The organism is Cupriavidus taiwanensis (genome assembly GCF_900249755.1).
Taxonomy (GTDB): domain Bacteria; phylum Pseudomonadota; class Gammaproteobacteria; order Burkholderiales; family Burkholderiaceae; genus Cupriavidus; species Cupriavidus taiwanensis_D.
The window spans coordinates 1,156,580-1,206,608 of record NZ_LT976853.1; the positions used below are offsets into that span (position 1 = coordinate 1,156,580).

General features: G+C 68.6%; 48 protein-coding genes. 22 read left to right on the top strand and 26 right to left on the bottom strand.

What is annotated here, in order from left to right; all coding sequences use genetic code 11:
• Window positions 1-15 precede the first annotated feature (15 nt).
• A complete protein-coding gene (locus tag CBM2594_RS05235; RefSeq protein ID WP_116355917.1) occupies window positions 16-1,320 on the bottom strand; it encodes a D-amino acid dehydrogenase in 1,305 nt (434 codons plus the stop codon).
• A 108-nt stretch (window positions 1,321-1,428) separates the two neighbouring features.
• Between CBM2594_RS05235 and CBM2594_RS05240 the strand changes: the two genes are divergently transcribed.
• Window positions 1,429-1,932, top strand: a complete 504-nt coding sequence (locus tag CBM2594_RS05240) for an Lrp/AsnC ligand binding domain-containing protein (RefSeq protein WP_116355918.1) — start codon at window positions 1,429-1,431, stop codon at window positions 1,930-1,932.
• Window positions 1,933-1,943: 11 nt separating this feature from the next.
• Window positions 1,944-3,164, top strand: coding sequence for a PA0069 family radical SAM protein (locus tag CBM2594_RS05245; RefSeq protein ID WP_373457581.1), 1,221 nt, complete (start codon window positions 1,944-1,946; stop codon window positions 3,162-3,164).
• A 316-nt stretch (window positions 3,165-3,480) separates the two neighbouring features.
• Here CBM2594_RS05245 and CBM2594_RS05250 read toward each other — a convergent pair whose 3' ends face one another.
• The 4 genes from CBM2594_RS05250 to CBM2594_RS05265 form a co-directional block, all read right to left on the bottom strand.
• Window positions 3,481-3,972, bottom strand: a complete 492-nt coding sequence (locus tag CBM2594_RS05250) for an NINE protein (RefSeq protein ID WP_116355920.1) — start codon at window positions 3,970-3,972, stop codon at window positions 3,481-3,483.
• A 147-nt stretch (window positions 3,973-4,119) separates the two neighbouring features.
• Window positions 4,120-4,278: a hypothetical protein gene (locus tag CBM2594_RS05255; RefSeq protein ID WP_165835196.1), complete on the bottom strand. Its 159-nt coding sequence runs from the start codon at window positions 4,276-4,278 to the stop codon at window positions 4,120-4,122.
• A gap of 273 nt (window positions 4,279-4,551) precedes the next feature.
• Entirely contained in the window at window positions 4,552-4,947 is a 396-nt protein-coding gene (locus CBM2594_RS05260) for a hypothetical protein (protein ID WP_116355921.1), read from the bottom strand.
• Window positions 4,948-5,100: 153 nt separating this feature from the next.
• Window positions 5,101-6,225 carry a PQQ-dependent sugar dehydrogenase gene (locus CBM2594_RS05265; RefSeq protein ID WP_116355922.1) on the bottom strand — a complete coding sequence of 375 codons (1,125 nt, stop codon included), beginning with the start codon at window positions 6,223-6,225 and terminating at the stop codon, window positions 5,101-5,103.
• A gap of 152 nt (window positions 6,226-6,377) precedes the next feature.
• On the opposite strand from CBM2594_RS05265, the gene rpsP reads away from it, so the two are divergent.
• From rpsP to CBM2594_RS05290, 5 genes are all read left to right on the top strand, one after another.
• Window positions 6,378-6,629, top strand: coding sequence for a 30S ribosomal protein S16 (gene rpsP, locus CBM2594_RS05270; protein WP_116355923.1), 252 nt, complete (start codon window positions 6,378-6,380; stop codon window positions 6,627-6,629).
• A 118-nt stretch (window positions 6,630-6,747) separates the two neighbouring features.
• The gene (gene rimM / locus CBM2594_RS05275; protein WP_116357697.1) at window positions 6,748-7,371 is read left to right on the top strand and encodes a ribosome maturation factor RimM; all 624 of its coding nucleotides are present in this window, start codon (window positions 6,748-6,750) and stop codon (window positions 7,369-7,371) included.
• 53 nt (window positions 7,372-7,424) lie between these two features.
• Window positions 7,425-8,207 (top strand): tRNA (guanosine(37)-N1)-methyltransferase TrmD, encoded by a 783-nt coding sequence (gene trmD / locus CBM2594_RS05280; RefSeq protein WP_116355924.1) that lies wholly within the window; start codon window positions 7,425-7,427, stop codon window positions 8,205-8,207.
• Window positions 8,208-8,283: 76 nt separating this feature from the next.
• A complete protein-coding gene (gene rplS / locus CBM2594_RS05285; protein WP_012352117.1) occupies window positions 8,284-8,676 on the top strand; it encodes a 50S ribosomal protein L19 in 393 nt (130 codons plus the stop codon).
• Between the two features lie 143 nt (window positions 8,677-8,819).
• A complete protein-coding gene (locus tag CBM2594_RS05290) occupies window positions 8,820-9,500 on the top strand; it encodes a CoA pyrophosphatase (protein ID WP_116355925.1) in 681 nt (226 codons plus the stop codon).
• Window positions 9,501-9,520: 20 nt separating this feature from the next.
• Here CBM2594_RS05290 and CBM2594_RS05295 read toward each other — a convergent pair whose 3' ends face one another.
• A complete protein-coding gene (locus CBM2594_RS05295; protein WP_116355926.1) occupies window positions 9,521-10,369 on the bottom strand; it encodes a sulfurtransferase in 849 nt (282 codons plus the stop codon).
• Window positions 10,370-10,577: 208 nt separating this feature from the next.
• Between CBM2594_RS05295 and dnaE the strand changes: the two genes are divergently transcribed.
• On the top strand, window positions 10,578-14,090 hold the full coding sequence (gene dnaE / locus CBM2594_RS05300; RefSeq protein WP_116355927.1) for a DNA polymerase III subunit alpha: 3,513 nt from the start codon (window positions 10,578-10,580) through the stop codon (window positions 14,088-14,090).
• Between the two features lie 30 nt (window positions 14,091-14,120).
• On the opposite strand, the gene CBM2594_RS05305 is transcribed toward dnaE, so the two are convergent.
• Both CBM2594_RS05305 and CBM2594_RS05310 read right to left on the bottom strand, forming a co-directional pair.
• Complete coding sequence (locus CBM2594_RS05305) at window positions 14,121-15,194, bottom strand: glycosyltransferase family 4 protein (RefSeq protein WP_116355928.1); 1,074 nt, start codon at window positions 15,192-15,194, stop codon at window positions 14,121-14,123.
• Between the two features lie 33 nt (window positions 15,195-15,227).
• A complete protein-coding gene (locus CBM2594_RS05310; protein ID WP_116355929.1) occupies window positions 15,228-16,025 on the bottom strand; it encodes a glycosyltransferase family 2 protein in 798 nt (265 codons plus the stop codon).
• 299 nt (window positions 16,026-16,324) lie between these two features.
• Between CBM2594_RS05310 and CBM2594_RS05315 the strand changes: the two genes are divergently transcribed.
• A complete protein-coding gene (locus CBM2594_RS05315; RefSeq protein ID WP_116355930.1) occupies window positions 16,325-17,098 on the top strand; it encodes a glycosyltransferase family 25 protein in 774 nt (257 codons plus the stop codon).
• A gap of 99 nt (window positions 17,099-17,197) precedes the next feature.
• Window positions 17,198-18,922: a lipid A export permease/ATP-binding protein MsbA gene (msbA, locus tag CBM2594_RS05320; RefSeq protein WP_174079947.1), complete on the top strand. Its 1,725-nt coding sequence runs from the start codon at window positions 17,198-17,200 to the stop codon at window positions 18,920-18,922.
• Between the two features lie 71 nt (window positions 18,923-18,993).
• Here msbA and waaC read toward each other — a convergent pair whose 3' ends face one another.
• Window positions 18,994-19,971, bottom strand: a complete 978-nt coding sequence (gene waaC / locus CBM2594_RS05325) for a lipopolysaccharide heptosyltransferase I (protein ID WP_116355932.1) — start codon at window positions 19,969-19,971, stop codon at window positions 18,994-18,996.
• A 180-nt stretch (window positions 19,972-20,151) separates the two neighbouring features.
• Here waaC and CBM2594_RS05330 point away from each other — a divergent pair, with 180 nt between their 5' ends.
• Complete coding sequence (locus CBM2594_RS05330; RefSeq protein ID WP_116355933.1) at window positions 20,152-20,742, top strand: peroxidase-related enzyme; 591 nt, start codon at window positions 20,152-20,154, stop codon at window positions 20,740-20,742.
• A 69-nt stretch (window positions 20,743-20,811) separates the two neighbouring features.
• On the opposite strand, the gene CBM2594_RS05335 is transcribed toward CBM2594_RS05330, so the two are convergent.
• Complete coding sequence (locus CBM2594_RS05335) at window positions 20,812-21,318, bottom strand: hypothetical protein (protein WP_116355934.1); 507 nt, start codon at window positions 21,316-21,318, stop codon at window positions 20,812-20,814.
• A gap of 292 nt (window positions 21,319-21,610) precedes the next feature.
• Here CBM2594_RS05335 and CBM2594_RS05340 point away from each other — a divergent pair, with 292 nt between their 5' ends.
• Window positions 21,611-21,937: a hypothetical protein gene (locus tag CBM2594_RS05340; protein WP_116355935.1), complete on the top strand. Its 327-nt coding sequence runs from the start codon at window positions 21,611-21,613 to the stop codon at window positions 21,935-21,937.
• A gap of 72 nt (window positions 21,938-22,009) precedes the next feature.
• Here the strand turns inward: CBM2594_RS05340 and rng are convergent, their stop codons facing one another.
• The 8 genes from rng to CBM2594_RS05380 all read right to left on the bottom strand — a co-directional run bounded on the left by rng (window position 22,010) and on the right by CBM2594_RS05380 (window position 29,508).
• Window positions 22,010-23,476 carry a ribonuclease G gene (rng, locus tag CBM2594_RS05345; RefSeq protein ID WP_092308241.1) on the bottom strand — a complete coding sequence of 489 codons (1,467 nt, stop codon included), beginning with the start codon at window positions 23,474-23,476 and terminating at the stop codon, window positions 22,010-22,012.
• A 119-nt stretch (window positions 23,477-23,595) separates the two neighbouring features.
• Window positions 23,596-24,222 (bottom strand): Maf family protein, encoded by a 627-nt coding sequence (locus CBM2594_RS05350; protein WP_116355936.1) that lies wholly within the window; start codon window positions 24,220-24,222, stop codon window positions 23,596-23,598.
• 41 nt (window positions 24,223-24,263) lie between these two features.
• Window positions 24,264-24,743 (bottom strand): 23S rRNA (pseudouridine(1915)-N(3))-methyltransferase RlmH, encoded by a 480-nt coding sequence (gene rlmH, locus CBM2594_RS05355; protein ID WP_116355937.1) that lies wholly within the window; start codon window positions 24,741-24,743, stop codon window positions 24,264-24,266.
• Window positions 24,744-24,805: 62 nt separating this feature from the next.
• The gene (rsfS, locus tag CBM2594_RS05360) at window positions 24,806-25,555 is read right to left on the bottom strand and encodes a ribosome silencing factor (protein WP_116355938.1); all 750 of its coding nucleotides are present in this window, start codon (window positions 25,553-25,555) and stop codon (window positions 24,806-24,808) included.
• Between the two features lie 63 nt (window positions 25,556-25,618).
• Window positions 25,619-26,353: a nicotinate-nucleotide adenylyltransferase gene (locus CBM2594_RS05365; protein WP_116355939.1), complete on the bottom strand. Its 735-nt coding sequence runs from the start codon at window positions 26,351-26,353 to the stop codon at window positions 25,619-25,621.
• A 10-nt stretch (window positions 26,354-26,363) separates the two neighbouring features.
• Window positions 26,364-27,275, bottom strand: a complete 912-nt coding sequence (hemF, locus tag CBM2594_RS05370; RefSeq protein WP_116355940.1) for an oxygen-dependent coproporphyrinogen oxidase — start codon at window positions 27,273-27,275, stop codon at window positions 26,364-26,366.
• A gap of 149 nt (window positions 27,276-27,424) precedes the next feature.
• The gene (gene purD / locus CBM2594_RS05375; protein WP_116355941.1) at window positions 27,425-28,693 is read right to left on the bottom strand and encodes a phosphoribosylamine--glycine ligase; all 1,269 of its coding nucleotides are present in this window, start codon (window positions 28,691-28,693) and stop codon (window positions 27,425-27,427) included.
• Window positions 28,694-28,782: 89 nt separating this feature from the next.
• Window positions 28,783-29,508 carry a YebC/PmpR family DNA-binding transcriptional regulator gene (locus CBM2594_RS05380; protein ID WP_116355942.1) on the bottom strand — a complete coding sequence of 242 codons (726 nt, stop codon included), beginning with the start codon at window positions 29,506-29,508 and terminating at the stop codon, window positions 28,783-28,785.
• 252 nt (window positions 29,509-29,760) lie between these two features.
• On the opposite strand from CBM2594_RS05380, the gene CBM2594_RS05385 reads away from it, so the two are divergent.
• Complete coding sequence (locus CBM2594_RS05385) at window positions 29,761-31,287, top strand: helicase HerA-like C-terminal domain-containing protein (RefSeq protein WP_116355943.1); 1,527 nt, start codon at window positions 29,761-29,763, stop codon at window positions 31,285-31,287.
• A gap of 77 nt (window positions 31,288-31,364) precedes the next feature.
• On the opposite strand, the gene CBM2594_RS05390 is transcribed toward CBM2594_RS05385, so the two are convergent.
• The 6 genes from CBM2594_RS05390 to CBM2594_RS05415 form a co-directional block, all read right to left on the bottom strand.
• Window positions 31,365-31,529, bottom strand: coding sequence for a DUF3149 domain-containing protein (locus tag CBM2594_RS05390; RefSeq protein WP_116355944.1), 165 nt, complete (start codon window positions 31,527-31,529; stop codon window positions 31,365-31,367).
• 127 nt (window positions 31,530-31,656) lie between these two features.
• Window positions 31,657-32,307 carry a uracil phosphoribosyltransferase gene (gene upp / locus CBM2594_RS05395; RefSeq protein ID WP_012352165.1) on the bottom strand — a complete coding sequence of 217 codons (651 nt, stop codon included), beginning with the start codon at window positions 32,305-32,307 and terminating at the stop codon, window positions 31,657-31,659.
• Window positions 32,308-32,448: 141 nt separating this feature from the next.
• Entirely contained in the window at window positions 32,449-33,849 is a 1,401-nt protein-coding gene (locus CBM2594_RS05400; RefSeq protein WP_217449901.1) for an MFS transporter, read from the bottom strand.
• 529 nt (window positions 33,850-34,378) lie between these two features.
• Window positions 34,379-37,303: a c-type cytochrome gene (locus CBM2594_RS05405; RefSeq protein WP_116355945.1), complete on the bottom strand. Its 2,925-nt coding sequence runs from the start codon at window positions 37,301-37,303 to the stop codon at window positions 34,379-34,381.
• Window positions 37,300-37,797 carry a (2Fe-2S)-binding protein gene (locus CBM2594_RS05410; protein WP_116355946.1) on the bottom strand — a complete coding sequence of 166 codons (498 nt, stop codon included), beginning with the start codon at window positions 37,795-37,797 and terminating at the stop codon, window positions 37,300-37,302. The genes CBM2594_RS05405 and CBM2594_RS05410 overlap by 4 nt, the downstream gene beginning before the upstream one ends.
• 89 nt (window positions 37,798-37,886) lie before the next feature.
• Window positions 37,887-39,047, bottom strand: coding sequence for an FAD-dependent monooxygenase (locus CBM2594_RS05415; protein ID WP_116355947.1), 1,161 nt, complete (start codon window positions 39,045-39,047; stop codon window positions 37,887-37,889).
• Window positions 39,048-39,422: 375 nt separating this feature from the next.
• On the opposite strand from CBM2594_RS05415, the gene CBM2594_RS05420 reads away from it, so the two are divergent.
• From CBM2594_RS05420 to CBM2594_RS05435, 4 genes are read left to right on the top strand one after another with little or no spacing between them, the layout of a single operon-like run.
• Window positions 39,423-40,175, top strand: coding sequence for an Asp/Glu racemase (locus tag CBM2594_RS05420; protein ID WP_116355948.1), 753 nt, complete (start codon window positions 39,423-39,425; stop codon window positions 40,173-40,175).
• Window positions 40,176-40,186: 11 nt separating this feature from the next.
• Complete coding sequence (locus tag CBM2594_RS05425) at window positions 40,187-41,017, top strand: alpha/beta fold hydrolase (RefSeq protein ID WP_116355949.1); 831 nt, start codon at window positions 40,187-40,189, stop codon at window positions 41,015-41,017.
• 13 nt (window positions 41,018-41,030) lie between these two features.
• Entirely contained in the window at window positions 41,031-42,119 is a 1,089-nt protein-coding gene (locus CBM2594_RS05430; protein WP_116355950.1) for a 2,5-dihydroxypyridine 5,6-dioxygenase, read from the top strand.
• Window positions 42,112-42,747, top strand: a complete 636-nt coding sequence (locus CBM2594_RS05435; RefSeq protein ID WP_116357699.1) for an N-carbamoylsarcosine amidohydrolase — start codon at window positions 42,112-42,114, stop codon at window positions 42,745-42,747. The genes CBM2594_RS05430 and CBM2594_RS05435 overlap by 8 nt, the downstream gene beginning before the upstream one ends.
• 28 nt (window positions 42,748-42,775) lie before the next feature.
• Here the strand turns inward: CBM2594_RS05435 and CBM2594_RS05440 are convergent, their stop codons facing one another.
• Window positions 42,776-43,531, bottom strand: a complete 756-nt coding sequence (locus CBM2594_RS05440; protein WP_116355951.1) for a TetR/AcrR family transcriptional regulator — start codon at window positions 43,529-43,531, stop codon at window positions 42,776-42,778.
• A gap of 83 nt (window positions 43,532-43,614) precedes the next feature.
• Between CBM2594_RS05440 and CBM2594_RS05445 the strand changes: the two genes are divergently transcribed.
• A complete protein-coding gene (locus CBM2594_RS05445) occupies window positions 43,615-45,903 on the top strand; it encodes a xanthine dehydrogenase family protein molybdopterin-binding subunit (protein ID WP_116355952.1) in 2,289 nt (762 codons plus the stop codon).
• Window positions 45,904-46,070: 167 nt separating this feature from the next.
• On the opposite strand, the gene CBM2594_RS05450 is transcribed toward CBM2594_RS05445, so the two are convergent.
• On the bottom strand, window positions 46,071-46,547 hold the full coding sequence (locus CBM2594_RS05450) for a MarR family winged helix-turn-helix transcriptional regulator (protein WP_115706338.1): 477 nt from the start codon (window positions 46,545-46,547) through the stop codon (window positions 46,071-46,073).
• Window positions 46,548-46,754: 207 nt separating this feature from the next.
• Here CBM2594_RS05450 and CBM2594_RS05455 point away from each other — a divergent pair, with 207 nt between their 5' ends.
• From CBM2594_RS05455 to CBM2594_RS05470, 4 genes are read left to right on the top strand one after another with little or no spacing between them, the layout of a single operon-like run.
• On the top strand, window positions 46,755-47,642 hold the full coding sequence (locus tag CBM2594_RS05455) for a DMT family transporter (RefSeq protein ID WP_116357700.1): 888 nt from the start codon (window positions 46,755-46,757) through the stop codon (window positions 47,640-47,642).
• Between the two features lie 54 nt (window positions 47,643-47,696).
• A complete protein-coding gene (locus tag CBM2594_RS05460; RefSeq protein ID WP_116355953.1) occupies window positions 47,697-48,485 on the top strand; it encodes an SDR family oxidoreductase in 789 nt (262 codons plus the stop codon).
• 47 nt (window positions 48,486-48,532) lie between these two features.
• A complete protein-coding gene (locus CBM2594_RS05465; RefSeq protein WP_116355954.1) occupies window positions 48,533-48,940 on the top strand; it encodes a methylglyoxal synthase in 408 nt (135 codons plus the stop codon).
• A gap of 50 nt (window positions 48,941-48,990) precedes the next feature.
• The gene (locus tag CBM2594_RS05470) at window positions 48,991-49,968 is read left to right on the top strand and encodes a quinone oxidoreductase family protein (protein ID WP_116355955.1); all 978 of its coding nucleotides are present in this window, start codon (window positions 48,991-48,993) and stop codon (window positions 49,966-49,968) included.
• Window positions 49,969-50,029 lie beyond the last annotated feature (61 nt).

The following is a 50,029-nucleotide window of genomic DNA, read 5'->3' on the forward strand; positions in this document are numbered from 1 at the left end:
CGGTGAGCGCCGGTATCAGGCAGCCGCCGGGCGCGGCGCCAGGTGATGGCGCGCCGGCTTGAAGTAGCGGCTGACCGAAAGATCGTCGGCGCGGATCGCCGGCGACTTGCCCGACACCAGGTCCGACAGCAGCTTGCCCGAGCCGCAGGCCATGGTCCAGCCGAGCGTGCCGTGGCCGGTGTTGAGCCACAGGCCGCGCACCTGGGTCGGGCCGACGATGGGCGTGCCGTCCGGGGTCATGGGGCGCAGGCCGGTCCAGAAGGTGGCCTGGCTGACATCGCCGGCGCCCGGGAACAGGTCGGTCACCACGTGTTCCAGCGTGCGGCGCTTGGCCGGATCCAGGCTGCGGTCATAGCCAACGATCTGCGCCATGCCGCCCACGCGGATGCGGTCGTCGAAGCGGGTCAGCGCCACCTTGTAGGTCTCGTCCAGCACGGTCGAGACCGGCCCGCGCGAGGCATCGGTCAGCGGCACGGTGATCGAGAAACCCTTGAGCGGATACACCGGCAGGTTGGACATGCCGCGCAGGAACGGCTTGACCAGCTGCGTCGACCAGCTGCCCAGCGCCACCACCACCAGGTCAGCCGCCATCGGCTCGCCGTCGACCACGGCGCCGGTGACGGCGTCGCCCTGGCTCATCAGTCGGTCGATCGAGCGGTTGTACAGGAAGCGCACGCCGAGCGTGGCAGCCATGCCGGCCAGGCGTTGCGTGAACAGCGCGCAGTCGCCGGTTTCGTCGTTGGGAAGGCGCAGGCCGCCGGCCAGCTTGTGGCGGACGGCGGCCAGCGCCGGTTCGCTCGCGGCGAGTTCTTCGCGCGAAAGCAACTGGTAGGGGACCCCGGCCTGTTCCAGCACCGCGATGTCCTTGGCCGCGCCGTGCAGCTGCTCGTCGGTGCGGAACACCTGCAGCGTGCCTTGCTGGCGGCCTTCATAGGCAATGCCGGTTTCCGCGCGCAGCGCGCGGATGCAGTCGCGGCTGTACTCGGCCAGCCGCACCATGCGCTCCTTGTTGACGGCGTAGCGCGCGGCGCTGCAGTTCTGCAGCATCTGCCACATCCATTGCAGCTGGAACAGCGTGCCATCCGGGCGGATGCTGAGCGGCGCGTGTTCCTGGAACATCCACTTGATCGCCTTCAGCGGCACGCCGGGCGCGGCCCACGGCGACGCGTAGCCGGGCGAGATCTGGCCCGCGTTGGCAAAGCTGGTGCCGAGCGCGGGGCCGGCCTCGCGGTCGACCACGGTCACTTCATGACCGGCCTTGGCCAGGTACCACGCACTGGTGACGCCAATCACGCCACTGCCAAGTACGAGAACGCGCATGTTCGGGGGCTCCAACTGCGATGACAAGGGTATAGAGGATTTGTCTCTATACTATTGAATGCAATCCAGTCATAGTTACCGAATTTCTCAGGAAAACAGGAAAAACTCATGAGAACGAGTCGCCAGCCGCAGCGCACCCTCGACCGGCTCGACCGCAAGATCCTGACCGCGCTGCAGAGCGACGGCAGGATGTCGATGAAAGACCTGGCCGAGGCGGTCGGGCTGACCATCACGCCGTGCATCGAGCGCGTCAAGCGCCTGGAGCGCGATGGTGTCATCATGGGCTACTACGCACGGCTCAACCCGGCACTGCTGGGCAGCGCGCTGCTGGTGTTCGTCGAGATCTCGCTGGGCAACAAGTCGGGCAATATGTTCGAGCAGTTCCGCCGCGAGGTGCTGCGTATTCCGGAAGTGCTGGAATGCCACCTGGTGTCGGGCGATTTCGACTACCTGATCAAGGCGCGCATCCGCGAGATCGGCGAGTACCGCCGGCTGCTGGGCGATATCCTGCTGCAGCTGCCGGGCGCGGCGCAGTCGAAGAGCTATGTGGTGATGGAAGAGATCAAGGAGACACTGGCCATCTCGGTCGAGGAGAAGAGCCAGCCAGCGTGACGAAGGCCAGCATGGAGCGCCCCCCGCCCAAACTCAAATCCCCCGGCGGCGCCACGCGGCGCGAGCCCGACCCGGACGCGCAGGCGCCGCAGGCCGGCGTGCGCCCGCCCGCGGCGCGCAAGGGCCGCGGCGCCGTCAGCAACCTGCAGGGGCGTTTCGAGCGCGACCAGCGCGAAGCGTTCGACGATGGCTGGGGCCCCGTGCCGGAAGACCCCGCCGCGGCACCCGAGGCCGTGCCGGGTGGTGGCGACGACGCGCCGTTGCCGCCGCTGCGCACCGAAGTCCATCTCGAGCGCGCGCGTTCCGTGCTGACGCGCAATGCCTCGCCCGACGTCCCGTTCGACGTTTCGCTCAATCCCTACCGCGGCTGCGAGCATGGCTGCATCTATTGCTTCGCGCGGCCGACGCATGCCTACCTGGACCTGTCGCCGGGGCTGGATTTCGAAACCCAGCTCTATGCCAAGACCAATGCCGCCGAGCGCCTGCGCGAAACGCTGGCGCGGCCGTCATACCGCTGCGAGACCATTGCGCTGGGCGTCAACACCGACGCATACCAGCCGATCGAGCGCGAACAGCGCATCACGCGCCAGTTGCTGGAAGTGCTGCACGAATGCGACCACCCGGTGGCGCTGATCACCAAGTCATCGCTGATCGAGCGCGATATCGACCTGCTCGCGCCGATGGCGGCCAGGCGGCTGGCGGTGGCGGCGCTGACCATCACCACGCTCGACGCCGGCATTGCGCGCACGCTCGAACCGCGCGCGGCGACGCCGGCGCGGCGGCTGCGCACCATCCGCACGCTGACCGACGCCGGCATCCCGGTCGGCGTCAGCATCGCCCCGGTGATTCCCTTCATCACCGAACCCGACCTGGAGCGCGTGCTGGAAGCGGCGCGCGAGGCGGGCGCCGTCTATGCGAACTATATTGTGCTGCGGCTGCCGTGGGAGGTCCGGCCGCTGTTCGAGGAATGGCTGCAGGCGCACTTCCCGGACCGCGCCGAACGCGTCATGAACCGCGTGCGGGACATGCGCGAAGGCAAAGCCTACGATGCCAGCTTTGCCACGCGCATGCGCGGGACCGGCGTGTGGGCGGACTTGCTGCGCCAGCGCTTCTACAAGGCCGCCGAACGGCTCGGCTTCCGCTACAACCGGTTTGAACTGGATACTTCCCGTTTCCGCCCGCCGGCGGCGGGCCCCAGCGGCAAGGACGATCCGCAGGGTTCACTGTTCTGAGCCTTCAGAGCGGCTGCGGTGGCCTGCTGGTCGCCGATCATGCTGCTGGCGAGATCCAGCGCGGCCTTGGCGCTCGATGGCGGCAGTCCCGAGGACAGCGCCAGCCTGACGGCGATTGCCGCCAGGCGTCCTTCCTCATAGCTTGGCATGTCGATTCTTGCTCCTTTGCGCTGCCGGGGCATGGCCTCGCCGCGCGTCGCGCCGCCAGGATCGGACGGCTCTACCAGTATGGGCGAATTGGCAGAAAGGGAAACCGGCGATTGCGGCCGCGTTGACCGCGCACAAGCGATGGACGAGGCGGGCAGTGCGCGGGCGCCTACTGCGACAGTTCGCGCGCGGCCTCGACCTGCGACTCGAAGAAGGTCTGGAAGCTGATCGCCAGCCCCGCCATCAGCAGGCCGGTGCCGATCAGCAGCGAAAGGATCACCAGGATCACCACGGGCCAGCCCGAGCGCGTGGGTTGGCCGTGCGGGTTGAAGCGCGCATCCCATTTGTCGTCCGGGCGCAGCCCGTAGACGATGGCTGCCAGGAAGGCGCTGACGACGGAAACGCCGCCGGCCACGGCAAAGGTCCAGTTGAGCGCCGGCGCGCCCGCGCCAGTCGCCATGGATGCCACGCCGATGGCGCCCGCCAGCAGCGCCAGCAGGTGCGCCCAGCCATACAGGTCGCGCAGCCCGCCCAGGTAGAAGCGGTGCGCGCCCAGGCTGCCGAACAGGAAGGCCAGCGCCACGGTCAGCAGCTTCGATTTGCCGCGCGCGGACGGCGCGGCGAGCGGAGAGGCGTGGCGGGCTGGCGTGGCTGCGGGCATGGTCGGAAAGAGAGTTTCAGGCCTGGGGTGCAGGCCGGCGTTGCGCCGGCACGGGAAGTGGCGGCACAAGGGTACCGGCCGGCCCACATTGTACGCCGGCAGTCAGCTCAGGGAAGGGAGGTGCGTCAAAAGGCGCAGGCAGCGGCGCTAATGCCAGCCGCCGGCGATCAGGCCGCGGATAAAGGCCGAGGCGTGCTCGCTGATATGGGTTTCGCTGTAGAGAACCAGGGTCAGGATGCCCATGAACAGGATCGACAGCGATAGCTGGCCCGCATGTTCGGCCAGGTCGCTAAGCAGGGGTGACATGACAAACCTCACAGAATTATTGTCATTCTGGAGGCTGCGCCCGGGCCGTCTTGGTCGGGTCCCGGCAGGAGGTGTCGGGCAGAGGCAGGTCAGTTCGATTGCCGTCCGCACATGACGGCACGCTGTGAGCCCCGGACAGCGCCGGGCGGCAGCCTGTGCGCGCGGCCCGGAAACGGGGCACACACTTAAGTAGAGACAGGCCGGGCGGGGGCGGAGTTCCGCAGCGAGGGGCGCGGCGCGGGTTCAGCTGCGAGGAAGGGGCGCCAGCTTCGGTCAGCGGCCATGGTCGCGCCCGCGCGCCTGCCAGCCGGGACCTACCTGGCCCTGGCGGGGCTCGTTGCGGGCGTCATTGGTCGGGATGCGTTCCTGGCCGCGGCCGCGGTTGTCGTCGCGGGCGCCGGCCAGCGCGGCGCGGCGGCCGCTGAGGCGGTCGTCGGCGCGGGCACGCGCCTCCATCCGGTCGATCTGGGCCTGTACGTGTTCACGGCTTTCGGCGCGCACGCTGGCCATCTGCCAGCCATCGCCGGACTGGATCCGGGCGGGCCGGCCATCGGAACGGACTTGTTGCCAGAACGCGCCCTGGGCATGGCTGGTGGCTACCGCGCCGACCAGGCCCGAGGCCACCAGGATGCCAGCCACCAGGTCGCGCAGGAGAGAGCGGGTGAGCATGCGGATTCCCAGGGTCCTGTCGCGCTGTGTTGCTGTTGGAAGATGGGTTCATGGTACGCATGGGGCATCGGGGCGCCTATGCCAATCCCGTTACCGGTGTAACGGATTGTTTCGCCTGCACAAAGCCCCGCCGGGCGGGGCTTGCAGCCGGATTCAGGGCTGGTAGCGGATGCGGTAAATCGCCCCCGCATGGTCGTCGCTGACCAGCAGCGAACCGTCCGGCGCGACCAGGACATCGGCGGGCCGGCCCCAGGGCCTGCCGCCGCGCAGCCAGCCTTGGGCGAACACCTCCTGGCGCACGGCCTTGCCGGCGCCGTCCAGCTCCACGCGGACCACGCGGTAGCCGGAAGGCTCGCTGCGGTCCCAGCTGCCATGTTCGGCAATGAAGACGTTGTTGCGGTATTCCGCCGGGAACTGCGTGCCGGTGTAGAAGCGCATGCCCAGCGCGGCGACATGCGCGCCCAGGCGGGCCACCGGCGGCACGAATTCCGAGCAGGGCCGCTTGCTGCCGTATTCCGGGTCGGCGACGTTGCCGGCGTGGCAGTACGGGTAGCCGAAGTGCTGGCCGGGCGCGGTGACGCGGTTGAGTTCGTCGTCGGGCACGTCGTCGCCCATGCGGTCGCGGCCATTGTCGGTGAACCACAGTTCGCGCGTGGCCGGGTGCCAGTCGAAGCCGACGGTGTTGCGCACGCCGCGCGCCACCACCTGCAGGCCGGTGCCGTCGGGCTTCATCCTGACGATGTTGGCATAGCGGGTTTCGTCGGGCTCGCACACGTTGCACGGGGCGCCGGTGGCGACGTACAGGTAGCCGTCAGGCCCGAAGCCGATGAATTTGCCGCCGTGGTGGCCGTCCGACGGGAAGCGGTCGCTCACCACCCTGGGTGTGGGAGGCTGGTCCAGGCGCGTCTCGATCTGGTCGAGCCGCACGATCTTCGAGACCGACGACGCATACAGGCTGCCGTCATGGAAGGCCACGCCGAGCGGATTGCGCAAGCCGGTGGCGACGGTGCGCACCCGCGGGCGCGCGCCGAGCGCATCGCTGACCGCATAGAGCTTGCCTTCGCTGCGCGATCCGACGAAGAGCGTGCCGGACGGCGACATCGCCATGGCGCGAGCGCCCGGCACGTCGTCGGTCAGCACCTCGATGCGGAAGCCTGGCGGCAGGCGCAGCTGGTCCAGCGGCAGGGCGGCCAGCGCGGGCCGCCCTGCTGCCAGTACCATGATGAGCAGCAGCGTACGCGGTACGATGCCAACCATGAAGTGCAGAGCCGGGCGCATGTCGGGCCTCCTGTCGCGGTTTTTGCCACGATGCCTGCGCCGTGTTCACGCGTCAACTGCCTAAGTGTTTGTTTGGCCTTGGGAATTGGGCTATACTCTTGCGTTTCGTGTTCGAACGCCCTTGAACACCCCGTTTTCTGAGGAATCATTCCATGGTCGTTATCCGTCTGGCTCGCGGCGGCAGCAAGAAGCGCCCGTTCTTCAACATCGTCGCCACCGACTCGCGCAACCGTCGCGATGGTCGTTTCATTGAGCGCGTTGGTTTCTACAACCCGCTGGCTTCGGAAGGTGAAGAAGGCCTGCGCCTGTCGCAAGACCGCCTGGCCTACTGGCAAGGCGTCGGCGCCCAGCTGTCGCCGACCGTTGCCCGCCTGGTCAAGCAAGGCGCCAAGGCTGCTGCCTGATTGCCGCTTGCAACGCGCCCTGCCTTGACCGGCGGGGCGCGTTTGCATTGAACCACGCGCACACGTGACTGAGCGAAAGCCGGGCGAACGGTCGCCGGATCTGGCGCCAAAGCTGCCGCTGAACCGCCCGCAGGGCGAGCCAGCCAAGTCGCTCAGGCTGCCTGCGGCGCTGCTGTATGCCGAGCCCCTGCCGGAGGATCTGGTTGAGGTGGGCTATGTCAGCGCTGCCTATGGCATCCGTGGCTGGGTCAAGGTCCAGCCCCATGCCGACGACGCGTCGGCGCTGCTGCATGCCCGCCGCTGGTGGCTGCTCAGTCCGCCCCAGGCGGGCCTGGTGGCGGCCGACGCGGCGCGGGCCCAGCCCGTCTGCGTGAAGATCGCGCAGTCGCGCGAGCACAGCGGCACCGTGGTGGCGCAGGCTGCCGGCGTGGCCGACCGCAATCTTGCGGAAGCGCTGCGTGGCCGCCGCGTGTGGATCCGGCGCGCGGATTTCCCGGCGCCGCAAGAAGATGAGTTCTACTGGGTCGACCTGATCGGCTGCAGCGTCAGCAACGAGCAAGGCGAGTTGCTGGGCGAAGTGTCCGGGCTGATCGACAACGGTGCCCACCAGATCCTGCAGGTTGCCTTCGTGCAGCCCGACGGCAAGGCCGGCGAACGGCTGATTCCATTTGTCGACGCGTTCCTGCGCACGGTGGATACCGCCGGCAAGCGCATCGTGGTGGACTGGGGACTCGATTACTGAGCTGTGCCTGCGCAGGTGCGGCGCTTGTGCGAATCAAGGAAGGGAGAGAGCGGATGCAGTTCGACGTGATCACGCTGTTTCCCGAGATGTTTCGCGCGCTGACCGACTGGGGCATCACCAGCCGGGCGGCCAAGCAGCAGCGGTATGCGTTGCGCAGCTGGAATCCGCGTGATTTCACCTCCGACAACTACCGTACCATCGATGATCGGCCCTACGGCGGCGGCCCCGGCATGGTGATGCTGGCCAAGCCGCTGGACGATGCGATCGATGCCGCGGTGGCGGCGCAGGCGCAAGCCGGCGTGGCCAGGCCGCATGTGGTGCTGATGTCGCCGCAGGGCAAGACCCTGACGCATGCCAGGGTCATGGAGCTGGCGCAGCGGCCGGGCCTGGTGCTGCTGTGCGGCAGGTACGAGGCGATCGACCAGCGGCTGATCGACCGCCGCGTGGACGAGGAAATCAGCCTCGGCGATTTCGTGCTGTCGGGCGGCGAACTGCCGGCGATGGCGCTGATCGACGCGGTGGTGCGCCACCTGCCTGGCGTGCTGGGCGATGCGCAGTCGGCGGTGCAGGACAGCTTTGTCAATGGCCTGCTCGATTGCCCGCACTACACCCGGCCGGAGGAATACGAAGGCGTGCGGGTCCCAGACATTTTGCTCGGGGGCCATCATGCCGAGATTGAAAAATGGCGGCGCCAGCAGGCGCTGGCCAATACCGCGAGCAAGCGTCCCGACCTGATCGAGGCGGCCCGCGAACAAGGTTTGCTGACCCGCGCCGACGAGAAATTCCTGTCGGAGTGGGCGGCGAAGGAAGGGCGGGGGGAAACTCCCGCCAGGTAAAACCCCATCCTCTGCCGGGGCCCCGGGTCATCCTGGGGCATACAACGCCGGGCACGATGGTTACGGAGAAGAAACGATGAACCTCATCGAACAGATCGAGAAGGAAGAGATCGCGCGCCTGACCGCGAACAAGACCATCCCCGCATTCGCGCCCGGCGACACCGTCGTCGTCAGCGTCAACGTGGTGGAAGGTAACCGCAAGCGCGTGCAGGCCTACGAAGGCGTCGTGATTGCCAAGCGCAACCGCGGCCTGAACTCGTCCTTCATCGTGCGCAAGATCTCGTCGGGTGAAGGCGTGGAGCGTACGTTCCAGCTGTACTCGCCGCTGATCGCCGGCATCGAAGTGAAGCGCCGCGGCGACGTGCGTCGTGCGAAGCTGTACTACCTGCGCCAGCGTTCGGGCAAGTCCGCACGTATCAAGGAAAAGCTGGTGTCGAAGGCTGCCGCCGCTGCCAAGGCCGCGGAGTAAGCCGGACATGCCGGCCGGGGCGACCCGGCCAGCGTTTCCTCAGGAAGGGCACCCCAGGGTGCCCTTTTTGCATGGCGGCGCGGGTCCATGGCCGCGCTTTGCTGCGGCGCCAGATGGCGCGCTTCTGTCATACTTGCGATGTTATGCGTCCCGCCTTCGATCCCGAATCCCTTCCCGTCATCGATACCGACCTGCGCAACGGTGCGCTGAGCGCGCCGCGGCTGCAGGTGGACTTTATCCGGCACCGCTTCCAGGCGCCGCCGGCCTGGGCGCCCGAGCTGACCGACGAGTCGCGCGTATACGATCGCAGCCGCGGGCTGCGCGACGCCGCGGTGCTGGTGCCGCTGGTCGAGCGCCGCGATGGCCTGACGGTGCTGCTGACGCAGCGCAATGCCAACCTCAGCGCGCATGCCGGGCAGATCAGCTTTCCCGGCGGGCGGCAGGAGTCCTGGGACCGCAACCGCATCGACACCGCGCTACGGGAAACCGAGGAAGAAGTCGGGCTGGCACGCGACTATGTCGAGGTGCTGGGCGCGCTGCCGGATTACATCACCGGCACCGGCTTCCACGTCAGCCCGGTGGTGGGCGTGGTGCGCGACGGCTTCACGCTGCGTCCGGACGCCTCGGAAGTGGCCGATGTCTTCGAAGTGCCGCTGGCCTTCCTGATGAACCCGTCGCACCATGAGCGGCGCCTGTTCCGCTGGGTCGACGGCGAACGCATGTTCTACGCCATGCCCTATCCGCGCGAGAACGGCGGCCAGCGCTTTATCTGGGGCGCCACCGCCGGCATGCTGCGCAACCTCTACCACCTGCTGGCGGCCTGAGCCGCGCGGGCAGGCGGCCGTCAGGCCGCCGCCTGGTCCTTGCCGCCGATGCAGTGCGGGCAGCTCTTGCCGACCACATAGTGCGGGCTTTGCTGCTGCTCGGGGGTGACCACGGCGCGGCAGGCAAAGCACTGCTTGGGGCCGGCCGGCGCCAGGCTGGGGTTCAGCGCGGTGCGGTAGTCGAAGACGAAGCAGTCGCCGCGATAGTGGCTGCCGCCGACCTCTTCGAAATACTTCAGGATGCCGCCTTCGAGCTGATACACGCGCTCGATGCCGACTTCCTGCATGTGGATCGCCGCCTTCTCGCAGCGGATGCCGCCGGTGCAGAACGAGACCACGGTCTTGCCTTCCAGCTCTGCCTTGTGCGCGGCGACCGCGTCGGGAAATTCGCTGAACTTGGCGATGTCGTACTCGACCGCGTTTTCGAAGGTGCCGACCGCCACCTCGAAATCATTGCGGGTATCGAGCATCACCACCGGACGGCCTTCGTCGTCGTGCCCCTGGTCCAGCCAGCGCTTCAGGTCCGCCGGCCGCACCGACGGCGCACGGCCCGCCTCGGGGCGGATCAGCGGCATCTTCATGGTGATGATCTCCTTCTTGGCGCGCACCAGCATGCGCTTGAAGGGCTGGTGTTCCGACAGGCTTTCCTTGGGCGCGATATCGGCAAAGCGCGCATCGGCGTGCAGCCAAGCCATGAAGCCGTCGATGGCTTCGCGCGGGCCGGCCAGGAACATATTGATGCCTTCCGGCGCGAGCAGGATCGTGCCCTTCAGGCCCGCCGCCTCGCAGCGCTCGCGCATGGCCGGGCGCAGGGTCTCGATGTCGTCTAGCGAGACAAACTTGTAAGCGGAAATATTGACGATCTGCATGGGAGACTGCGCCCGCGCGGCGGCGTCCAGAGGGGCGCCGATGGCTTGCGATAACTGCCTGATTGGAAAGGCGAAATTATAGCGTGCGCGCAGGCTTTTCGCGGCGCATTCCCCAGCACGCCGGTCAGCCTTGCGCCGCGGCGCGCCGGCCACCGCGGCACGTAACATTGGCGGCATGCGTGCGGGCCGAGCCGGTACAATGTCGCCCATGTCTGCACCCCGCTTCGTACACCTCCGCCTGCATTCCGAATACTCCATCGTCGACGGCATCGTCCGCCTCGATGATGCCGTCAAGGCCGCCGCCGCCGATGGCATGGGCGCGCTCGCCCTGACCGACCTTGCCAACGCCTTCGGGCTGATCCGCTACTACAAGGAAGCGCGCGGCAAGGGCGTGAAGCCGGTGGTCGGCGCCGATGTGTGGCTGACCAACGCGGAGGACCGCGACAAGCCCGCGCGCCTGCTGCTGCTGGTGCAGGACCGGCGCGGCTACCTGAACCTGTGCATGCTGCTGTCGCGCGCGTGGCTGGGCAACCAGCATCGCGGCCGCGCCGAGATCGACCCGGCCTGGTTCCAGGAACCCGGCGAAGACGACCTGCCGCTCGCCACCGGCCTGATCGCACTGTCGGGCGCGATGGGCGGCGATATCGGCATGGCGCTGGCCAACGGCAACGCCGAAGGCGCGCGCCGCGCCGCGCAGCACTGGGCCGCGGTGTTCCCGCAACGCTTCTACATCGAGCTGCAGCGCGCCGGCCATGCCGGCACCGACGCCTACGTGCAGCAGGCGGTGCAGCTGGCGGCGGCGCTGCAGTTGCCGGTGGTGGCGACGCATCCGGTGCAGTTCATGACGCCCGACGACTACACCGCGCACGAAGCCCGCGTCTGCATCGCCGAGGGCGAGCTGCTGGCCAACCCGCGCCGCACGCGGCGCTTCACCACCGACCAGTACTTCAAGACCCAGGACGAGATGTGCGCGCTGTTCGCCGACATCCCCTCGGCGCTGGAGAACGCGGTCGAGATCGCGCGCCGCTGCAACCTGACGCTGGAGCTGGGCAAGCCGCGCCTGCCGCTGTTCCCGACGCCCGACGGCATGTCGCTTGACGACTACCTCGTGTTCATGGCCAAGGAAGGCCTGGAGAAGCGCCTGGCGGTGCTGTTCCCCGACGAGGCGGTGCGCGAGGCGAAGCGCCCGGAATACTACGCGCGGCTGGAGTTCGAGACCGGCACCATCATCAAGATGGGCTTCCCCGGCTACTTCCTGATCGTGGCCGACTTTATCAACTGGGCCAAGAACAACGGCGTGCCGGTGGGCCCGGGCCGTGGCTCGGGCGCCGGTTCGCTGGTCGCGTATGCGCTCGGCATTACCGACCTGGACCCGCTCAAGTACGCACTGCTGTTCGAGCGTTTCCTGAACCCGGAACGGGTCTCGATGCCCGACTTCGATATCGACTTCTGCCAGCACGGCCGCGATCGCGTGATCACCTACGTGAAGGAGAAGTACGGCAAGGACGCGGTGTCGCAGATCGCCACCTTCGGCACCATGGCGGCCAAGGCCGCGGTGCGAGACGTGGGCCGCGTGCTCGACCTGGGCTACGGTTTTGTCGATGGCATCGCCAAGCTGATCCCGTTCAAGCCGGGCAAGCTGGTCACCATCGAAGAGGCCAAGAAGGAAGAGCCGCTGCTGACCGAGCGCGAGCGCAACGAGGAAGAAGTGCGCCAGCTGCTGGAGCTGGCGCAGCGCGTCGAAGGCATGACCCGTAACGTCGGCATGCATGCCGGCGGCGTGCTGATCGCGCCCGGCCGGCTGACCGACTTCTGCCCGCTGTACACGCAGGGCGCTCAGAACGACGGCATGAGCGGTGTGGTCAGCCAGTATGACAAGGACGATGTCGAGGCCGCCGGCCTGGTCAAGTTCGACTTTCTGGGCCTGACCACGCTGACCATCCTGGACTGGGCCGAGCGCTATATCCGCCGCCTCGACCCCAGCAAGGCCGACTGGAACTGCAGCCAGATCCCGCTCGACGACGCCCCCGCCTTCGACATCCTCAAGACCGCCAACACGGTCGCCGTGTTCCAGCTGGAAAGCCGCGGCATGCAGGGCATGCTGAAGGACGCCAAGCCTGACCGCTTCGAGGACATCATCGCGCTGGTGGCGCTGTACCGCCCGGGCCCGATGGACCTGATCCCCAGCTTCTGCGCGCGCAAGCACGGCCGCGAGAAGGTGGAGTATCCCGATCCACGCGTCGAACCCGTCCTGAAAGAGACCTACGGCATCATGGTCTACCAGGAGCAGGTGATGCAGATGGCGCAGATCATCGGCGGCTACTCGTTGGGCGGCGCCGACCTGCTGCGCCGCGCCATGGGCAAGAAGAAGCCCGAGGAGATGGCGCAGCATCGCGTGATGTTCCGCGAAGGTGCCGACAAGAACGGTCTCTCGGCGCAGCAGGCCGACGATATCTTCGACCTGATGGAGAAGTTCGCGGGCTACGGCTTCAACAAGTCGCACGCGGCCGCGTATGCGCTGCTGGCGTACTACACCGCCTGGCTCAAGGCCCACCATCCGGCCGAATTCATGGCAGCCAACATGTCGCTCGCCATGGACGACACCGACAAGGTCAAGATTCTCTACGAGGACTGCAAGCTCAACAAGATCGCGGTGCTGCCGCCGGACGTCAACGCCAGCGAATACCGCTTCGCGCCGACCGATCCCAGGACCATCCGCTATGGCCTGGGCGGCATCAAGGGCAGCGGCCAGGGCGCCATCGAAGACATCCTGCGCGCGCGCGAGGAGCGGCCCTTCACCGACCTGTTCGACTTCTGCGAACGCGTCGACCGCCGCCAGGTCAACCGCCGCACCATCGAGGCGCTGATCCGCGCCGGCGCCTTCGACAGCCTGAACGACAACCGCGCCCAGCTGCTGGCCTCCGTGCCGATCGCGATGGAAGCCGCCGAGCAGAAGGCCGAGTCCGCCAACCAGGTATCGCTGTTCGACCTGATGGGCGACGCCGGCGACGCGCACCGCCCGGAACTGCTCGACGAGCCGCGCTGGAGCCCCAAGCGCACGCTGCAGGAAGAAAAGCAGGCGCTCGGCTATTACTTCTCGGGCCACCTGTTCGACGCCTACCGCGACGAGGTGCGGCGCTTCAACAAGGGCACGCTGGCCGGGCTGGAAAAGGAAGTGCAGGGCAACGGCGGCGGCTTCGGCCGCGACGTGCGCGGCAAGACCATCGCCGGCGTGATCAGCGGCATGCGCACGCAGATGACCCAGCGCGGCAAGATGCTGATCGTCACGCTCGACGACGGCACCGGGCTGGTCGAGATGACGGTGTTCAACGAGGTCTTCGACGCCAACCGGCAGATGTTCCGCGAGGACGAGCTGCTGATCGCCACCGGCAATGCGCGCCACGATACCTTCACCGGCGGGGTCCGCTTTACCGCCGAATCGGTGATGGACCTGGTCGCCGCGCGGGTGCGCTTTGCCAGCGCGGTGCGGCTGTCGATGAACGGCAATTCCTCGACCGGCATGCTGCGCGAGCTGCTGATGCCCCACCTGGCGCGGGCCAGCGGGGTGCAGGGCTTGCCGGTGCGGATCCGCTACGAAGCGAAGTCGGCCAGCTGCGAAACGCTGCTCGGCCCCGACTGGCAGGTGGTGCCGTCGGATGAGGCGCTGGGCGCGCTGCGCCAGGTGCTGTCGGCGGACGCCGTCAGCACGGTCTACGACTAAGCATCGGCTGAGTGAGCGCCGCGCGCGCCGTCAGGCCGCGCGCCGGGCTTCGCGTGCGCTGACCGCGAGCCGCAGCAGGGTGTCGACATGGGTGTCGACGCCGGGATCGTAGTCCAGCAGCTGCAGCGGGTTCGCCAGCCGTGCCTGGCCGCTGCGCACGGACTCGACCGCGGCGCGGATGGCTTGGTCCAGGGTCTCGGCGCGCTCGCGCGAGAACGCATGCACCGCCTGCGGCCGGATCACTTCGAGGCAGGCGATATTGTCGGCAAACACCAGCGGCGTGCCGCACAGCACCGATTCCACCCCCACCAGCCCGAACGGCTCATAGCCCGACGCCAGGATGGTGAAGTCGGCGGCGCGGTAGAGCGCATCGATGCGGCTGCTGTAGCCCAGCTCGCGCACGCGCGCGATGGTGCGCCCGACCGGGCGGCCGGCCACGGCCAGCGTGATCGGCAGGTCAGAGCGCGAGAAGTAATCGGCGAGCAGGTCGAAGCCCTTGCGCGCATGGCCCGACGACGGAAACAGGAACACGATCTCGTCGTCGCCGAAGCCGAATTCGCGCCGCAGCGCGGTGCGCGCGGCGGCATCGACCGGCGTGAAGCGCTGCGTGTCGACCGGCGGGTAGACCAGCTCGACGCGCTCGGGCGCGATGCCGTAGAGCTCGGTCACCTCGCGCCGCATCAGCGCCGAATGCGCCACCACGCGATGCGCGCCGGCATATTGCGCGCTTTCGAGGTCGATCTGCCACTGGTCCGAGCGCCGCGCCGGCGTGCCGCGCGCGGCGAGGTAGCCGCGATGCGTGCCGCCGCAGATGGCAATATCCGAACCGCGCACGCGGTTGCAGCCGATCAGCACTTCGCCGGCATCGCGCAGCCCCTGCAGCCGCCACGAGAAATAGCGGTCGCGCAGCTTGCCCGGCAGCCACGACACCACGATCCGGTGCGCGGCAACGCCGGCGGACTCTGCCACGCCGGCATCGAAACGGCGCGCGTAGACCGAGACTTCGGTATCGGCGCGCTTCGCCATGGCGCGGCTGATGTCGAGCGCGTAGCGCTCCAGGCCGCCGCCGGCGCCGAAGCGATTGCAGGAGATGCCAACTTTCATCGATCGAGAAGGTAGGGGATGGAGCGGCGCGGCTCAGCGGGCGCGCTGGTTGTGCGCCGGCTGGTGCGCCGCATGGTTGGCAGCGGCGGCCGCGGCGTGCAGCTGCGCCAGCTTGGCGTACTTGTAGTAGCTGGCCTGCGCATTCATCAGCGCGACGCCGAAGCCGGCGCTGCCATCGAGGAAGCCGCGCTTGAGCAGATAGGTGCGCACGAACGCCCACAGGCCGTGGCCGGCGGCAGACGCCACCGAGCTGCGCTTGCCGCGGGCATAGGCCTGCTGCGCGCCGGCGCTGGAATAGCTGTCGATCTTGCGCAGCACGTCCGACAGCGTGCGGTAGCTGTAGTGGACCAGCGGCTCGCGCAGCCGCGTGACCGGGTCGTCCACCTTCAGGTGCTCGTGCACCAGATCGTCGGTGAAGCGGCCGCGGCCGTTGCGGAAGACCCGGGTGACGTAGTCCGGATACCAGCCGGCATGGCGCACGAAGGTGCCGCAGAAGGCCGACAGGCGCGGCAGTGCCAGCGCCTGGGCCGGGTTGCGCTGCAAGTGGTGCAGGATTTCGTCGCGCAGCGCGGGGGTGACGCGTTCATCGGCATCCAGGCTGAGGATCCAGTCGCCGCTGGCGGCCTGGACCGCGCGGTTTTTCTGCGGGCCGAAGCCGGGCCAGTCTTCGGCCTGGATCACGGTGGCGCCGGCGGCACGCGCGATCGCCACCGTGTCGTCCGTGCTGGCCCAATCCACTATAATCGCCTCTTCGCACCAGGACACGCTTTCAAGGCATGGCCCGATATTGTGAGCTTCATTCCTGGTAATGATGACGGCGGAGACTTTCATGGAACGTAGGGGCGCGCCCCGTCCGGGCCAGGCCGGCAGGCCGCCGGCGTCGCCGCCAGCCGGGCGCTGATGGAAGAGCGCGTATTCTACCGCACCGGCGCAGTGGCCCCGCGGCCGCCTGCCGCCTCGTTGCCGGTGCGCGCCGGCCCCGCCGAAGGCGAAATCTCAGTTGCCAAATTGATGACACGAGCACCTTGGTCCCGATTCACAGGGATGGAAACCGTTGTATCCCTGGTGGCGTGTGCCGCATCGATCTCGCTTTCAGGCCGGATCGGCGGCCGCGCGTCGGCGGTGCAAGCATGATCGGCGCCTATGTGATCAACCTCGAAGCCGCCGAGGCCCGCCGCCAGCGCATTGCCGGCCAGCTGACGCGCCTCGGGGTGCCGTTCCAGGTATTTCCCGCGGTGAACGGACGCGCCCTGTCCGAGGACGAGGTCGCGCGCCGTTACGATGCGCAGGCCGCCAGCACCAGCTATCGCCCGATGAGCCGCGGCGAGATCGGATGCGCGCTGAGCCACCTGGGGGTCTACCGCAAGATGCTCGACGACGGTGCCAGCCTGGCGCTGGTGCTGGAAGACGACGCGCTGCTGGGCGATGACGTGCCGGCGGTGCTCGAGGCCCTGGCGGCGGAGATGGACCCCGACAAGCCAGACGTGGTGCTGCTGTCGCATGTCGACAAATTCACCCGCTGGGGCATCAAGGCGCTCGGCCCGCGGCGCAAGCTGGTGCGGCGCTATGGCGAATGGTGGCGCGCGCATGGTTATGTCGTCACCCGCGCCGCCGCCGAGCGGCTGGTAGCGGGGCTGCAGCCGACCTGGTGCGCTGCCGACTACTGGTCGGCGTTCGAGCGGCGCGGGCTGGTGTCGGTCCGTGCCGTGGTCCCTTATTGCATCGGCCTGACCGAACTGGCCGAGGCGTCGTCGCTGGAAACGCATCGCGCCGACCTCGACGCCACCGACAAGGCGCGCCGCAGCGTCGGCTATTATCTGCGCCGCTATGTCTACCAGCGCTTCCTGTTCCAGGTGTTCGTCAGGCCCTTCCTGCGCGTCGCGCGCCAGAAGCGGCCGGGCTAGCGCCGCGCGCCGGTGCCGCAACGCCGCCATCACCCAGAAGAAAACTCAGTGACCACATCCAAACCGCCCATTTCGCCAGGTGCCGCCGTGCCGTCCAGCATGGCCAGCCGGCTCTGGTCTTACCTGCGCCCCGAGCTGCGCATCTTTATCGGGGCCATCCTCGCCATGGCGGTGGTGGCCGCCAGCGAGGGCGTGATCCCCAAGGTCGTCAACGACCTGCTCGACAAGGGCTTCGGCGGCGACTACGCCGGCACGCTGTGGCATGTGCCGGCGATCCTGACCGGCGTGGCGCTGATCCGCGGCGTGGCGCAGTTTGCGTCGGGCTACCTGCTCAACCTGATCTCGAACCGCGTGCTGCTGAAGATGCGGCTGCAGATGTTCGAGCGCCTGCTGCAGGCGCCGGCGTCGTTCTACCACCGCAATACCGCGGCGTCGCTGATCAACGCGGTGATCTTCGAGGTCAACCAGGTGCTGCAGATCCTGACCAGCGTGTTCATCACGCTGGTGCGCGATTCGCTGACCGTGGTTGCGCTGCTGATCTACCTGTTCTACACCAACTGGCGCCTGACGCTGATCGTCGCGGTGATCCTGCCGGTGATCGGCTACCTGATGTCGAAGATCAACCGCCGGCTGCGCAAGCTCAACCGCGATCACCAGACCTACACCAACAATGCCGCCTATGTCGTCGAAGAGGCCGTGGGCGGCTACAAGGTGGTCAAGCTGCATGGCGGCGAGGCCTACGAAATGCGGCGCTTCCGCACCGTGGCCGAGCGGCTCAAGAACTACTCGATGCGCATGGCGGTGGCGGGCGGGCTGAACCAGCCGGTGACGGCGTTCCTGGCCGCGCTGGCGCTGTCGGTGATCATCACCATTGCCATGGTGCAGGCGCAGGCCAACCAGACCACGGTGGGCGGCTTTACCGGCTTCGTGATGGCGATGCTGCTGCTGATCTCGCCCCTCAAGCACCTGACCGATATCAACCAGCCGCTGACGCGCGGCCTCACCGCCGCCGAGATGATCTTCCGGCTGATCGACGAACCGGTCGAGCCGCAGGATGGCGGCAAGCCGCTCGCGCGTGCGCGCGGCGAACTGGCCTTCGAGCAGGTCGGCTTCCGCTATGGCGAGGCGCCGCGCGCCGCGCTCGAAGGCATCGACCTGCGCGTCAGCCCGGGCGAGGTGGTGGCGCTGGTGGGCCCGTCGGGCAGCGGCAAGACCACGCTGGTCAACCTGGTGCCGCGCTTCTTCGATCCCACCGCGGGGCGCATCCTGCTGGACGGCGTGCCGCTGACCGAGCTGTCGCTCAAGGACCTGCGCAACCAGATCGCCTTCGTCAGCCAGGACGTGGTGCTGTTCAACGACACCGTCGCGGCCAATGTGGCCTATGGCGCGCAGCCTGGCAGCGAGATCGACATGGCCCGCGTCGAGCGCGCGCTGGCGGCCGCTTACCTGACCGAAACCGTCAAGGGGCTGCCCGAGGGCGTGCAGACCAATATCGGCGACAACGGCATGAAGCTGTCCGGCGGCCAGCGCCAGCGCCTGGCGATCGCGCGCGCGCTGTACAAGGATGCGCCGATCCTGATCCTGGACGAAGCCACCTCGGCGCTGGACTCGGAATCGGAGCGCCAGGTGCAGGCGGCGCTGGAGGAACTGATGAAGGGCCGCACCACGCTGGTGATCGCGCACCGGCTGTCGACCATCGAGAATGCCGACCGCATCGCCGTGCTCGACCATGGCCGCGTTGCCGAGACCGGCACCCATGCGCAGCTGCTTGCGGCCAACGGCCTGTACGCCGGGCTGCACCGGATCCAGTTCGCCAGCCAGTAGGCGGCGGGGAGCGTCAGGCAACAAAAGGCCGGCGCATGTGCGCCGGCCTTTTTGTTGCCGTGAAGGCGTGATCAGTTCGTCGAAGTGACCGCGGGCAGCACTTCGTCGATCGCGGCCAGCACCTCGGCCCGCTGCGGCACCACGCCGCCGCCGCCAAGCGACACCGCGCGTCCAGGCGCATCGACGCCGTAAAGGTGGCGCGAGGTGGTCGTGAACAGGATCACCGTGGGCCGGCGCAGCGCGTCGGCAATGTGCACGAAGCCGGTGTCCATGCCGACCACCAGCGCGGCCTTGCCCACCATCTGCGCCACGCCGGTGATGCTCAGGCGCGGCATGACTTCGGCGCCGGGCACGCTGGCGGCGATGGTCTCGGCTTCCTGGCGCTCGGCGTCATTGCCCCAGGGCACCAGCACGCGCAGCCCGCGCGCCGAGATAGCGCTGCCCACGCTGATCCAGTCGGCCACCGGCCACTTCTTTTCCTCGCTGGAGGTGGCGTGGAACAGCATCGCGTACGGACCCTTGCCGGCGGCGGCGGGCGTGTCCGCCGGCATTCTGAGGCCGTAGTCCATCTCCTTGGTCATTTCGTAGCCGAGCGCGCGGCTGACCGCGCGGCGCATGCGGTTGCGCGCGCAATCCTCTTCGACGAAAGGCTGGAACACATGGTTGTAGGCGAAGCGCGCGCCGCTCTCGCCCAGTTCCTGCACCGGGTAGCCATAGCGATGGCGCGTACGGGCGAGGAAGGTCACGATGGCGCTCTTGTAGACGCCGTGGACGTCCAGCACCGCATCGTACTTCTCGCGGCGCAGCGCGCGCAGGGCACCGAAGATCTCGCGCAGTCCGGCCCAGCTGCGCTTTTTCTTGAAGCCGCGCAGCGGTGCGTCGATCACGCGGTCGATATTCGGGTTCCAGCGCGGCACGTCGGCGCAGTAGGAGTCGGCGATCCAGTCGATCTTGACGCCGGGAAAGGCGCGCTGCAGGTCAGCCACCAGCGGCTGGGTGAACACCATGTCGCCGAGCGAGGTCAGCTTGACGATGAGAATACGTTTCATCGGGAACAATAGCGCGGTCAGGGGCCCGCCTGGTTCGGAAGGTGCGTAGTATGCCTGATCCGGCTGGGCTATGTCCGATGCGATGCATGCACGACATGCGCTGCGCCGGCATGCGCGCGATCCGTTAGTATTGGCCTCAGAAGCGTCACGATGATGACGCCAATCCAACCGGAGACCACCATGTCAGACACGGCATTCCCGATCAGCCGCTACCCCATCCCCGCGCTGGCCGACCTCCCCGACGATATCCGCGCGCGCATCCTGGAAGTCCAGGAGAAGGCCGGCTTCGTTCCCAACGTGTTCCTGGCGCTGGCGCACCGCCCGGACGAGTTCCGCGCCTTCTTCGCCTATCACGATGCGCTGATGCTCAAGGACGGCGGCCTGACCAAGGGCGAGCGCGAGATGATCGTGGTGGCCACGTCGGGCGCCAACCAGTGCCTGTATTGCGTGGTGGCGCATGGCGCGATCCTGCGCATCTATGAGAAGAAGCCGCTGGTCGCGGACCAGGTCGCGGTGAATTACCTGAAGGCGGACATCCCGCCGCGCCAGCGCGCCATGCTCGACTTCGCCATGAAGGTCTGCACGGCGTCGCATGAAGTGGCCGAGGCCGACTTCGAGGCGCTGCGCGCGCACGGCTTTACCGACGAGGATGCCTGGGACATTGCCGCGATCACCGCGTTCTTCGGCCTGTCCAACCGCATGGCCAATACCATCGGCATGCGCCCGAACGACGAGTTCTACCTGATGGGCCGGGTACCGAAGGAGAAGTAGCGGTGCCGCGGTGCCGCGGTGCCGCGGCGCCGGGGCGGGTCAATGCACCTCAACGCACCTCAACGCACCTCAGCGCACCTCGGCGCAGGCACCGCTCTTGGGATCGAACAGCACCGGCCACGCCTGCTCGTAGATGCCGGGCGTGCAGTACTTCTCGCAGCGGTTATGCGCCAGCGTGACGCGGCGCGGGTCCTGCCACACCAGCAGCTTGCACTGGCTGCCGTCGATTGCCTGCAGCTCGATGTGCGGGGTCGCGCGAACCTGGCGGAACTGCACCAGGTTGAATTCGCAACTGCCGCGCCGCGATACCCACAGCTTCCATTTCAGCGCGCGCACCTCGTTGGCGGTAACGTCCATCAGCGCGTCTTCACGGAAGCCGTCTTCCTCGGTGCGCTTGCAGGCTGCGGCAATGTTGATGGCCTTGGGCGCGATCGGCGTGGCGCGCTCCTTCGGCGCCTCGGGGACTTGCACCTTGGCTTCGGGCGGCGGCGGCGCGCGCCTGGCGACCGGCAATGGCGCGCACGCCACCGACAACAGGAGGGCCAGCACACAGGCCCCATGGTTCGTGGCGTTCATGCCGGACTCCTTGCTTGCCGACCGGCAGTGCCGCAGCGGAACAGCTCGCGCGGACAGCCGGTTGCGGCCTCCGTGCGAAGGCCGCTGACTACCTTCGTTTAGTTATAGCGGATGGCAAACAGAAGTGGGCTAGGGCCATTCCCGAGTCCAGAAGGGCGCGTGTGCCAGGCATCGGACAGGCCCGTCCATGCATCGCGGTTACGTTCGCAGTTACGTAATTAAACAGCTTGAAACACTGCCATGCGCGCGCGCGTGTTAGCCTCGCCCCAACCTGTTCCTGCCCCGCTCCGTCATGAAGCCCCGCCTCCTGGTATCCCTCGTGGTCCTGCCCGTGCTGCTCGGCACCTTCTGCGCCACCGCCCATGCCGATGACGACTGGGACGACGATGACTACCACCATGCGCGCCACTATGGCCGCTATCACAAGGGCGGCGACTACAAGGAAGAGTTCTGGGTCGGCAACTGCAAGATCAAGCGCAAGTGGAAGGACAACGGCGAGTACAAGGAAGAGCGCAAGTGCAAGGACCGCCCGGTCGTGTACCAGCCGCCGCCCCCGCCGGTGTATTACCAGCCCGAGCCCGCGCTGGTCATCAGCCCGCACGTGGTGATCCGGCCGTAAAGCGAAACAGCCCGCCTGTTGGCGGGCTGTGCGGGCTGTCTTGCGCTGGTGCCGGCGGGCGCGCCGGCCGCTTCACATCAGGATGATGTCGTACTGCTCCTGGTGGAAGGTCGATTCCACCTGCAGCGAAATCGGCTTGCCGATAAAGTCGCCCAGCATCGCCAGGTGCTGGCTTTCTTCTTCCAGGAACAGGTCGATCACTTCCTGCGACGCCAGGATGCGGAACTCGCGCGGGTTGAACTGGCGCGATTCGCGCATGATCTCGCGCAGGATGTCGTAGCAGACCGTGCGCGGGGTCTTGACCTGGCCCTTGCCCTGGCACACCGGGCATTGCTCGCACAGCACGTGCGCCAGCGACTCGCGCGTGCGCTTGCGCGTCATCTCCACCAGCCCAAGCTGCGAGAAACTGTTGACGGTGATGCGGGTGCGGTCGCGCGACAGCGCGCGCTTCAGTTCCGACAGCACCGCGTCGCGGTGCTCGGCGTTCTCCATGTCGATGAAGTCGATGATGATGATGCCGCCGAGGTTGCGCAGCCGCAGCTGGCGCGCGATGGTGTGGGCCGCCTCCAGGTTGGTCTTGAAGATGGTGTCGTCGAAGTTGCGCGCGCCGACATAGCCGCCGGTGTTGACGTCGATGGTCGTCATCGCCTCGGTCTGGTCGATCATCAGGTAGCCGCCCGACTTCAGGTCCACCCGCCGCGACAGCGCCTTCTCGATCTCGGCGTCGATATTGAACAGGTCGAAGATCGGGCGCTCGCCGGTGTAGTGCGACAGCCGCGGCAGCACCGCCGGCGTGTATTCCTTGGCGAACTCCAGCAGCATCTGGTAGTTCTCGCGCGAGTCGATCTGGATCACGCCGGTGGCGTCGTTGATAAAGTCGCGCAGCACGCGCTGGGCCAGGTTCAGGTCCTGGTAGAGCAGGCTGGGCGCGGGCAGCGTGGTGGCGTTCTGGCGGATCGCGCCCCAGATCTTGCGCAGGTAGGCGATATCGTTGCCGAGTTCTTCGTCGGTCGCTTCCTCGGCGATGGTGCGCACGATAAAGCCGCCGCGCTCGTCGGCGGGCACCAGGCCCTGCACGCGGCTGCGCAGCGCCTCGCGGTCGACTTCGCCCTCGATGCGCTGCGAGATGCCGATATGCGGATCCTGCGGCAGGTACACCAGCGTGCGCCCGGCGATGCTGACCTGCGTCGACAGCCGCGCGCCCTTGGTGCCGATCGGGTCCTTGATCACCTGCACCATCAGCGCCTGGCCTTCGAACAGGGTCTTCTCGATGGCGAGCTGCGGGGTGGAGTTGTTGCGGTCGGGGTCGCGCGGATGCCAGATGTCGGCCACGTGCAGGAAGGCGGCGCGCTCCAGGCCGATGTCGATAAAGGCCGACTGCATGCCGGGCAGCACGCGCACCACCTTGCCCAGGTAGATGTTGCCGACCAGCCCGCGCGTGAGCGTGCGTTCGACATGCAGTTCCTGGACGGCGGCCTGCTGCACGATGGCGACGCGGGTCTCTTGGGGCGTGATGTTGACGAGTATGTCTTCAGTCATAGCGGGTGAAACGCGTCGCCGGTGGCCCGGCTCGGTGTACGGCCGGGCAAGCGGCGGAATTGAATAGGCCGGCGGGATGGGCCGGCGGGATCGGCCGGCGGGGTTCGCGGCCGCGCCGTTCAGAACCGCAGGCGGGCCTGGCGAAGTAACGCGGCCGTCTCAAACAAGGGCAAGCCCATGATACCTGAATAGCTGCCTGCAATCCGCGCCACGAACTCGGCTGCGCGGCCCTGGATGCCGTAGGCGCCGGCCTTGCCGAGCGGCTCGCCGCTGGCGACATAGCGCTCGATCTCGGCGGGCTGCAGCGGGCGGAAGGTGACTTCCGAAACCGACAGCGCATGGCGCATGCCGGTGGCCGACACCACCGTCACCGCGGTCAGCACGCGGTGGGTGGTGCCCGCGAGTGCGCCCAGCATCGCCGCGGCATCGGCGCCGTCCACGGGTTTGCCGAGGATGCGGCCGCCGAGGCAGACCGTGGTGTCCGAGGTCAGCACCGGCGCATCCGGCAGCGCGCGGCGTTCGCGGCGGCGCAGCGCGGCTTCGGCCTTGAGCGCGCACACGCGCTGGACATAGTCGTCGGGGCTCTCGCCGGGCAGCACGGCTTCGAGCGCTTCGGCGTCTTCGTCGTCGTCGGCCAGCAGCAGTTCGTAGCGCACCCCGAGCTGGGTCAGCAGCTCGCGGCGGCGCGGGCTTTGCGAGGCGAGGTAGAGGTAGTCGTGCAGGGAGTCGTGCAGGGTGTCGGGCATCGCGGCGGGGGCCTTCCGGCGACGGCCGGAAATCAGTGGAATCAGGCCCGATGGTAGGGGTGGTTCTGCGTGACGGACCACGCGCGGTACAGCTGCTCGGCCAGCAGCACGCGCACCATGCCGTGCGGCAGGGTCAGGCTGGACAGCCGGATCAGGGTGCTGGCGCGGGCCTTGAGCGCGGGATCGAGCCCGTCGGCGCCGCCGATCAGGAAGGCGACGTCGCCGCCCTCGCGCTGCCAGTCGCTCAGCTGCGCGGCGAGCTGCACCGTGGTGAAGTCGCGGCCGCGCTCGTCCAGGGCAACGATACGGCACTGCTTCGACAGGCCGGCCAGCACCGTCTCGATGCGCGCGGCCTCGCGCTGCATCACGGTGGCGGCGTTATTGCTGGACGAGCGGGTTTCGGGCTTGACCTCGCGCAGCTCGATGCGCAGCTCGGGCGGCATGCGCTTGGCATACTCGCTGAAGCCGGTTTCGATCCAGCCGGGCATCTTGTGGCCGACGGCGACGATCACCAGTTGCATGGGTCAGGCGATGCGGGGTTGCGGCGCGGCCGCCGGACTCGCCGATCGGCCGCGCACCGGACTCAGGCCGAGCGGGTGGTGCGCTTGCGCGCGGCCGGCGCGGCCGCGGCTGTCTTGGCAGGCGCCTTCCTGGCGGGGGCCTTCTTTGCTGCGGTCTTGGTGGCAGTCTTGGTCGCGGTCTTGCGCGCGGTGGTGCCGGCGGCGGTCTTGCGCGGCGCGGCGGCGCGGGTGCCGGCGGTCTTGCTGGCCGCGGTCTTGGTGGCAGCCTTGCGCGCCGGCTTGCGGATGGTGGCGATGGCGTCCGCGTCGGTGTCCTCATGGCCCATCGGCGGCGACGGTTCCTTCATCCCTTCGGGCAGGCGGGCCAGCGCCGGACGCAGGTTGCTGGCGCGGCGCACGGTGCGCACCGGGGCCTCGTCCTCGTCTTCGTCCATCGGCTCGCTGGCCTTGGCCAGGCCTCGGCCGCCGGCGGCCAGCTTCATCCGCACCGGCTTGTCGCCCCAGATCTCTTCCAGGTTGTAGTACAGGCGCAGTTGCGGCTGCAGGATGTGGACCACGGCATCGCCGCAGTCGACCAGCACCCATTCGCCGGTTTCCAGGCCCTCGACCGCGACGATATGGCCGCCCGCTTCCTTCACCGTATCCCGCACCGATGCTGCCAGCGCCTTGGTCTGCCGGTTGGATGTGCCGCTGGCAATCACCACCCGGTCGAACAGTTCCGTCAGGTGGCTGGTGTCGTACACCTTGATGTCCTGCGCTTTGACATCCTCGAGGCCGTCGACGATGGCGCGTTGCAGTTTACGAATATCCATGGGTGTCTTCTTGTTCAGCTCAGATCGGTTTGGGGGTGGGCGCCGGGATCGATGCAACCCTGGTCATGCCCTGGCCGGGGCGTTGCGGTACAGCCCGTGGCTGGCAATGTAGTGTGCCACGCCGGGCGGCAGTTGGTCATCTGCCGGCTGGCCGGCTGCCAGCCGCTGGCGCAGATGGGTGGAAGAGAGGTCGACGGCAAGCGTCTGGTCGATCCACATCCGGCCGGAGGGCGTGCATTGTATCAGGTGCGTGTCGGCCTGGCGCTCGGCCAGCGCGGCCAGCACCGGACCCTCCAGCGCCTCCAGCGCAAAGCGCGGCCGTGTCGCGGTGCACAAGTGCACGTGCGCGAACAGTTCCTGCCAGCCATGCCAAGTGTGCAGGCGCAGCAGCTGGTCGGCGCCCATCAGCCAGCACAGCGAGGCCGCGGGGCCGTATTCGGCGCGCAGCTGGCGCACCGTGTCGATGGTGTAGCTGGGGCCGGCGCGATCGACTTCCATGCGGCTGACGCGGACCCTGGCGCCGCTGTCGGCGAGCGCGGCGGCGGCCAGTTCGGTCATCGCCAGGCGGTCGGCGGCCGGGGTCACGTCGTCGCCCTTCTGCCAGGACTGGCCGGTGGGAATCCACACCAGCTCGTCCAGGCCCAGATGGTCGATGCACAGCCGCGCCAGCGCCAGGTGGCCGACGTGGGGCGGATCGAAGGTGCCGCCCAGGATACCCAGGCGGTAGGGGCGGGCGGCAGCGGGTTGCGATGAGGCGCCCGCGGCGGCGGGGGTGCTGGGGTGCGGGGGATGGGCCATGGATCAGCCGTCAGGCCCAGTCGCGCGCCGGCAGGAAGTCGGTGTACAGCGCCGCTTCGGCGCTGCCCGGTTCCGGCTGCCAGTCATAGCGCCAGGCCGCCAGCGGCGGCATTGACATCAGGATGGATTCGGTGCGTCCGCCCGACTGCAGGCCGAACAGCGTGCCGCGGTCGAACACCAGGTTGAATTCGACATAGCGCCCGCGCCGGTAGGCCTGGAAAGCGCGCTCGCGCTCGCCGTAGGGCGTGTCCTTGCGCGCCTGCAGGATCGGCAGGTAGCCATCGAGGAAGGCGTTGCCGACCGCTTGCATCATGGCGAAGCTGCGCTCGAAGCCCAGCGCCGAGAAGTCGTCGAAGAAGATGCCGCCGACGCCGCGCGCCTCGTTGCGGTGCTTCAGGAAGAAATACTCGTCGCACCACTGCTTGAAGCGCGGATACAGGTCGTCGCCGAACGGCGCCAGCGCCTGCCGGCAGGTGCGGTGGAAGTGGGTGCAGTCGTCGGCGTTGCCATAGTAGGGCGTCAGGTCCATGCCGCCCCCGAACCACCAGACCGGTTCCGCGCCCGGCTTCAGCGCCAGGAAGCAGCGCACGTTCATATGCACCGTGGGCACGTAGGGGTTGCGCGGATGGAACACCAGCGACACGCCCATGGCCTCGAAGCTGCGCCCCGCCAGTTCCGGACGGCTGGCCGTGGCCGATGGCGGCAGGGTGTCGCCGCTGACGTGCGAGAAGCCCACGCCGGCGCGCTCCATCACCGCGCCGCCTTCCAGGATGCGGGTGCGGCCGCTGCCGCGCAGGCGTTCGGTGGGCGCTTTGTCCCAGGCGTCGGTCAGGAACGGCTGGCCGTCGATGGCACCGATGGCATCGGTGATGCGGTCTTGCAGACCGAGCAGATAGGCACGGACTGCCTGGGAATCGATCATGTTGGGCTGAATCGGATAAACCGACGAATGGGCCGGCCGGATGGCAGTCCGGCAGCCCGTCGGCTGCCGGTTGCGTCACAGCATTGTCACGATTGTACCGGCTGGGCGGCGGGTTGGCCTCCAGGGCCTGCCGCGCCGCCGGCGGCCAGTCAGCGCTTGATGGCGCGGAAACCGATATCGGTCCGGTACTGCATGCCGTCGAAGCGGATCTGCTCGACCGCGGCATAGGCGGCGCGCTGCGCGGCCTTGACCGTGTCGGCCAGGCCGACCACGCACAGCACGCGCCCGCCCGAGGTCAGCAGGGTGCCGTCCTTGAGCGTGGTGCCGGCGTGGAAGGTCACGCTGTCGTCGGTTTCGGCCGGGATGCCGGTGATGGCATCGCCCTTGCGGGGGCTGTCCGGGTAGCCGTGGGCGGCCATCACCACGCCCAGCGCGGTGCGGCGGTCCCAGTCCAGCTCGATGCTGTCGAGCTTGCCGGAGACCGCGGCTTCCATCACGTCGACCAGGTCGGTCTTCAGGCGCGCCAGGATCGGCTGGGTTTCCGGGTCGCCCATGCGGCAGTTGAATTCCAGCGTCCTGGGGTTGCCGTCCTTGTCGATCATCAGGCCGGCGTACAGGAAGCCGGTGTACGGGATGCCGTCCTTTTCCATGCCGCGCACGGTCGGCAGGATGATCTCGCGCAGCGCGCGCGCGTGCAGCGCGGGCGTGACCACCGGCGCCGGCGAATACGCGCCCATGCCGCCGGTGTTGGGGCCGGCGTCGGCGTCGAGCAGGCGCTTGTGGTCCTGGCTGGTGGCCAGCGCCAGCACGTTCTTGCCGTCGACCAGCACGATAAAGCTGGCTTCCTCGCCGTCCAGGAACTCTTCGATCACCACGCGCGCGCCGGCATCGCCCAGCTTGTTGTCGGCCAGCATCATGTCGACCGCCTGGTGCGCTTCTTCCAGCGTCATCGCCACCACCACGCCCTTGCCCGCGGCCAGGCCGTCGGCCTTGATCACGATCGGCGCGCCCTGCGCGTCGATGTAGGCGTGCGCGCCGGCGGCGTCGGCAAAGGTCTGGTAGGCGGCGGTGGGAATGCCGTGGCGCTGCATGAACGCCTTGGCGAAGTCCTTGGACGACTCCAGCTGCGCGGCGGCCTGGGTGGGCCCGAAGATGCGCAGGCCCTTGGCGCGGAAGATATCGACGATGCCGGCGGCCAGCGGGGCCTCGGGGCCGACCACGGTGAAGGCCACGCCCTCGCGCTCGGCAAAGGCGGCGATGACCTCCGGATCGGTCAGCGGAACATTCTGCAGGCGCTTGTCGAGCGCGGTTCCGCCGTTGCCCGGCGCGACGTACACCACCTGCACCTTGGGCGACTGGGCCAATTTCCAGGCCAGCGCGTGTTCACGTCCACCCGAGCCGACAACCAATACTTTCATGATCCACTGCCAGAAAAGAAACGCATGCAAAAAGGCGGCAGCTGGGTCTTGTTGGCCGGGCTGCCGCCGAGGAGGAGCTTGTTACCGTTTTAGTCTTCGATCACCGCGTTGGTGAAGACTTCCTGCACGTCGTCCAGGTTTTCCAGGGCGTCGAGCAGCTTCTGCATCTTGGCCGCGTCGTCGCCGCTGAAGCTGACTTCGTTCTGCGGCTTCATTACCACGTCGGCCACTTCGGCCTTGAAGCCGGCGGCTTCCAGCGCCGCCTTGACCGCGGAAAAATCGTTGGGCGGGCAGGTGACTTCGATCGAGCCGTCGTCGTTGGTGACGATATCGTCGGCGCCGGCTTCCAGCGCGGCTTCCATCAGCTTGTCTTCCGGCGTGCCGGGGGCAAACAGGAACTGGCCGCAGTGGGTGAACATGAACGCCACCGAACCCTCGGTGCCCATGTTGCCGCCGTGCTTGGAGAACGCGTGGCGCACTTCGGCGACGGTGCGGGTGCGATTGTCGGTCAGGCAGTCGACGATGATCGCGGCGCCGCTCAGGCCGTAGCCTTCGTAGCGGATTTCCTCGTAGTTCACGCCTTCCAGGCCACCCACGCCGCGCTGGATCGCGCGCTGGATGTTGTCCTTGGGCATGTTGGCGTCCATGGCCTTGTCCATCGACAGGCGCAGGCGCGGGTTGGAGTCGGGATCACCGCCGCCGAGCTTGGCGGCCACGGTGATTTCCTTGATCAGGCGGGTCCAGATCTTGCCGCGCTTGGCGTCTGCGGCGGCTTTCTTGTGTTTGATATTGGCCCATTTCGAGTGACCGGCCATGATTCTCTCCGAAGCGGAATGCGGTGATCTGCGGTGATGTTGTGCGGGGTCGCCAGGCGCGCCGCGGCCGTATCGGCAAGGCGGGCGGGCAGCGCGCGCCAGGTGACGGATGTGCCTTGCGGCTGGCTATAATCAGCCCAGGATTTTATCACGCGGGCCTGCCGGCGCCGCCCTGACCCGACCGATCCTCAATTGACCCCCGATCGACCCCCGCTCGATCCCCAAGCGACCCTCACGGAACCCACAAACATCATGGCCGACCCCATCCTCATCGCCAAGAATGCCGAACATGAACTGGTGCTGCTGCCGCAGATGGGCAACCGGCACGGCTTGATCACCGGCGCCACCGGCACCGGCAAGACCGTCACGCTGCAGACCCTGGCGCAGGGGTTCTCGCGACTGGGGGTGCCGGTGTTCATGGCGGATGTCAAAGGTGACCTGACCGGCATTTCGCAGGCCGGCCAGCCGTCCGACAAGCTCAAGCAGCGCCTGGCCGACCTGAACCTGCCCGAGCCGGTCTGGGGCGGCTGCCCGACCACGCTGTGGGATGTGTTCGGCGAGAAGGGGCACCCGGTGCGCGCCACGGTCTCGCACATGGGGCCGCTGCTGCTGTCGCGCATGCTCGAGCTGAACGACACGCAGCAGGGCGTGCTGAACCTGGTGTTCCGCATTGCCGACGCCAACGGCCTGCTGCTGCTCGACGCCAAGGACCTGCGCGCGATGCTGCAGTACGTCGGCGACAACGCCGGCCAGTTCACCACCGAATACGGCAATATCTCGGCCGCGTCGGTCGGCGCGATCCAGCGCGGGCTGATCGCGCTGGAATCGCAGGGCGGCGACGTCTTCTTCGGCGAGCCGATGCTGAATCTGCAAGATTTCATCCAGACCGACAAGGGCCAGGGCGTGGTCAATATCCTGGCCGCCGACAAGCTGATGAACGCGCCGCGCCTGTACGCGACCTTCCTGCTGTGGATGCTGTCCGAACTGTTCGAGAAGCTGCCCGAGGCCGGCGACCTGGACAAGCCCAAGCTGGTGTTCTTCTTCGACGAGGCTCACCTGCTGTTCAACGATGCGCCCAAGGCGCTGCTCGACAAGATCGAGCAGGTGGTGCGCCTGGTGCGCTCCAAGGGCGTCGGCGTGTACTTCGTCACGCAGAACCCGATCGACATCCCCGACACCGTGCTGGGCCAGCTGGGCAACCGCGTGCAGCATGCGCTGCGCGCCTTCACCCCGCGCGACCAGAAGGCGGTCAAGGTGGCGGCCACCACCATGCGCGCCAACCCCAAGCTGGACCTGGAAACCGCCATCGGCGAGCTGGGCGTGGGCGAGGCGCTGGTGTCGTTCCTCGACGCCAAGGGCACGCCCTGCGTGACCGAGCGCGCCTGGGTGCTGGCGCCCGGCAGCCGCATCGGCCCGGCCACGGAAGACGAGCGCAAGCAGCTGATCGCCAGCTCGCTGGTGGCGGGCACCTACGAGAAGACCGTCGACCGCGAGTCCGCCTATGAAAAGCTGCGCGGCAGCGTGCCGACGGTCGGCAATGGCAATGGCAAGGGCGCGGGCGGCGCGCCGGCGGGGCAGCCCGCAGGCGAGCAGGACAGCGGCTGGCTGGGCACGGCCGGCGAGATCTTCGGCACGCTGACCAAGGGCACCGGCAAGACCGGGCGCGGGGATTCGATCCTGGAATCGATGGCCAAGTCGGCGGCGCGCACGGTGGGGTCGCAGGTTGGGCGCGAGCTGATCCGGGGGGTGCTGGGGAGTTTGTTGGGGAAGAAGAAGTAAAGGCAGCTCAAGCTTGCCCACGGTGTACTCGCTCTCCCGCGCGCGGGAGAGCGAGTACACCGGCGGTTATTCATGGGTCAGTTCCGCTGCGCCGCGTCTCTGGTTTTCGCCGCTTCCCCATCCTCGCGCATCTTGCGCGCGAACATCCGGGCGAAGAACCAGCCCATGCCGATGATGAAGACGATCACGCCCAGGCTCATCAGCCCGGTGCTGGTACTGAACAGGATCTTGAAGGCTTCCATGCGTGGCTCCCTGTATGTGGATGGCGGCACCTGGCGCGATTGCGCCGGCGCGTGCCGCCAGTGTAGGGAGCCGCTTCAGGCCGGCTATTGAGGCCGGTCAAGCGCCGGCCAGCCCGCCCTGGCGCCGTCAGTTCTTGGTGCCGAACAGGCGGTCGCCGGCATCGCCCAGGCCGGGCACGATATAGGCATCGGCATCCAGGTGGCTGTCGAGCGAGGCGACGAACAGCTTTACGCCCGGATGCGCCTTCTGGAACACTTCCACGCCTTCGGGCGCTGCCACCAGTGCGACGAAGGTAATAGCCTCGTCCTTGACGCCGCGGCGCTTGAGCACTTCCACCGCATGCGCGGCCGAATAGCCGGTGGCCACCATCGGGTCGCACAGGATGAAGCTGCGGTCTTCCAGCGCGGGCAGCCGCACCAGGTATTCCACCGGGCGGTGCTGCTCGTCGCGGTACACGCCGATATGGCCGATGCGCGCCGACGGGATCAGCTCGACCAGCCCGTCGCTCATGCCCACGCCCGCGCGCAGCACCGGCACGATGGTCAGCTTCTTGCCGGCGATCACCGGCGCGTCCAGCTCGACCAGCGGGGTTTCGATGCGGCGCGTGGTCAGCGGCAGATTGCGGGTGATCTCGTAGCCCATCAGCAGCGTGATCTCGCGCAGCAGCTCGCGGAACGTGCGCGTCGACGTTTCCTTGTCGCGCATGTGCGAGAGCTTGTGCTGGATCAGCGGGTGGTCGAGGATGAAGAGGTTGGGAAAGCGCGGGTCTTGTTTCATGGCTGGCGGCGAGGGCTCGGCGGGATGGCGAGTGAAGCGGGCGCGCGAGATCGGATGGACTCCACGCGCCGCGCCGTTGCAGCCGGATTGTAATGGAAGCGGGCCGCCACGCCCGGCAGCGGCCCGCTGTGGCGCCCTCGGCTAGTCGAGGGCGCGGTCCTTCGACTCGATATCCACCAGGAAGATGGCCAGCGCCGCCACTGCCAGGAACGAGGACAGCAGCGCCAGCGCCAGCGTGAACTGGCTGGCCATGATCGGCGCGACGATGGAAGGGGCGAACAGGCCGCCGAAGCGCGCCATCGCACCCGCGGTGCCCATGCCGCTGGCGCGCAGGTCGGTCGGGTACACCTCCGGCGTAAAGGCGTACAGCGCGCCCCAGGTGCCGAGCAGCGAGAAGCTCATCAGCAGGGTCGAACCGATCACCAGCGCCGGCGACGTGCCCAGGCTGTACAGCATGCACCCGGCCGCGCTCAGCAGCAGGAAGCCGATCAGCGTCGGCTTGCGGCCCCAGCGCTCGACGCCGTGCGCGGCCAGCGCGAATCCGGGCAGCTGCACCAGCGCCAGCACGATCAGGAACACCTGGCCGCGCATAAAGCCGAAGCCCTGGCCCGCCAGCTTCACCGGCAGGTAGACGAAGACCCCGTAATAAGCGATCGAGATCAGCATCCACGCCACCAGCAGGCAGATGGTGCGGCGCCGGCATCCGGCCGCGAACAGCGCGAACACCGATTTGCGCTCCGCCTTCTGCGGCGCCAGCGTGCCGATTTCCACCGGGACGCGGTTGGCCGCGGCCACCCGCTGCAGCACCGCGCGCGCCTCTTCGGAGCGCCCGGACCGGTTCAGGTAGAGCGGCGACTCGGGAACGAAGAAGCGGAACACCACGCCGACCAGCGCCGGGATGCCGGTGACCAGGAAGATCAGCCGCCAGGCATCGTCGCCGCGCGACACCGCGATCAGCGCCAGGATCGCCAGCAGGATGGTGCCGACCGCCCAGAACGATTCCAGCAGCACCAGCCAGCGGCCGCGCCGGTCCGACGGCAGGAACTCGGCCATCATGGTGTAGTCGACCGGCAAGGTGCCGCCGACGCCGATGCCGGTCAGGAAGCGCAGCAGCAGCAGCCACTGGAAGTCCGGCGCGAACGCGGAAGCCACGCCGCAGATGGCGTCGATGACCACCGCCATCATCAGCACCGGGCGGCGGCCGATGCGGTCGGCCAGCCGGCCGAACACGAAGGCGCCGATCAGCATGCCGACGAAGAACATGGTGCCGGTCTGCAGCGCCGTCGGCACCGGAATGCCGAAGGTCGCGGCAATCGACGGTGCGGTGAAGCCGATCGACAGCACCTGCATCGCGTCGGCGAGCCAGACCAGCCCGAAAATGACGAACAGCCGGTACTGGAAGCGGCCGACGCCGGCCGCGCGGATGCCTTGCTCGATCGTGATGGTTTGCGACGACGCGGCGCGCGCGCCGGGCTGCGGGGGCGAGCCTAGCGTGGCGTCCGGGATGGTCGTGGTGGCCATGGATGAAATGGATGACGACATGTTTGTCTACCTGTCTTTATAGGCTGGTTCTGGAACTCGGAAGGCCGTGGGGTTCGAAACCGGCCGGCACGTCGTGCCGGCTGCCGCGGCATGCAAAGGCGCCGCGCTGCATTTCGACCTGGGCGATGGCTTTCCGCCTGGCGCGGCTCGAACTAACCCGGTAGCACGCCTGCAACAGCTTCCTGGTACTGATACGACATAGTCACTCCTGGTTGTCTACCCTTGGTTTGGTCAGGCCCGGTCTCCCGGTTGGTCTGGCGGGACTATGCAAGCCCCGGGGCCAGCGCGTCCGGTGAGGTAAAGGGCCGGTCTTATGGTTTTGTGTTCTTGTCCGCCGCGTGCGGCGCGCCGTCCTTGTGCGGGGAGGCACCGCTGCGTGCCTGCTGGCACTCATGTAGTGCGCACTACATGATCGTTCAGCGTAAGCTACATGAAACTGGCGGGCAAGGCCGAATTGCGTTTCTCTCCTCGGGGTTTTCCCGCGCGCCGCATGCCAGGCGCCGCCGGCGGCGCGCGCGGTCTGCGCGCGTCAGTGGGCAGGCGCCGCGCGCAGGCGCGCGACGGTGTTCTCCAGGTCCTGCCATGCGGGTTTGTCGGGCGCAAAACGCGCGCGCAGGTATTGCGCCAGTTGCGCGATCTGCTGGTCGTCGAGCGTGTCGGCATAGGCCGGCATCGCGCCCAGCTCGCTGTTGGGCGGCGCCGGCATGCCGCGCAGCAGTACCTGGATCACGTTGTCCGGCAGCTTGCTGTGCAGGTTGGTATTGAGCGCCAGCGACGGCTTCACGCCGAATTGCGCGATGCCCTGGTCGGACTGGTGGCAGACCGCGCACGCGCTCTGGTACAGGCGTTCGGCGGGCCCGCCCAGCGTGCGCGCGGCCTGCTCGCTGCGCTGCTCGACCTGCGCCGCCTGCGCGGCCAGCACCGACGGTGCCGGCGCAGGCGCGCCGAACGAGGCCACGTAGTGCGCGATCGCGCGCACGTCGTCCTCGGGCAGCTGTGCGAGTTCCTCCACCACGGGCGCCATCGGTCCCGCCGCGGCGCCATGGTGCGGCGCATAGCCGCCGCGCAGGTAGGTGAACAGCGCGGCCTCGGTCCACGGCACCGGGGCCTGCGACAGCGCGGTCAGCGCCGGCGCTTCCCAGCCTTCGGCGCTGCCGCCGGTCAGGTAGCGGCGCCCGCCTTGCTCCGCGCCGAGCGCGTTGCGCGGCGAATGGCAGGCGCTGCAGTGGCCCAGTCCTTCCGCAAGGTAAGCGCCGCGGTTCCATTGCGCCGAGCGCGCCGGGTCCGGCGTAAAGCGTTCATTGCGATGGAACAGCAGGTTCCAGCCGGCCAGCAGCGGGCGCAGGTTGAACGGGAACGCGAGCTGCGTCCGCGGCACGGCCGATTGCACCGGCTCGGCCGACATCAGGTACCCGTACAAGGCCTGCATGTCGCCGTCGCTGATCTTGGCGAAGGCGGTGTACGGGAACGCCGGATACAGGCGCCGCCCGTCGCGGTGGATGCCTTCGCGCATGGCGCGCTCGAACGCGGCGAACGACCAGTTGCCGATGCCGGTCTGCACGTCCGGCGTGATGTTGGTGCTGTAGACCGTGCCGAAGGGCGTTTCCAGCGGCAGGCCGCCGGCGTTCTTCGCGCCGCCCGGCGCGGTATGGCAGACCGCGCAGTCGCCGGCGGCGGCCACCAGCCGGCCGCGTTCGAGCGTGGCGGCGGAATAGAAGCCGGGCTCGGGCGGCGCCACCGGCGCGATCGGTGCGCGCCAGGGCAACACCGTGGCGCACAGGCCGGCGGCAGCGGCGGCGGCCGCTGCGATCCAGCCGCGCTTCCTGTTCTTGTTGCCGGGATTGGCCTCGGCCAGCGCCAGGCGGATGCGTTCGGCGCTGAACGGTGGCTTGCGCAGGCGCACGCCGGTCGCGTCGAAGATGGCATTGGCCACGGCGGCGGCGGCCGGCAGCGAATCGGTGGGGCCGGCAGCGAGCGCGTCGTGCGTGGCGAGCGTGCCGGCCAGCCGCACTTCCGGCAGCGCCTGCGCTGGCCGTGCGGGCAGGGTCTCGCCGGCATGGCGCGCGTCGGCGGGCCAGCTGTCGAAGGCCGGCGTGGCGGCGGTCAGCTGCAGCGCGGCGGCAGCGACGTCCTGCTCGATCGAGCGCGCGGCGGCGGCTGGCGGCCGCGGCAGCGCTTCGCTGTCATGGCCGACCGTGACGCGCGTGACGGCCAGCTCGCCTGTGCTGCCGTCGACCTCGACCTCGGCGACCCACGCCGACCAGCTCTGGCCGGCATCGTGGTCGATGGTGTGGGCGTAGGCAAAGCCGCGGCCGCGCCGCACGTTGCCCGCGGCAGGCGTAGCGCGGGGCGCGGCCGGGTCCCAGCCGGCGCGCTCGGCCACCTGCCGCACCAGCGCGGTACCACGCGGGTCGTCCAGGTGCGCGAGGCGCAGCGCCACCGGGTTGGCATCCGCAGCGGCGGCCAGCTCGTCAAGATGGGATTCGCGCGCGAAGACCTGTGCGCGCGCTGTCGTCAACGGTGCGGCTGTGAACGCGCTGGGGTCGCCGGACACGGCCACTTCGACGTCGGGGATGCGATAGGGCGGTAGCGCAGCATCGCCGGCATCGCGCATATCGATGCTGTCCGTCACCGGCGCGCGCGTATGCGTCAGCCACAGCGCCAGCGGCGCGGCCGGGGCCGTGGCGCCTGCCAGCGTTGCGGCATAGGCGTCGATGGCGGCGTCGGTGCGCGCGCTATCGATGCGCAGATCGAGCGCGGCATCGGCCAGCCCTGCATCGGATGCGCGCAGCCGCCGCACCACCGGTTGCCCGCTGGCATGGGCAAGCAGTGCCGCGTCGGCGGCGGCGTGCGGTGCCAGCAGCGCGGGGTCGGCGCGGTCGTCGGGCGCCTGCCAGCAGACCAGTTGCACCTGCGCTGGCGCGAGGCCCAGCAGCGCGGCGAGTTCGGCGCGCAGCGCGCCGGGGCGCGTGACGGGCAGCCATACGGTCAGCGTGCCGTCGCGCCAGTCGGCGACGGCGGTGCAGCAGGCTTCGTCATGGGTGCCTGCAAGCGGCCACTGGTAGTGCTGCGTGTAGCGTGCGCCGGAGTGCCTTAGCGCGTCGGCGGCATCGCCGCGCTGCGCCAGCGTGTGGCGTGCCGCCGGCGTGGTGTCGGCGCGGGGCGGGGCGGACCAGCGCGCGCGCAGGGCCCGTGCTGCGTCGGCGCCTTGCGCCGCCGAGACCGCGGCGACGCCGGCAAAGTTGTTGCGGACCACCACCGCGCGGATGCCGGCCAGCGCCAGCGCGGCGTCGCGCTCGGCGTGCAGCAGGCGCGCCGCGAGCGGTGCGCCGCCCACCCAGCGCAAGCCGGGCGGCGTCAGCACGTGTGCCACCAGGCAATCGGCGGCGCGTGGCGGCAGGCCGGCGGTCAATGCGGTGTCCGCCGCAGCGGCCGGCACGAGGCCCGCGCTCACGACGCAGCCCCTTGCGCGGCCTGCCGCTGCAGCAGCGCGGCGCGCCGGACCGCGCGCACGATTTCCACATGGGTGCCGCAGCGGCACAGGTTGAAGCGCAAGGCTTCGCGGATCTGGGCTTCGTCGGGATCGGGATTGCGTGCCAGCAGCGCCTTGGCGGTCATGATCATGCCGTTCAGGCAGTAGCCGCATTGCGCGGCCTGCTCGTCGATAAAGGCCTGCTGCACCGGGTCGGGCTGCTGTGCCGTGCCCAGCCCCTCGAGCGTGGTCACCGCGTGGCCGACCGCGGCCCTGACCGGCAGCACGCAGGAACGCGCGGGCAGGCCGTCCACCAGCACCGTGCAGGCGCCGCACTGGCCCAGGCCGCAACCATACTTGGGCCCGTTGCAGCACAGGTCGTTGCGCAGGATGTAGAGCAGCGGCGTGTCAGGCGCGACGTCGAGCGTGTGCTCGGCGTGGTTGACCTGCAGGGTCAGGGGGCGGGGCGTGTTCATCGGGGGCTGGGGGCGGTTTGAACATCACGCATCGCGGCGCCGCGCCCCTTCGTTGGCGAGGGGCGGCGGCGGGCAGGGCGGTCAGGCGATCAGGCGGCTACGGACAGCGGCTTGCTCCCGGCCGGCACCAGCGGCACGTTGAACACATCGTAGCCGAAACACCAGTCCGGGTTCTCGTTGCTGCGCAGCCAGGTGTTGTTGTGCGAAACCAGCTGGACCTTGCCGGCGCGCTCGGCGCGGTTGGCCTCGTACAGCGCGAAGGCGCTGGCGTAGTCGTCGGTGCCGGCCTCGGTGAAGCAGCGCGTCAGCATGGCGGCATCCTCGATCGCCATCGCGGCGCCCTGCGCCATGTGCGGCTTCATCGGGTGGCAGGCGTCGCCCAGCAGCACCAGGCGGCCGCGGCTCCACAGCGGCAGCGGGTCGCGCTCCAGTAGCGGCCACTTGGTCACTTCGACGGTGCCCTCGATCAGCGATTGCACGCCTTCGTGCCAGCCGTCGAAGGCCGCGCGCATCTCTTCGATGCTGCTCGGCACCCAGCTCTTGCTCATATCCCATTCGGGATCGGGCACGCCGGTGACGTAGTAGATCTCGTCGAGCTTGCTGGTATCGAAGTAGACCATCATGTGGCGGTCATCGGTCCACCACTTGGTGCAGCGCTCGTGCGTGAAGCCCTTGACGCGCGCGATCGGGAACACCGCGCGGTGCGCCACGTAGCCGGTGTACTTGGGCGGCTCGGCGCCCAGCAGGGTCTCGCGGATGCGCGAATTGACGCCGTCGGCGCCGATCACGATATCGGCCTCTTCGACGGTGCCGTCGGTGAAGCGCAGCTGCACCACATCGCCCTGGTCGGTGACGCTTTCCAGCTTCTTGTCGAAGAACAGCGTGCCCGGGGCGACCGCGTCGGTCAGCAGCTTGTGGAAGTCGCCGCGGTGCACGGTCAGGTAGCTGGCGCCGTAGTGGCGCACCGCATAGTCGCCCAGCGGGATCTGCGCGATCACCTCGCCGGTGAGGCCGTCGCGGCTGTACCAGTAGTCGGGGTGGCAACCCATGGCGTTGAGCGCGTCCTCGATGCCGATGCGCCGCATGATCTTCATCACATTGGGCCCGACATGGATGCCCGCGCCCAGGCGCGAGAACGCCGGTGCCTGCTCATACAACCTGACTTGGAAGCCGGCTCGCTGCAGCAGGGCGGCCGCGGCCGTCCCTCCGAGTCCGGCGCCGACGACTGCGATTCGCGGTTTGCCTTGCACGTTATTTCTCCTGGCAATGACACAAGGTCGATGGGGGCTGGGGCGGCCATGCGGCCGACCGTTGAAAACGAGTGTACACACTCAAAATATCAAGGTAAAGGCGAAATCTTCCCAACCTATGGAAAACCCTGATCGCGATGTGATCGCTCGGCCATGATGCGCTGCAATGGCGAATTCATGCGCAAAAACAGGGATTCATTCATTCAGAATGCACTGAACGAGTGAATCCGCGCAGGCGCAGAATCTGTTTGCACAGATAAAGTGTGTACACTACAATCAATCGCAGCATGCCGGCCCCGGGCCGATGCAGGCGGACAGACCGACAGCGCGACCACAGCGCAACCAAGGGCAGACAAACAGATGACGGAGTCGACAGTGCAGAAAGTTTTCCGAATCGGCCAGATCGTGCCGAGCTCCAACACCACCATGGAAACCGAGATCCCGGCGATGCTGGCCGCGCGCCAGCTGGTGCGCCCGGAGCGCTTCACCTTCCATTCGAGCCGGATGCGGATGAAGAAGGTGGTCAAGGAAGAGCTGGCCGCCATGGATGCCGAATCCGACCGCTGCGCGGTGGAGCTGAGCGACGCCCGCGTCGACGTGCTCGGCTACGCCTGCCTGGTGGCGATCATGGCGATGGGCCACGGCTACCACCGCGTCTCCGAGCAGCGCCTGCAGGCGCATACCGCCGAGAACGGCGGCGACGCACCGGTGATCACCAGCGCCGGCGCGCTGGTCGATGCGCTCAAGGTGATGGGCGCGAAGCGCATCGCGGTGGTGGCCCCCTACATGAAGCCGCTGACCGAACTGGTGGTCGACTACATCCGCAACGAAGGCTACGAGGTGGTCGACTACCGCGCGCTGGAGATCCCCGACAACCTGGAAGTCGGCCGCCACGATCCGGCGAAGCTGCCGGAGATCGTCGCGCAGATGAACACCGCCGATGCCGACGTGATCGTGCTGTCCGCCTGCGTGCAGATGCCATCGCTGCCCGCGGTGGCCAGGGTCGAGGCCATGACCGGCAAGCCGGTCGTGACCGCTGCCGTCGCCACCACCTATGCGCTGCTCAAGCGCCTGGGGCTGGAGCCGGTGGTGCCGGGCGCGGGTGCGCTGCTGTCGGGCGCGTACTGAAGGGGCGGGCCATGGCAGACAGTACTTTTCTCTACGGCGCCAACGTCCACGCCAACGGCATCCGCCAGCACTACCTGCGCTATGGCGGACAGCAGGGCGAGCGCGCGCGGCGCGATGCCGTCATCATCGTGCCGGGCATCACCAGCCCCGCGGTGACCTGGGGCTTTGTCGGCGAGCGCTTCGGGCAGCAGTTCGATACCTATGTGCTCGACGTGCGCGGCCGCGGGCTGTCGCAGGCCGGCCCTGAACTGGATTACAGCATCGATGCGCAGGCCGCCGACGTGATCGCGCTTGCACAAGCGCTCGGGCTGCAGCGCTATGCCATCGTCGGCCATTCGATGGGCGCGCGCATCGGCATCCGCGCCGCGCGCGGCAAGCCCGCGGGCCTGACCCGGCTGGTGCTGGTCGATCCGCCGGTGTCGGGCCCGGGACGCCGCGCCTACCCGTCGCAACTGCCGTGGTACATCGATTCGATCCGGCTGGCGCAGCAGGGCATCGACGCCGAAGGCATGCGCCGCTTCTGCCCGACCTGGACCGAAGACCAGCTGCGCCTGCGCGCGCAGTGGCTGCATACCTGCGACGAGCGCGCCATCCTGGCCAGCTTCAACGGCTTCCATGAAGACGATATCCACGCCGACCTGCCGCAAGTGGCCGTGCCGGCGCTGCTGATGACCGCGGGCCGCGGCGACGTGATCCGCGTCGAAGACGTGCAGGAGATGCGTACGCTGCTGCCGGCCTTGCTGGTGGCGCATGTTGCCGATGCCGGCCACATGATCCCGTGGGACGACGAGGCCGGCTTCTACCGCGCCTTCGGCGACTTCCTGGGTGCGGCGCTGAACTGAACAAGGAGCGAACATGCCCGTAAGCGATTACGACCTGACCGCGGCGTGGAAGCAGGTGCTGACGCTGTCGAAGCTTGAGCCGGGACAGACCGTCACCGTGCTGACCGGCGCCGCCACGCATCCGCAGACGCTGCGCACCGCGATGGTGGCGGCGGCATCGATGGGCGCCATCGTCAACCGGCTCGACCTGCCGCCGGTCAATGGCGAAAAGGCGCTGAGCCGCGATGCGCTGGCCTATCTGGGAACCACGCCGCTGACCGGCAATCCCGCGGCGATCGCCGCGCTCAAGGCCAGCGACCTGGTGCTGGACCTGATGACGCTGCTGTTCTCGCCAGAGCAGCACGAGATCCTGTCCGGCGGCACCAAAATCCTGCTGGCCGTGGAGCCGCCCGAAGTGCTGGCGCGGCTGGTGCCGACCGAGGCCGACCGCGCCCGCGTCAAGGCCGCCACGCAGCGCCTGGGCAAGGCGCGCGAGATGCATATCGTGTCAGACGCCGGCATGGACCTGCGCTGCCGCCTGGGCGAATTCCCCGCCATCAGCGAATATGGTTTTGTCGACGAGCCCGGGCGCTGGGACCACTGGCCGAGCGGCTTCGTGCTGACCTGGCCGGACGAGGGCGGCACCGACGGCACCATCGTGCTGGACCGCGGCGACATCCTGCTGCCGATGAAGTCCTATCTGCAGGCGCCGATCCGCATCACGGTCGAGGCCGGCTACGTGCGCCGCATCGAAGGCGGCGTCGATGCCGAGCTGCTGGCCGACTACATGGCGTCGTTCAACGACCCGGAAGCGTATGCGATGTCGCATATCGGCTGGGGCCTGCAGCCGCGCGCGAGCTGGTCGGCGCTGGCGATGTACGACCGCGAGGCCACCATCGGCATGGATGCGCGCGCCTACGAGGGCAACTTCCTGTGCTCGTTCGGCCCCAACAACGAAGCCGGCGGCAGCCGCACCACCGCCTGCCATATCGATATTCCCGTGCGCCACTGCACCGTCAGCCTCGACGGCGAGCCGGTGGTGGTGCGCGGCAAGGTGATGGACGGCCACCATGCGCCGTCCGCATCGCTCTACAAGGCCAACCAGGATGCGCGCCATGGATGACGCAGTGCAGACTTACCAGCGCCAGGGCTTTGGCGCCAGCATGGAACTGAAAGCGCCGTACGGGCTGCTGATCATCGACTTCGTCAACGGCTTTGCCGATCCGGCGGTGTTCGGCGGCGGCAATATCCCCGAAGCCATCCGCAATACCCAGCCGCTGCTGCGCGCCGCGCGCGAGCAGGGCTGGCCGGTGGCGCACAGCCGCATCGTGTTTGCCGACGACGACAGCGACCACAACATCTTCACGCTGAAGGTGCCGGGCATGCTGACGCTGAAGGAAGCCGGCCACAACAGCCAGATCGTCCCTGAACTGGCGCCCGCGGCGGGCGAACTGGTGGTGCGCAAGACGGTGCCGTCGGCGTTCTTCGGCACCTCGCTGGCGGCCTGGCTGACCCAGCGCGGCGTGCAGACGCTGCTGGTGGCCGGCTGCGTCACCAGCGGCTGCGTGCGCGCCAGCGTGGTCGATGCGATGTCGCTGGGCTTCCGCCCGCTGGTGGTGTCGGATTGCGTGGGCGACCGCGCGCTGGGGCCGCACGATGCCAACCTGTTCGACATGGCGCAGAAGTACGCCACGGTGCTGACGCGCGACGAAGCGCTGGCGCAGGTGGCAGGCGTGCGCGCCGCCGCCTGAGCCTGATCGAGGAAGACCCGGGTGAGAGTCAGCCCGCCGCCGCGCGCTTGCCGCGTGCCGCCTTGCGCGGCGCGGCGGGCGGCGCAGCCTGCCCATCCGGCACGGCGCCGGGCACGGCCACCGCGCGCAGCGCGGTCTGCTGGATCACATCGCGCCAGTGTGCCAGCGCGGGCGGGCTCATCATGGGCTCGCCCAGGAAGGCGCTGAGCGTATGATGGTTGGAGTTGTAGAAGTAGCCAAGCGAGGCGATTACCAGGTAGACGTCGCGCGCTTGCGCATCCGCGCGGAACAGGCCGGCGGCCTTGCCGCGCGCGAGGATGCCGTCGAGCACGGAGAGCGCATAGCTGGAGATCTCGCGCAGCCGCACCGACTTCTTCGCGTGCTTGCCCTGGCTCATGTTCTCGCTGGTCAGGATGGCGACGAACTCGGGGTGGTCCAGGTAGTACTGCCAGACGAAGTCGATCAGCTGCGACAGCGCGCGCACGGGGTCGGCGGCGTCGAGTTCATGCTCGAGCTGCTGCTCGGCCTGGTTGAGCTGCAGGTAGATGGTCTCCAGCACTTCGACGAACAGCTTCTCCTTGCTGCCGAAGTAGTAGTAGATCATCCGGTCGTAGGTCTTGGCCAGCGACGAGATCCGTTCGATGCGGCCGCCGTCGTAGCCGCGCTGGGCGAAGACCTTGATGGCAGCCTTCAGGATGCGCTCGCGGCTGTCCTGCGCCTGCCGGGCCCGGGTGCCGGCTGCCGCCCGACGGGTGGCGGGCGCGGCCGCAGTCTTGGTGGTCATGGTGGGTGTTCTTGCCGTGTGCCTGTTGGCTGGCAGTATAACGGCGGCCCCGCGCGGCGGCTGGCGAAGGAGAGAGGAGAACGATGACCGCAACCCAGCTGCAACCCCCGGCACAGGCCGACGCCGCCACGCCGCGCGCGCTGCGCCTGGCGCTGCAGCAGGCCACCGGCGTGCTGCTGGTCACGCGCGCCCCGCAGCCGGCCGCGCGCCCGGCGCCGGGCCAGCCCGGCGCCGCGTCTGACTATGTGCCGGCGCTGCCGGACGTGTTTATCGCCGTGCGCGACAGCGGCGAGGTGCTGGCCTTCAACGGCCACGTCGACCTCGGCACCGGCATCCGCACCGCGCTGGCGCAGATTGTCGCCGAAGAACTCGACGTACCGTTCGGCCACGTGCGCATGGTGCTGGGCCATACCGAAGCCACGCCCAACCAGGGCCCGACCATCGCCAGCGCGTCGATCCAGATCTCGGCGCTGCCGCTGCGCCGCGCCGCCGCGCAGGCACGCGCGTGGCTGCAGGCGCGCGCGGCGCGGCAGCTGGGTGTGGACGCTGCCGCGGTGGAAGCGCAAGACGGCGTGTTCCGCGTGCGCGGCACGCAGGCCAGCATCGGCTATGGAGCGCTGGTTGCGGGCGAGCACGTGGAACTGCCGCTTGCCGAAGACGTGCTGACCAAGCCCGTCGAAGCCTACCGCATCGTCGGCCGCGCGGCGCCGCGCGTCGATATCCCCGACAAGGCCCGCGGCGCACTGACCTTTGTCCATGACGTGCGCGTGCCCGGCATGCTGCACGGCCGCGTGGTGCGCCCGCCGTATGCGGGGCGCGACAGCGGCGGCTTCGTCGGCAACAGCCTGCTGGAAGTCGACCGGGATTCGGTGCGCGACGTGCCGGGCCTGGTCGAGGTCGTGGTGCAGGGCGACTTTGTCGGCGTGGTGGCCGAGCGCGAGGAATACGCGGTGCAGGCCGCGCGCCGGCTGCGCGTGCGCTGGAAACCGGTGCCGCCCTTGCCCGCGCTGGACGATCCGGAGCCGGCGCTGCGCGCCAACCCGGCCACGCGGCGCGAGCTGCTGAGCGAGGGCGAACTGCCCGCCGCGGGCGCCGGCACGGTATTGCAGCGGCGCTATGTGTGGCCGTACCAGATGCACGGCTCGATCGGCCCGTCGTGCGCCGTGGCCGACTGGCACGAAGACGGCCTGACCGTATGGTCCGGCACGCAGAATCCGCACATGCTGCGCATCGACCTGTCCCGGCTGTGCGGGCTGGGCGAGGACCGCATCGAGATCGTGCGCATGGAGGCCGCCGGCTGCTACGGGCGCAATTGCGCCGACGATGTCTGCGCCGACGCGGCGCTGCTGTCGCGCGCGGTGGGGCGGCCGGTGCGCGTGCAGCTGTCGCGCGAGCAGGAGCACTTGTGGGAGCCCAAGGGCGCGGCCCAGCTGATGGATGTCAGCGCCACGCTCGGCGCCGACGGCGCGCTGCTCGGCTACGACTTCACCAGCCGCTATCCGTCCAACGACGCGCCCACGCTGGCGCTGGTGCTGACCGGTGCGGTGCCCAACGCGCCGCGCACGCTGGAAATGGGCGACCGCACCGCCGTGCCGCCCTACGGCTATGCCGCGCGCCGCATCGGCTGCGACGACACCCCGGCGATCGTGCGCGCGTCATGGCTGCGCGGCGTCTCGGCGCTGCCGAATGCATTCGCGCACGAGTGCGTGATCGACGAACTGGCGCTGGCGGCGGGCGCCGACCCGGTGGACTTCCGCCTGCGGCACCTGCCTGACGCGCGCGCCGCGGATCTGCTGCGCGCCGTCGCCGAGGCGGCCGGCTGGCAGCGCGGCGCGGCCGGTTCGCGCGGCGTGCCGGATGCCGATGGCCGGCTGCGCGGCCGTGGCGTGGCCTATGCACGCTACATCCACAGCCGTTTCCCCGGCTTCGGCGCGGCGTGGGCCGCATGGGTGGTGGACCTGTCCGTCGACGCCGGCACGGGCCGCATCGCCATCGACAAGGTGGTAGTGGGGCAGGACACCGGCATGGTCGTCAATCCCGACGGCGTGCGCCACCAGGTCCACGGCAACGTGGTGCAGACCCTCAGCCGCGTGCTGAAGGAACAAGTCCGCTTCGATGCCGACGGCGTGGCCAGCCGCGAGTGGGGCAGCTATCCGCTGCTGACCTTCCCGGAGATTCCGCCGATCGACGTGGTGCTGATGCCGCGCCAGTCAGAGCCGCCGCTGGGTGCCGGCGAATCGGCCTCGCTGCCGGGCGCGCCGGCGATTGCCAATGCGCTGTTCGATGCGCTGGGGGTGCGTTTGCGCAGGCCGCCGTTCGTGCCGGAGACGGTGCTGGCGGCGATGGCGTCAACGACATCGACCAAGGGCTGATGGGGTGCTCCCTCTCCCGCTTGCGGGAGAGGGTTGGGGTGAGGGCGGGAGCTTCCACGAAGTGAATGCCGTCGCTATTGCCAGCGCCGGCCCTCACCCCCGGCCCCTCTCCCGCAAGCGGGAGAGGGGAGCAAGCCGCTGGTATCGGGAAGCCCCGCTATGCGGCGCTACGCCCCATTCCCCTCATCGATCTCGCTCATCTTGCGCAGCAGGTAGGTCACCGCCACGCGTTCGGCCGGATTCAGGCTGCCGAAGGTCTGTTCCGAGATCTCCTTCGCGAACGGCACGGTCTCGTCGATCAGGGCCAGGCCGGCGGGCGTGACCGTCACCACGACCTTGCGCCGGTCGTTGGGATCATGCGAGACCGCGATCAGCTTGCGCGATTTCAGCCGGTCGATGATGCCGCGCACCGTCGCCTGGTCGATCGCGGTGGCGCGCACCACCTCGTTCATCGAGCACGGCTGCCGGTCGCGCACCGCGCACAGCACCACGAACTGCGCCGCGGTCAGCTGCGAATCCGGGATGGTTTGCTGGAAGATCGCCACATGGCGCTGGTAGGCGCGCCGCAGCAGGTGGCCCACCTGTTCGGTGAAGTCATAGTCGGCGGCGGGCTTGCCGGAAGGCGTGTCGGCGGGCTGGGGCACGAAGCAGGCGCGGTGGCTGGAGGTGACCCCGAGTATACCGAGGAAGGCCGCGCAACAGGGCGTGCGCGCGGCCGGGGCGGCGTCCGATGCCCTCGCGCCTTTTCGAATACAATCGTCGGGTCGTTTTGCGGGGCCGCCGTGCCGGCCCGCTTTCCTCCCGTATTCTTCGTGTCCGCCTCCCAGAAGTCTCTCGCCGTGCCCGCCGCGCTGCCTTCGCCGCAGCGCTCGGGGCTTGTCATCGCCGCCGTGGGCGCGGTGCTGTTTTCGGCCAAGGCCATCGTCGCCAAGCTGATGTACCGCTACAACGTCGATGCCGTGATGGTGATCACGCTGCGCATGCTGTTCGCGGTGCCGCTGTTCATGGCGATCGGCTGGTGGCAGTCGCGCCGGCTGGCGCCGCTGTCGTGGGCGGACCGGGGCCGCGTGGTGTTTCTCGGCTTTATCGGCTACTACCTGTCCAGCTTCCTGGATTTCATCGGGCTGCAATACATCACCGCCGGGCTGGAGCGGCTGATCCTGTTCCTGACGCCATCGTTCGTATTGCTGGTGACCGCGCTGGTGTTCCGCCGGCCGATCGGCACGCGCCAGTGGCTGTCGCTGCTGCTGGCCTATGCCGGCATCGTGCTGGTGTTCGCGCATGACCTCGATGTCAGCGGCAGCCGGGTGTGGCTGGGCGGTGCGCTGGTGCTGGGCAGCGCCATCACCTATGGTATCTACCTGATCCTGAGCGGCGAGCTGGTGCGGCGCATCGGCTCGCTGCGGCTGGTGGCGTATGCCATGTGCGTGTCGACCGCGTGCTGCGTGATCCAGTACCTGGTGCTGGGCCGGCCGCTGGCGGAGCTGGCGCAGCCGGCGCCGGTGATGTGGCTGTCGCTGGTCAACGCGGTGTTCTGCACCGTGCTGCCGGTGTCGCTGACCATGGTGGCGGTGTCGCGCATCGGCGCGCCGATGGCGTCGCAGGCTGGCATGATCGGGCCGGTGTCGACGCTGTTGCTGGCGTTCTGGCTGCTGGGCGAGCCCGTCAGCGGCGTGCAGCTGGCCGGCAGCGCGCTGGTGATGGGCGGCATGTATTTGCTGTCGGCAAGGAAAACCTGATTCGGGGCCCGCGCGGCGCGGGCCCGCCACAGACAACAGACAAGGGAGAAACACATGGATCTGGGACTGCGCGGCAAGCATGCGCTGGTATGCGGCGCCAGCAAGGGCCTGGGCTTTGCCTGCGCCGATGCGCTGGCGGCTGAAGGCGTTGACGTAGTGATCGTGGCGCGCGGCGCCGAGGCGCTGGAAAAGGCCGCGGCCGGCCTGCGCGCGCGCCATGGCCGCCGCGTGATCGCGGTGGCGACCGACATCACCACGCCCGAAGGCCGCAAGGCCGCGCTCGACGCCGTGGCCAAGCTGGGCGATCTCGACATCCTGGTCAACAACGCCGGCGGCCCGCCGCCGGGCAACTTCCGCGACTGGGAGCGCAGCGACTGGCTGGCCGCGCTGGACGCCAACATGCTGACCCCGATCGAGCTGATCAAGGCCACCGTCGACGGCATGATCGCGCGCAAGTGGGGCCGCATCATCAATATCACCAGCGGCGCGGTCAAGGCGCCGATCGATGTGCTGGGCCTGTCCAATGGCGCGCGCTCCGGCCTGACCGGTTTCGTTGCCGGCGTGGCGCGCGAAGTGGCGCAGCACGGCGTCACCATCAACAACCTGCTGCCCGGCCCGTTCAATACCGACCGCCTGTTCAAGACCATGGAAGGCGGCGCGAAGAAGGCGGGTCTGAGCGTCGAGGAAGTGGCGCAGCGGCGCGCCGCGGCCAACCCGTCGCGCCGCTTCGGCGAGCCCGCCGAGTTCGGCGCCACCTGCGCCTTCCTGTGCAGCCGCCATGCCGGCTACATCACCGGCCAGAACATCCTGCTCGACGGCGGCGCCTTCCCCGGCACGTTCTGACCGGCAGTGTCCCGACGTTCCCCGTACCCCGCCACCAGGAAGCCCTGATGACCCGGCTCACTATGCCTCGTATAGCGCTGATTGCCCATGACCACAAGAAGGACGACATCGTCGCCTTCGCCGCGCGCCATCGCGCCTTTCTGTCGCAGTGCGAACTGCTTGCCACCGGCACCACCGGCGGGCGCCTGATCGACGAGGTCGGGCTGGACGTCACGCGCATGCTGTCGGGCCCGTGGGGCGGCGACCTGCAGATCGGCGCGCAGCTGGCCGAAGGCCGCGTCAGCGCGGTGGTGTTCCTGCGCGACCCGATGACGCCGCAGCCGCACGAACCCGATATCAACGCGCTGGTGCGCGCCTGCGACGTGCACAACGTGCCGTGCGCGACCAACGTGGCCAGCGCCGAGCTGCTGCTGGCAGGGCTTGCGCGCGAGAACGGCGCGGCGCAGGCCGGCTGAAGTTAACCGTATTCCCGATCGATGCTTCACCAAGACAAGGAGCGACGCAGATGAGCAAAGCCATCCGGATCGAGCAGACCGGCGGTCCCGAAGTCATGCAGTGGGTCGATGTACAGGTGGGCGGCCCCGGCCCCGGCGAAGTGCGCGTGCGCCACGAGGCGGTGGGCCTGAACTATATCGATGTCTATTTCCGCACGGGGTTGTACAAGCAGCCGCTGCCGGGCGGGCTGGGCATGGAAGGCGCCGGCGTGGTCGAGGCGGTGGGCGAGGGCGTGCGCCACGTTGCCGTGGGCGACCGCGTGGCCTATGCCGGCCGTCCCACCGGCGCCTATGCGCAGGTGCGGGTGATGCCGGCCGACATCGTGGTGCGGCTGCCCGATGCGATCCCGTTCGACACCGCCGCGGCGATGATGCTGCAAGGGCTGACCGCGCAGTACCTGATCCGCGACAGCTACAAGGTGCAGCCGGGCGACACCGTGCTGCTGCACGCGGCCGCGGGCGGGGTCGGGCTGATCGCCTGCCAGTGGCTGAAGGCGCTGGGCGTGACCGTGATCGGCACCGTCGGCAGCGACGAAAAGGCCGAGCTGGCGCGTGCCAACGGCTGCGCCCACACCATCGTCTATACGCGCGAGTCGTTCGTCGATCGGGTCAAAGAGATCACCAACGGCAAGGGCGTGCCGGCGGTCTATGACTCGATCGGCGCGGATACTTTCCGCGGCTCGCTCGACTGCCTGGCGCCGCGCGGCACCATGGTCAGCTTCGGCAATGCCTCGGGCCCGGTGCCGCCGTTCGACCTGTCGGTGCTGGGCAACAAGGGCTCGCTGCGGCTGACGCGGCCGACGCTGATGACCTACGTGGTGCACCGCGAACTGCTCGAGCCGATGGTGGCCGACCTGTTCGACGCCGTTACCACCGGCAAGGTCAAGATCGACATCCGCCAGCGCTACGCGCTGTCCGAGGTGGCGCAGGCGCACCGCGACCTGGAAGCGCGCAAGACCACCGGCTCGACCATCCTGCTGCCGCACTGACGCCGTTTCTGCGCAGCATAAAAAATCCCCGGGGCACTTGGTGCCCCGGGGATTTTCTTGT

What these genes read in the sequence shown, in the direction of transcription:
- rlmH (WP_116355937.1), bottom strand. Translation starts at nt 24,743, where the DNA reads ATGCAACTGGTGATCGTCGCCGTCGGCCACAAGATGCCCGGCTGGATC.
- CBM2594_RS05390 (WP_116355944.1), bottom strand. Translation starts at nt 31,529, where the DNA reads ATGGAAGCCTTCAAGATCCTGTTCAGTACCAGCACCGGGCTGATGAGC.
- CBM2594_RS05310 (WP_116355929.1), bottom strand. Translation starts at nt 16,025, where the DNA reads ATGAAAGTCTCCGCCGTCATCATTACCAGGAATGAAGCTCACAATATC.
- upp (WP_012352165.1), bottom strand. Translation starts at nt 32,307, where the DNA reads ATGAAACAAGACCCGCGCTTTCCCAACCTCTTCATCCTCGACCACCCG.
- CBM2594_RS05245 (WP_373457581.1), top strand. Translation starts at nt 1,944, where the DNA reads ATGGAGCGCCCCCCGCCCAAACTCAAATCCCCCGGCGGCGCCACGCGG.
- CBM2594_RS05465 (WP_116355954.1), top strand. Translation starts at nt 48,533, where the DNA reads ATGACCCGGCTCACTATGCCTCGTATAGCGCTGATTGCCCATGACCAC.
- CBM2594_RS05445 (WP_116355952.1), top strand. Translation starts at nt 43,615, where the DNA reads ATGACCGCAACCCAGCTGCAACCCCCGGCACAGGCCGACGCCGCCACG.
- CBM2594_RS05410 (WP_116355946.1), bottom strand. Translation starts at nt 37,797, where the DNA reads ATGAACACGCCCCGCCCCCTGACCCTGCAGGTCAACCACGCCGAGCAC.
- CBM2594_RS05435 (WP_116357699.1), top strand. Translation starts at nt 42,112, where the DNA reads ATGGATGACGCAGTGCAGACTTACCAGCGCCAGGGCTTTGGCGCCAGC.
- CBM2594_RS05290 (WP_116355925.1), top strand. Translation starts at nt 8,820, where the DNA reads ATGCGTCCCGCCTTCGATCCCGAATCCCTTCCCGTCATCGATACCGAC.
- CBM2594_RS05240 (WP_116355918.1), top strand. Translation starts at nt 1,429, where the DNA reads ATGAGAACGAGTCGCCAGCCGCAGCGCACCCTCGACCGGCTCGACCGC.
- CBM2594_RS05315 (WP_116355930.1), top strand. Translation starts at nt 16,325, where the DNA reads ATGATCGGCGCCTATGTGATCAACCTCGAAGCCGCCGAGGCCCGCCGC.
- CBM2594_RS05365 (WP_116355939.1), bottom strand. Translation starts at nt 26,353, where the DNA reads ATGGCCCATCCCCCGCACCCCAGCACCCCCGCCGCCGCGGGCGCCTCA.
- CBM2594_RS05460 (WP_116355953.1), top strand. Translation starts at nt 47,697, where the DNA reads ATGGATCTGGGACTGCGCGGCAAGCATGCGCTGGTATGCGGCGCCAGC.
- rng (WP_092308241.1), bottom strand. Translation starts at nt 23,476, where the DNA reads ATGACTGAAGACATACTCGTCAACATCACGCCCCAAGAGACCCGCGTC.
- CBM2594_RS05440 (WP_116355951.1), bottom strand. Translation starts at nt 43,531, where the DNA reads ATGACCACCAAGACTGCGGCCGCGCCCGCCACCCGTCGGGCGGCAGCC.
- CBM2594_RS05340 (WP_116355935.1), top strand. Translation starts at nt 21,611, where the DNA reads ATGAAGCCCCGCCTCCTGGTATCCCTCGTGGTCCTGCCCGTGCTGCTC.
- CBM2594_RS05350 (WP_116355936.1), bottom strand. Translation starts at nt 24,222, where the DNA reads ATGCCCGACACCCTGCACGACTCCCTGCACGACTACCTCTACCTCGCC.
- CBM2594_RS05430 (WP_116355950.1), top strand. Translation starts at nt 41,031, where the DNA reads ATGCCCGTAAGCGATTACGACCTGACCGCGGCGTGGAAGCAGGTGCTG.
- CBM2594_RS05470 (WP_116355955.1), top strand. Translation starts at nt 48,991, where the DNA reads ATGAGCAAAGCCATCCGGATCGAGCAGACCGGCGGTCCCGAAGTCATG.
- rplS (WP_012352117.1), top strand. Translation starts at nt 8,284, where the DNA reads ATGAACCTCATCGAACAGATCGAGAAGGAAGAGATCGCGCGCCTGACC.
- CBM2594_RS05250 (WP_116355920.1), bottom strand. Translation starts at nt 3,972, where the DNA reads ATGCCCGCAGCCACGCCAGCCCGCCACGCCTCTCCGCTCGCCGCGCCG.
- CBM2594_RS05260 (WP_116355921.1), bottom strand. Translation starts at nt 4,947, where the DNA reads ATGCTCACCCGCTCTCTCCTGCGCGACCTGGTGGCTGGCATCCTGGTG.
- CBM2594_RS05425 (WP_116355949.1), top strand. Translation starts at nt 40,187, where the DNA reads ATGGCAGACAGTACTTTTCTCTACGGCGCCAACGTCCACGCCAACGGC.
- msbA (WP_174079947.1), top strand. Translation starts at nt 17,198, where the DNA reads ATGGCCAGCCGGCTCTGGTCTTACCTGCGCCCCGAGCTGCGCATCTTT.
- CBM2594_RS05255 (WP_165835196.1), bottom strand. Translation starts at nt 4,278, where the DNA reads ATGTCACCCCTGCTTAGCGACCTGGCCGAACATGCGGGCCAGCTATCG.
- CBM2594_RS05330 (WP_116355933.1), top strand. Translation starts at nt 20,152, where the DNA reads ATGTCAGACACGGCATTCCCGATCAGCCGCTACCCCATCCCCGCGCTG.
- CBM2594_RS05400 (WP_217449901.1), bottom strand. Translation starts at nt 33,849, where the DNA reads ATGTCGTCATCCATTTCATCCATGGCCACCACGACCATCCCGGACGCC.
- dnaE (WP_116355927.1), top strand. Translation starts at nt 10,578, where the DNA reads ATGTCTGCACCCCGCTTCGTACACCTCCGCCTGCATTCCGAATACTCC.
- waaC (WP_116355932.1), bottom strand. Translation starts at nt 19,971, where the DNA reads ATGAAACGTATTCTCATCGTCAAGCTGACCTCGCTCGGCGACATGGTG.
- CBM2594_RS05385 (WP_116355943.1), top strand. Translation starts at nt 29,761, where the DNA reads ATGGCCGACCCCATCCTCATCGCCAAGAATGCCGAACATGAACTGGTG.
- CBM2594_RS05335 (WP_116355934.1), bottom strand. Translation starts at nt 21,318, where the DNA reads ATGAACGCCACGAACCATGGGGCCTGTGTGCTGGCCCTCCTGTTGTCG.
- CBM2594_RS05295 (WP_116355926.1), bottom strand. Translation starts at nt 10,369, where the DNA reads ATGCAGATCGTCAATATTTCCGCTTACAAGTTTGTCTCGCTAGACGAC.
- hemF (WP_116355940.1), bottom strand. Translation starts at nt 27,275, where the DNA reads ATGATCGATTCCCAGGCAGTCCGTGCCTATCTGCTCGGTCTGCAAGAC.
- CBM2594_RS05235 (WP_116355917.1), bottom strand. Translation starts at nt 1,320, where the DNA reads ATGCGCGTTCTCGTACTTGGCAGTGGCGTGATTGGCGTCACCAGTGCG.
- trmD (WP_116355924.1), top strand. Translation starts at nt 7,425, where the DNA reads ATGCAGTTCGACGTGATCACGCTGTTTCCCGAGATGTTTCGCGCGCTG.
- CBM2594_RS05265 (WP_116355922.1), bottom strand. Translation starts at nt 6,225, where the DNA reads ATGCGCCCGGCTCTGCACTTCATGGTTGGCATCGTACCGCGTACGCTG.
- CBM2594_RS05305 (WP_116355928.1), bottom strand. Translation starts at nt 15,194, where the DNA reads ATGAAAGTTGGCATCTCCTGCAATCGCTTCGGCGCCGGCGGCGGCCTG.
- rpsP (WP_116355923.1), top strand. Translation starts at nt 6,378, where the DNA reads ATGGTCGTTATCCGTCTGGCTCGCGGCGGCAGCAAGAAGCGCCCGTTC.
- purD (WP_116355941.1), bottom strand. Translation starts at nt 28,693, where the DNA reads ATGAAAGTATTGGTTGTCGGCTCGGGTGGACGTGAACACGCGCTGGCC.
- CBM2594_RS05380 (WP_116355942.1), bottom strand. Translation starts at nt 29,508, where the DNA reads ATGGCCGGTCACTCGAAATGGGCCAATATCAAACACAAGAAAGCCGCC.
- rsfS (WP_116355938.1), bottom strand. Translation starts at nt 25,555, where the DNA reads ATGGATATTCGTAAACTGCAACGCGCCATCGTCGACGGCCTCGAGGAT.